Consider the following 57,671-nt stretch of genomic DNA (forward strand, 5'->3'; position numbering starts at 1 on the left):
ATTTAAAGCCCCCTTTATCAAATTAAACGAAAGTATATTTTACACCATGAAGTAATAGGGGGCAATTCTTTTGAGTGAATTTATCTATTACAAATTTGCTCTAAAATTTTCGACCGCTCTAATAGAGACGGTCTTTTTTATTTATTTGAGGATCGCCAGAGATGAATATTAATGGTCTCGATTTTCTTTACCGATGAATTATTGCTCGAAAATTAATATACAATAGTTCATATGATTAAACTATTAAACCTAAGGAGGCAGCCTATGGACAGACAAGAACGCTTAAAAAATCTGGCTGAAGAATTTGGTGAATGCAGTAAAGCTCTTGCAGCCATTGGAGATGAGACACGTCAATCCATCATCATTGCTTTGATTGAAGGTGAAAGTGATTGCGAAAAAGGAATCAGAGTTGGTGAGCTGACACAAAGGACCAATTTATCCCGTCCAGCCGTATCTCATCATTTGAAGGTATTAAAAGAGGCTAATTTGATTGGTTTTGATCAGGAAGGCACCAAAAATTATTATTATTTGGATGTACTTAAAAGTGATATTTTCAGACTCAAAAGGCTGTTTGACCATATCGATGAGTATATCAAGGATTCTGCAGAATCAGATCCTAAAACTATAAATGATGATGAAGGGTGATATGAGATGAAAAATGTGATTTTGTTAGGTGGAAGTGGTTATATTGGAACACATTTGTCGGAAGAATGGTTAAGAAAAGATCCTAAGGTGCAGATCATCAGCGTATCCCGAAACGGAAAGCCTGGAAAGTTATTACCGAGCCTCGTTAATCACAATCGGATAAAATGGATGTCTGTCGATATTTTTGATATCGATTCTTACATTAGTAAGTTACCTCAACAAGCGGATGCCGTCGTTGATTTGGTCGGCACTGCTACAGCAAACAGCAAGGAGGATTTCGAAAAGCTAAATGCTGAGCCGGTAAAAATTATGGTTGAGCTTATGAGTAGGTTGAACATACCCAATGGATGTTATATTTCAGGACGGATGGGAATGCCCTTTAAAAATAAACCATTTCTTGAATCCAAGCATAGAGGAGAGCATATCGCCCTTACAAGCAGCAAAAACATCAGAATTGTAAAACCAAGTCTGGTTTACGGGGATCGTGCTGATGCGGTTGTCATGGTTCCTTTTGTACAAGCCGTAGGTCTTTTCAATAAGGATCTAAAACCCATTAAAGTGAATCAGTTGGCTCAGCAGATTATTCAAATGCAATTAAAACTATAATATTAGTGATTTATGGACTAGTATATAAGCGATTATTTGAAAAAAAAGAGTCTCATTAGCTTCAGCTAACAAGGCTCTTAATACTGTCATGAGTTTGAATTTCATTATTTAATTGTTATCTTTATCGGTTTGTTTGATCAGTTCATAAGCGATATACCCGATCATTCCCAAGAACAACCCTGTGCCTGCAATAATGTAAACAATCGTAAATATTTTTCCTAGTGCTGTCTGAGGAACGAACGTTGGATGACCTAATGTACTAAGCGTTGCAACGCAGAAATAAATAGCATCCAGAACAGACAAACCTTCCTGTTTGACATAAAAAATGGTTCCGGACAACAGCGTCATCAAAACTAATAAGAATAATGCTTGGAAATTTTTACGTTTGAGCGCTTTCCATAAGCCCGAGAATAAACGTTTTAAAGTTAGTAAAAATGATAACATGCAGCTCCACCCTTCATTTATATTAGAGCATACATAACAAATCGTAGTCAAACTATTGAAACCAAGCAGCCTCTTATGAGGTTGCTTATTTGTTTTGAGAAATCGTTAGAGTCAGCAGCAACTTCCTGGTTCTCTCCCAAGTTAAATTCCTTCTAAGAACATAAGTTTCCTTCAATTTGATAGAAATATTCTGATTCATAGGATCTATTATGGAATGTTGATTTCAAAGTAAAGCTTTGAAATCTTCTATTTAGCAATGGAAGTGGATAGGAGTAATGAACAACCTTGAAAAAGTAAATGTGCCAAATGTCTTAAATTGAACTAAAAGAAAAGTACGATGAGGTGACCTTAGAACTGGATCTATATACACTAGTAATTTTACTATTATGAAAATAATGGTTATTTATTGGGGATCTTTGAACCATTTTAGCAAAAAATGTTATGGAAAATATAAACTATTCAGTCTTCAAACCGATAATGCAGTATGTATATCCTGAAATGGAAAAAAATTTATATTTTATTTAAAATTTACACTAATGATTCTTGTTAATCCAAAATTCCTATCCAGTGGTGATGAAAAAGATGAGTGCTCAAGAAATGCTAACCAATCAGGTACAAAGAACCCCTCGAATTAAACCAAATTACCCGGAAGGTGAATTGGTTTTGGAGGATCCTGCCCGGCCATCGGGAAAACCAACCTTCTCATGGTTGACGATTATAGTCCCCCCCATCGGGATGTTAGTCATCTCTATATTTATGTCAACATTGACCAGGTCATTTACCATGCTGATATCAACCATGGGTATGACTCTTCTGACGGTCATGGTTTCAATTTTAAATTATAAATCTAGTGTGAAAAAACATCATGAACAGAACAAAAAACTTGAAAAGAAATATCTCAACTACTTATTTCAGGTTCGTAATGATTTACAAAGTGCCGCGAGTACGCAGCGAGAAGCCTATACATATATCCATCCAAGTATTCAATCTTGTGTTGAAATCGTACGGGGGAGAAGCAAGCAGCTGTGGGAAAAAACAGGAATTGAAGATGATTTTCTGAATCTCCGGGTTGGTGCTGGAATCCAGCCGATTGCTCTGGTGCCAACATATAGCTCAAAAGCGAAAGCAATTGATGACGACAACCCACTTGAAGAAATCGCCAGTAAAATATGCGAAGAGATGTATTTTGTACGAGACATTCCAGTCTACATACCGTTAAGGAATATTAATACGCTCGGAATATACGGCAAACAGCAGGAGGTTCGTGATTTCCTCAATGCTGTCCTGGTGCATTTAACAACACACCAAGGGTACGATGATGTAAGGGTAATATGCGTGATGCAGCCTGATGATCTGGAACACTGGGAATGGTTAAAATGGCTGCCCCATACATGGAATAAAGATCGAAGCCAAAGAAGTTTGGCTACAACATCCTTTGATGCCTCTAATATTGCGGATGAATTACTTCCGGAGCTTAGAAAAAGAGAAGAAAACAGCAAGAATGGTTATGGACTACAGCCAATGCAGGCCCCACATTATGTTTTTCTGGTTTTTGCTCCTGAACTGTGGGACAGCACGGATATGATGAAGTATTTGCTCTCGGGCAATGCTTCACTTGGAGTGACCAGCATTTTTACATCAGAGAAGATTGATGTTGCGCTGCCGCTGAATTGCCAGGCTATTCTGGAAATTAAGGGCGGTAAGGGGATGGTTCGCAAAGATACTAATCAGCTGTTAAGTCATTTAGCTGATTATTTTTCTGCCGATTCTCTGGATAAAAAAAATTCGGAGTTTTTTGCCCGTTCTTTGTCTCCGCTCAGAATTAAAGAAGGTCAAAATAACAGCTATATCCCGCCAATGGTTACTTTTCTGGAGAGCTTTGAGGTTGAGCAGGTAGAGTCTCTAAACGTAATGGAGCGCTGGTCAAAAAACCAGGCTAACCGTACCATGTCCATTCCTCTGGGGCTCGGGGCAGGTGGTAAATTTCTTTTGTTCGATATGCACGAAAAAAGCTATGGCCCACATGGTCTAGTAGCCGGCACCACCGGATCGGGGAAAAGTGAGCTGCTTCAGTCCCTACTTTTGGGTCTGGCGGTAAATTATCATCCGCATGAGATTGCTTTTGTACTGATTGACTATAAGGGTGGAGGGATGGCTAACGCTTTTCTTGGGCTTCCACATCTGGTGGGAACAATCACCAATCTTGGTGGTAATCAGATCAATCGGGCTCTTGCCTCCATCAAAAGTGAGCTTTTGCGGAGACAGCGACTGTTCAGTGAAGCCGGAGTGACCAGCATTGATAATTACATCGTTCTTTACCGCAATAAGGAAGTTAACCTTCCCTTGCCGCATTTGATCATAGTGGTGGATGAGTTCGCAGAACTTAAATCAGATCAACCGGAATTTATGAAAGAGCTGGTCAGTGCGGCACGGGTCGGAAGAAGCTTGGGGATTCACTTAATATTGGCAACACAAAAACCTTCTGGCGTAGTTGATGACCAGATCTGGAGTAACTCCAGATTCAAATTATGCCTGAAGGTCCAGACACCTTCGGATAGTCAGGAGATGCTAAAACGCACGGAGGCAGCAGAGATCAAAGAAAAAGGCCGTGGGTATTTGCAAGTTGGTAATAATGAAGTATTCACTTTGTTCCAATCCTCCTGGAGCGGAGCGCCTTATCAAGCTGGGGAGACAGATCAGGATGGAAGTCCCAAGATGGATATCGTTTCACTAAGTGGTGAACGCAGAGCCCTGATTCCGAAGGGGAAAAACAGTGATGATGTCTCAAAACTGAGTGAGCTGCAGGCTGTGGTTAATCATATAGCTGCCATTTCTGCTGAGCAATCGATCGGAGAGGCCTTTCAGCTGTGGCTGCCTCCACTTCCGGAGACCATGACTTTAGCAGATGTTATGGATCAGAATCAGATCTGGGATGGGCAATCATGGAAGCAGCCAGATCAGAATCTTATTGCCACCGTTGGACGAATTGATAATCCGTCAGATCAGGAGCAATACAATCTGGATATTAATTTTAATCAGGACGGACATTTACTGGTTTATGGAGCACCGAGCAGTGGTAAGACAACACTGTTAAAGACAATTATCATGTCCCTCGCCTTGAAATATGAACCTGATTACGTTCATTTCTATATATTGGATTTTGGTACACGTACCTTGGGAGTATTCCACGAGCTTCCACATGTAGGGGATATTATTTTTCCAGAGGATGAACAGAAGCTTGGAAAACTGATCAGTTGGTTGTTGTCCCAACTGGATGAACGCAAACGTAAGTTTTCTCAGCTTGGAATCAGCAATTTGGTCTCTTACAGTGCGGCCACTGGAGAGAAGGTTCCTTACATTGTTATTCTGCTCGATAATTACACAGGATTCTCAGAAGCATATGATGACTTTATCTTAGAGCTTTCCAAGTTGGTGCGTGAAGGCGGTAATTACGGGATATACTTCGTGTTCGCTGCCAATGCTGTAAACTCTTATCCTTACCGAATCAGCCAGAATATTAAGCAGGCTCTAGTATATCAAATGTCTGATAGATTGGATTATTCCAGTATTCTGGGCAGAACAGAAGGGATGGAGCCAACGAATACCGTAGGCCGCGGACTGCTCAAAGATAACCGGATTCTGGAATTTCATACCGCACTTCCTGTGGATGGAAGCTCGGATGATCAGATTGCTGCCTCTCTCCGCCGGATTAGTTCGGAGATGAAAGCAGTGGCAGGAGTGAATAACCCTATGGGGATTTCAGTGATCCCGGACAAGCTTTCACTGGCAGAGCTTTTGGAACGTGTGCCTAAGGAACAACCGCAGGGCAATTATCTGGTACCGCTCGGGCTGGATTGGGATACTACACTTCCGGTAGAGATTAATGTAAAGCAGGTTAGCAATTTTGTAGTGTCTTATACTACTCAAAAGCATGTGGACTTTAGATTTAACGCCTTAATACAAGCTCTTGATAAATCGGCAGGCGAAATAAACATGGAATTCCATCTGTTTGACAGTGGTGCTGTCAGTATACCGAGCCTGAAAGCTAGTTCAACGATTACGCGCTATATGAGTACAGCTGAAGAGTTTTTACAGCTCACACAATCCTTGGTGGATCAGCTGCAACTAAGGAAAAATGATGCCCGGCAAGCTTTTGCAGATGCCCAAAATCGTGAAGAATTTGACGAGGCTGAGTATATTCTGTCTAAGTACCCGCTTCTTGTCATTGTAATTCCTCATCTTAAGTCTGCTTTTGATCTGATGGAGAATGATTCACTGGATCATTTGGAGCGGATAGCAAGGTTTGGAGGTGGACTTGGTGTAATGCTGCTGGTCGGCAGCGATTCGTTTGAACTGAATCAAATGCATTTGGTCACTGATTTTGCGGGTGAACTGATTAACAGTGGACATGCATTGTTGTCCGATGGAAGACCCAACGATCATTTGTCTTATGCACCACTACTCGAGGGTTTGGAATACCATGAGCTGAACGAGGTGTTGGACAATACTGAAGCGATGCTGCTAACAGAGGGATCCATTTCACGCCTCAAAATGATTACAGAACTATAGATAAGCAGGTGAAGAAAGCGATGAAGCCGGCTCGTGAAATATTTGAATTGCATCCTTTAGAAATTATCTATTTAACTGCTTTAATAGGAGGAACCAGTTTTCCAGGTCTGGAAATCGATCTTAAAGGTGAATCGGAGCGCAATTTACGCTCCCTAATGGATACACAGATGAGGTCGCTGGAAGTGAAGGGATATTTAGAGGTTGATTTTGTGGGGCTCGCCAAAGTGAATGAAGTGCTTCATAGAGGTATCGCTGTTGCATCCAGTTGCAAATCTTATTATTGCCAGCTTATGCATACAAATCAGCAGACTTGCAAGGTCTTCTATTTTGTTCAGGATGAAGTTTGGTTTGAACTTGAGCATCAGCCGGAAAGTAACACCTATAAGCTTCAGGAGATTTATGCACTACATGAGCTGATGTATCAGGTCATTGAAAGAATCCCTTTAGTGTGGGAATTGAGCGATAAAGAAAAATTACAAAAAGCGATAAATAAAGAAGTAGATCTTGAAACGTGGATGGGGAAATCTCTTCAAGCAGGTGCATTCATAACTTCCTTGGCAGAAATCCAATGCATTACTGAGGAGGCACAGGTGATTCGCGAACTGAACCTGTTGATTCATGAAGAACAAATGTGGCTGCTGCGTGGGGTGGAAGAAGACGTCAGTCAAACCACGCAATCCTTGCCTGCAGTAGTTAATGAGTTATGTAATTGGCTGCAAGAAGCTTAACAAATCTGGGGGATCAGACTATGTCAACTGCACTGACTACTTTTGTATTTAAAGGTGAAAGAGAGAAGTATTTGGATTTGGAAGTCTCTCTTTCTATTTCTACAGGGCAATGTATCGAGCTACTTAAGCAAGCCAACTGGCTTCCGGATAACTGGGAATTTAAATGTGAAGCCAGCCGTACGGGCGAAGAATGGATGGAGTTGGGGCCGCATGCTGTTCTCGCAGAGATTATACAAGGGGACGGAGCCATAGTTCGTATTTTACCCTATTGAGCTGGGAGATCGTAAAGGAGGATTCCTATGAAAAGCGTACACTTAGTCTGCTCGCCTGAACTTATAATGCTGCTATCCAGGTCGCTGGAACATGAGGGTTATGTAATTTCCGGTAAACATTCTACATTACATAGTTTTATAAGTGGTTTCAGTAGCAAGGAAGTTGATCCTTCATCCATTGTAATTATGGAGGGCGGCGCGGGTCTGGGCACACCGGTCAAGGCTGCGGATATTATCAGTTTCATGACACTGATCCGCAAATATCTTAAACATACGCGGCTGATTGTTCAGTTAGACCCGGTGCTGCAAACGGATATTGAATTTATACGGACCCTTGTAAATATGAATATACATGATCTTCAGTTCACTACGGAATTCCAGGGCGATGATCTTCTAAACTGGATCAAAGAGAAAAAAACTACAAGGGATTATTATCATATCCTGGGGAAAAAGAAAGGCCTTTTTGCATCGTTTAAAGGCTCATCATCAAGAGCAGCTTCTGACGCGGCAGTGGAAGAGGCACCGTCTGCTCCTCCGAGACCGGTGGAGTCGCTTACCCGTCCACAGCCAGTGGCGGCCGGTTCCAGAACTGTAGCAGATGCCGCCAACAGGAGACCTTCCGTTGCTCCTCGCTCTTCAGCAGGATCAACCCCGCCTAGACTGGGGCCTCCGGCCAGAAAGGAGACCCCGTCATTAGCCGAAGCGGAAACGCTGGAGAGTCTGGAACAATCTATTCCGGTAGAAGAAGAGTCGATGCCAGCAGCAAGTACGAGAATTCTGGGCAGCAATGTACCACTTGTCATCGGAGTTTGTGGTGTCGGAGGGGAAGAAGATGTAGGTGCGGCGGCATTTCTGCTGGCTGCGGGTCTGGCAGAACTGGGCTGGAAGCCTCTGGTATGCGGAGATGACAGGCCCGAAATCAGTTCGCTTGAACAGATTGTTTTTAAGGGGGAGAAAGAAGATTCGGTTTCTACCATGTTCGAATATGAAGGAGTCACTTTCTACCGCAGAGGGTATTCGTGGGATATTTCGGAGCTTTTGGCCAGTGAGTTCACGCATATCATTCTATGGGTAGATATCCATCGGGAGCGGAAGGGCACCAGCGGACTCGAGCTGTGGTGGAACTCGCAAATTCCTATTTTGATAGGCAACGGGGCTATGTGGAAGTATGAACTGCTGAAAGAGAAGCTGAACACCCTTAATCCTTATGAGCGCAAGCGGTGCAGGTTACTGCTGGAAAATGGACATCAGGAAGTATTACAAATGTTGAAAAAGGATTTTGCAGAAATTCAAACGACTCTGATGCCTGCACATCAAGATCCTTTGTATCCAGATAAAGCGGCTGTTGAATGGGTAATGAAGCTGCTGACCGTTCAGAAAAAGCTCTTTCGCAAGCAAACGTTGCTCTGGGGAATTGTTGGGATGGTCTTATTTGTGACCTTGTTATTAATAGGCATAGGATTTTCATTCGTTCCGGAGAGCCGATAATTATAAATCAGGAGGCTGGGTATGAATTCAGGTATGGTTAGGGGCATTGCTTTTGATTGCCATCGACTTCTCTCCCCTGCCCAGGAGTGCAGCGATAAGATGAGAGCGGCAATCACAGGAGTGTCTGGTTATTGGGTAGATTTGGGTGGGGAAGAGTTTAAGCAGCATTGTGAGGAATGGATTAAGAAAATGAACGAATTTAAAGCTGCCATAGCCCAAATTGAAGCAAATATGATGAACTATGCAGATAAATTGCAGGTGGAGGAAGAGAGAGCAGAGGCAGCCAGAATTAAGGAAGCTGAAAGACAAGCCTCCGAACGGGCAGCAGCGGCAGCGGCGGCCGCAGCCGCAGCCGCAAAATCTACAGGGAAAATTAAATAGGGATGGAAATGAGGTCTTGAAGTGGCAATACGTAAGCGGAAAAAAATACTGAGATATACGATCCTATCAGGTTGTCTTGTTGCCGTTGCCACATCCGGGGTATGGTTTGCAACTTATCGCCATTATAACGCTAAGCTGATCGATGAGCGGGCAGCTTACGAAGAACAGCTGAATGATAAAGATGAAGTCTTGCAGCGCTATATGGACCAATCCCAGACAGCCTATGTATTGATATCTCCAAAGCTAGCTGGAGAGGTGATTACTGCTGAGGATGTAATGGAAGAGAAGCTACCCAAATTCTCCTCACCGGATAATCTGATCAGCGAGTCTAAAGCAATTGTTGGTAAGTACTTGAAGATTGATGCATTATCAGGCACAGCGGTAACTACTGAAATGATACGTGATGAAGCGAGATTGGAGCCTTCAGAACGAAAAGAAGAGACTGAATATATTAAACTGCCGCTTCGGTTAACGAAAAAAGATGTCGTAGATATTCGGATAGTTTTTCCAAATGGCGAGGATTACATAGTAGTAGGAAAGAAGTCGCTGAAGGACGTAGATTTAGCGAATCAATATACATTTTTTAATGACAATGAAGAAGAAGCACAGCTCCTGCAAGCTGCCCTGGTGGATGCATACATAAATAACGCAGAGCTGTATATGAAACAGTACGTAGAACCGGAGCTTCAGCCTGAACCTGTAGTCAATTATGTCCCTAATCTGGATGTACTTGGAGTAATTAAGGATAATCCTTTCATTATAGATCAGGCCAAGTGGAGTCTTGCTGCCAATCTTCGTAAGGAACTGGAGAAACGTCTCGAAGTTATGGAGGATGAAGATAGAATTCGTGTGGGAGCACAGGCACCAAGCGGCAGTGGTGTGATCCAGAGAAAGGCTGTGCAGGGAGCGGCGGCAGCAGAGGAGGCTGCAAAAGTTGATGACAGCCAATCCGTGAACGGAGTGATAGATCGGACCAATCAAGCGCCGATCGATTCAAGTGCAGACCAGAGTTCAACGGGTGTGACGAATAAAGAAGCAGCCACAGATGACAGTCTGCTGGAAGGAGAGTGACCGATTTGCACATTGTTGTTGCAGGGGATTGCGAGAAGCATGATTTCATACTGGCAGCGGCTATTCTGTTGAGAAATTATTTCAACAACGATGTCATGATTATTTCGGATAACAGCAGGAATTATCAGTATTTTGAAGGCGAAGTGTCTGGTATAAAGATTGCAGATTCAACCGTAGCTGACAAACCGGATATCGTTCTGTATGACTGGCATAATGGGTATCCTGAGGGTCTTAAGGAGGAGATTATTGTCTTCGCGACTACCTATGACCGTCAGTCTATGGAGAACGTAGATAAGTTGCTGGATCAGAAACGGATGCCTACTGTACTGCTTGTCATAGAAGAAGAATGCGGACTTGGGCTGAAGTATGTGGATAAATATTATCCAGTGATTACTTCGAAAATCAGTTACATCAGTAGTCCGGAGCGAAGAATTAATTGGGTCCATGATGGAAGGGTGGATCTTAAGGTAGATAAGGATTTTGCCGAAGCTGTAAATGACTTTTTGATTGAAATTTGCGATGTTCCAAAGCAAGACATCAAGAAGCTGTGGCAGTATGCAAGGAAACGGGGGTAGGTAATTGTGCTAGTGGCTTTCTGGGGACCTGCTCAAGGGCAGGGGAGAACAACTTCGAATATGGCAGCTGTTGCGGCTACCATAGCGCTAGATCATCATATCCGCGTGTTAATGACACATACGCATTTGGAGCAAGGTGTGCTTGAGCATTTGTTCTCACAGACAAGAACAACGCTTCAATCTGCGAAGACCACAGGTGGAATGGATGCGATTGAGAGATTAGTGCAGTGTGGAATGCTTACACCTGAAGGAATTAGAGATCATGCGGAGTCCATTCTTAAAGATCGGTTGGAACTGCTTAGTGGATCTATGAGTGCTGAGAAACATGAGACAAAGCTCTTGCTTCCGCATATCTTCAAGGATTATCGCAGGTTTTATGATTTGTTATTTGTGGACCTCTCCTCCGAAGATGATCCGGAGGTCGTATCTCTGGTTATGGAACAGGCAGATTTGATTGTGGTTAACCTAAATCAGAATCAGGTAAGTCTGGATTCCTATTTTTTGAACAAAAACAAAGCTCCTGTGCCGAGTCATAAGTCAGTCCTCTATTGTATTGGGGCTTATGAGCGCAGCTCCAGGTTCAATAAAGAGAGAATTATTAAGCTGTATGAATTGAAGAAAAAAGCAGTAGGTGTTATCCCACATCATATTGGTTATATGGATGCTCAAAATGAACGGCGTTTTGTTCAGTTTCTATTGAAGGCAAGAGAAGCTAAATCCCGTTTTCTGGAGTTTAGTGAGGACGGAAACTTCACTGAGGCGGTACGACATATGGGACAGCTTATTCTCCGGATGCTGGAGATTTCTCCAGTATCGGAAGTGGATGCTGCGAATGATTAATCTGATTCTGATCTTTGTAGTCCTGATAGCTATTGGAGTGTTCCTGTACTTATGGCTGGGCAGACGTAAGGATGCTGCTCCACCTTCCGTCCAACTGAAATATGATATGAATGAAATCGTGCAGTTTCTGAGAAGGGCTTTTGAGGAGATTATAGCGGCGTCTCTTTATGAAGGTAGCCCAAGTGAGGAGGAATACAACCGTCGGAAGGCGCGGAGAAGGGAATTGCAGAAAGCGCTCCGAAGTTGCATGCACGGTGATCTTTCCGCTAAGAAATATGTGAAGCTTTATATGAAGGATCTATTAGTTCAGACCTACGGTCTGGATGAAGGAAATGTAGATAAGATTATCAGCTTCGGCCATACGAATCGATTGACTTCACAGGATTGCTTCGATATCTTGCTTTATGTTTTCAAAAAAGATCATGGTCAGAATGCATTTAATGTAATAGTAAGCAAATATAGCCTGGACACATTGCAAAAGCTGCCTGATGGATCTAAGGGGTATAAGATCACCGAAGAACAGATTCGCCATATCTATCAGTCAGAGCAGCCGAGATTGTCCATCCAGGACAAGATTGAAATTATTGTTCAGAGAGCTTATCAAATTTATAAGGGGCTCGGCGTTATTGATGAGCTTCGAGATCAGAACATTGACGGAGTTAATGGAGGAACAAGTGGCATGCCTCCTGATGTCGTGCAGACTACAGATTTTCTGGAATATACGAAGCAGCAGCATTTTATTCCACAATCCTATGATGCGGTATGGACGTTCTACCGCGGAAAGTCGCTTCACCTGGAATTCTTAAGTTTTGGTTCTGAGAAGGAGCTTAAGCGGGTTTGCCAAAATATCTATGGGTTTGGTAATCCTGGGCAATTAAATGAATCCAAGGGTTATATCATCAACGATATGGCTGATGGCAGCCGGGTCGTGGTTGTGCGGCCCAAAATGGCTGAAAGCTGGGCTTTTTTTGTCCGCAAATTTAACGATTCGCTCGTGGAATTGGATCAGCAGATCCAAGATCAAGGGGCACAGCTTGCGATTCATATGCTTATTTTTCTCATCTTGGGCCATCAGGTCACCGCCATCACTGGCAGACAGGGCTCGGGGAAAACAACGCTGCTTAAGGCACTGATCAAATATATTGATGCGAAGAATATCCGGATTCAGGAGACTTCCTTCGAGATCTGGGCGAGAAAAATGTATCCGGGTAAAAATATTTTATCCTTTAGAGAAACCCCCTCCGTTAGTGGGCAGGATGGGCTGGATGTGCAGAAAAAAACGGATGGCGCTGTGAATATCGTCGGTGAGGCGGCTACTCATAGTGTGGTCAGTTATGTGATTCAGGCAGCCCAGGTAGCTTCTGAATATACTTTGTTTACACACCACGGCAAAACACTGCCCAATTTGGTCAGCGCTTTGCGCAACAGTCTTATCGCATCGGGAGCTTTCAGTAATGAGAAAATTGCTGAGGTTCAGGTTGTTGAGGCGCTTGGTTTCAACGTTCATCTGGTACTACGTGCTGGGAAAAGATATATCGAACGGATTACAGAGATTATCCCGGCAGATCCCCAGTTCGAATATCCTCAGAACTACAAGGATCCTGAGAATATTACGGACAAGCTGGATGCTTTTATGGATACCGTGACCGAATATTTTGGCCGGATGACAGATCGACGTTCCTATGATTATAAGGATGTCATTGTGTGGGAAGCCGGAGAATACGTGACCAAACATCCGATCAGCAGCCGTAAAATCGATGAGATGCGCAAAAATATGGATGAAGAGGATGCACTAGAATTCACTGCATTTCTTGAGAAGTATTGGGGGCAATCCGCATGAATCTGCAAAACCTATTGTTGATTATTTTGGGAACCTCAGGAGTGCTATTGGTTGTCCTGCTTGTACTGCTTAATATAGTGCAGCGTAAATTGAAGGGAACACAATATCAAGAGCAAAGGCGGCTAAAGGCTCTGCTGCCAACGAGAACTAAGGAAAAAAGATGGTTGGAGCAGGCCCATAAAACTTATCCGGTACTTGATGAACTGCCATTAGTGAAGAAACTTCTTCACCGGATGCGCTCGCGTCTGACCTTGGTTCATGCAGGCAATGAAATTATGATCAGAAGTCGTGCGGCTGCGCTGACGCTAATGATTGTTGCTTGTATTCTGATCATTTCGTTGAGTTCATTCCTCTGGACTTCATCGTGGGTAAGCCGTGCGACTATTATGCTAGTCTCAGTTTATCTTGGAGGTGTCCTTAGCGATCTCTTCATTGGGCGTTTAGTGAAGCAGATGTTATATGACCAATCGTCCATGATTCTGGATATTCGCCATGAATATCATCAGTCACATATGGTGCAAGTCAGCTTAGAGAATTCTGCGGAACGGTCGAAACCAATGGTAGCCGTGCATGCCCGGCAGATTGCCGGAATTCTGGCAGCGGTGGACCCGGAAGATGAACTGCAGAAATATTATGAGATTGCACCTAACCGTTATATGAAGCAACTAGCTGGAGTGAGTTACAAAATAGGTGAATATGGCGATGCGGATATCCATAAAGGGGACCGTTCGATTTATCTATCGATGCTTGGCAATATCAGAGAAGAGATTCATATGGATATTAATCGGCGTGAGCGAATCGATCGTTTGTTATACGGTATTGTTTTTGTAGCCATTTCGCCGGTATTCATGCTGGATCCAATCCGCAATTGGGCGGAGGGAATGTTTCCTATTGTATCTAATTACTACAATTCGGCCTGGGGGTTATATTCTTTAATCTTACTTTATATCACTTTCATAATATCGTTTATTGCCTTGCGGATTCTCAAGGGTGTGGATGAAGACACTCAATCTATCAAAGATGAGGGTAAGTGGTTAAATCGGATCCTGAAGAAAAAATGGATTTTCAAACTGGTGGATCGGATCACACCGGCAGAACATGAGCCTCTTCATTTCAAGGTAGCCGGCAAATTGAAGGATGCTAACTCCGGATTGTCGCAACATGCCTTCTTTCTGCAGAAAACACTAGCGGCAGTCGTGATCTTTGTGCTGATCGTATCGCTTCAATTCTCGATCCATGCCAGTATCAAGCATAACATCCTGTATCCCAATAAGCAGATCATCACAGGCGGCAATCAGACAGAATCTCAGAAGCTGCTGAGCGAGGAACGGTACGCTTTTGAGCAGACTTTAATTGGAGAACTGGTAGCGAAGGATATTACACCGGATCAGATGTTGCCCTACATTCAGGAGAAAGCGGAGAATAAGTCTTTCCTTCAGAACAATTTGAACCAGAATGCCTATGCTGCACAGTTAATGAACAGGGTAGAGCAATATCATGAGGAGTACTACAAATGGTATGAACTTTTGCTGGCTTTTGGGCTGGCAGTGGCAGGGTTTTATCTTCCGGATGCTTACTTAATCATTCGTACTCAGCTGCGAAAGTGGGAAATGCAGAATGAGGTGGATGGCTTCAATACACTTTCCATGATGCTGTCTCAATTTCCGAATATCAGCGTGTACGAAATGATAGAGTGGCTGCATCGTTACAGCTATATTTTTGAGCGGCAGCTGCTGCGCTGCATGCTGGATTATGAGGCTGGAGGCTGGAGTGCCATTGAGAATCTGAAGGAGGACGCACGTTTCGTTCCCCTCGAACGGCTCGCAGACCGCTTGCAGGTTGCAGCCGATCTGATCCCGGTGAAGAAGGCGTTTGATGATATGGATGCGGAGAGGGCATTCGCGATGGATCAACGCAAGGAGCACTATGAGAAGGTCATCAGCAGGAAAAGTACACTGGGTAAAATGTTTGGGTTCTTGCCGATGCAGGCAACGTTCACCTTATATTTACTGCTTCCCTTCGTCTATATGGCCTTCCAGCAGCTGGGTGACCTGACTGTTGTAACTGGCAAAATGTGAAGGAGATACAGGCATGGAGAATATAGCAAGCTTTTTGAAAACAACAATATCGATTCTGATCACACTGGCCATTATATCATCCGGTCTGTTCTTGTGGGGGAAGACACAGCCAGTTGTCGAATTGGCGAATAGCCAGGCGGCGGCACAGGCCAGGGAGCTTTCGGAGCAGCAATATTCCGCATTTGACAATCAGATTGTCAGCGGCTCCCAGATTCTCACAGCTTATCGGAGGTACGAGTCGCAGCAAGGCTTCTGCCTATACGTTGAGAAACCATATGCTAATGGTCAGAATGAGGCAGAAAGAAGATTTAGCATGAATCCAAGTGGAGAAGGTTATTGCCGTGCGTTTGATTATTCCGGAGCGAAGTTCAAGGAGGGAAGCGAAAGTGGTGTAGATGAAGAAGAAATCTCGAATGCTTCAGGACAATATTATATCAGTCCACAAGCTAGATATAGGGCGAGGCTGATAAAAGATAATAATGAGCGCATTGCAGCTATTTTTTTCGTAGCGGAGTAGATGTGTTAAGAGCAATAAAATAAAAATTAGCTCCAAATAAGGTGAGGAGGAAACATCATGGAGAATATCTCGACCGGACTTAAATGGGTGATTGGCATTATTGTTACCATTCTGATTATTGCCGCAGGTGTAAGTATTTATCTGGTTATCAACAACTACTTCATCCGCGCACAAGAACAGACTCTGGCCCAGACCCAGATGATTAATCAAGCGGAATTCAATAGTTATGATAACAAGGATGTATCCGGCCAAGATGTGATTAATGCGGCAATGCGGTATAAGGGACGTCCGCAGTTCGCGATTAAGATTAAAACAGGGGAAAATACAGAAGGGTTCTACGCGCAGAATACTTATGGGGCTAGCTACGAAGAACCTAAAGACACTACTAATCCGGTAGTTGATTTATCTATTACTAGTAATCTTCAAGGTGATGTCAGTGTTTCGACGATGCTTGATCAGACAAATTCAGATTCATATAACAGTGATAATTATTTAGTAAATACACTCTCCGTCTTTAAAGCGGTTGTTTATAAGGACAGCAATGAGGAGGTTCGCTTAATAGTTTTTACCCAGAAATAAAAACGATATCGAAAAGGGTGGGTATAGATGGAGAATATTTCTACGGGACTTAAATGGGTGATTGGCATTATTGTCACCATTCTGATTATTGCCGCAGGTGTCAGTATATATCTTGTCATTAATAATTATTTCATCCGTGCCCAGGAGCAGACCTTGGCCCAGACTCAGATGATCAATCAAGCGGAGTTCAATTCTTATGATAACAAGGATGTATCTGGTCAGGATGTTATTAACGCGGCAATGAGATATAAGGGACGTCCGCAATTTTCTATTCTGATAAAGACTGGAGTAAATAAAACTGGTTTTTATGCGAAAAACACATATGAAACTTATTATGAGCCTGCGAAAGCGGCCAGTGGCGGAAACCCGGCATCAGAGCTTGATCTTGGAGACAAGAACAGTGGTGCTGATAACTTTAGTGTATCAGCAATGCTCGACCAGAGCTCTGACCAAGATAACAGTAAAAACTGTAATGTCAATACGCTTTCTATTTTTAGAGCTACCTTACATAAGGACAAAAATGATGAGGTTCGAATTATTGAATTTAATCAGAATCCGGATCATAAATGAAAACTAGCACTCAATTTCTACTAACCCTCTTTGCTTGGATCTTGTTTGCTGTCGGCGGATTTACGTTTTTGCGGCTGGAGATGGAGAGTTCTGTTCCAAACAGGCACTATGAGCTGCCGACAGTTGCATCGGCACCTTACAAAGGGATAGGTGATTTGAACAAAATTAGCGGTGAGCAGGTCATTGGTATGATCTCTCCAGCACTGGAGGGGGAATATATTTTATATATCGATGGCATTGCAATTAATGAGGAAACGGACCTTACAGCAGTGGATTTACGTGGAGTGCCTGATGCTGCTTATCAGTTAAGAGTCACGCGAACCGATGAGATGATTACGGAAATCTCCGCCATCCGCTAGAAAGGAGGAGCCGCATGGCAGACGCGCTGAAAGGTGTAATTATAATTATTTTGCTGGCATTTGTGTTCGGAGTCTATCCGGCATTCCGTCAATCCGAAGTTGTAGAAAGGAATACTAAGCTCGCGGCCAATGCTGCTGTTGTGGAATTCGTGGATACCGTTCGTGCTAAAGGATACGTGGATACTTCCGATTATGAGCTGTTTCTTCATTCGTTGGATGCTTCATATGGTGTTTTCAAAGTGCAAATGGAGTATTACAAAAAGAATTTACAGCCCTTATATACGAATCCTGATGATTATTCTACATTCCAGAACAGCTTTAGTGTCCGATATGACGGATATTTCAGCAAGGATATTTTGGAAATCTTATATCCGCATTCAGGAACTTTACTGGCTGCAGATGATCCAGGTAGAAGGTTTACCATGCATGTAGGCGATCTGTTCAATGTCCGGTTAGAATCTGAAGGGACGACACTTGCCTCACGGATGCGATCGCTCTTGTTTCATAGTGAAATGATTCCGGTCAATTTGAAGTATGGGGGGATGGTCCGAAGTGAAGCCCCTTAGTGTTGTGCTTGTTTTTCTAATTCTGGTCATTCCTCTTGTTCTTATGGGCGACACTCGAGAAGATCTTCAGGTCTTCAATCAGGACATGTATAAACGCTATTCGGATGATTTTCAAGCCGCAGTGGATGATGCTGGTGATTATCTGTCACGACTGGAACAGCAGCCTACTACCACAGCAGTGCACTATGGGCGGGAACGCCAACTGCAACTGGATCAGGATGTGCTAAGTGTTTTTTACAGTGATTTAGCTTTGAAATTTGGGCTGGAGAACAACCAGACTGAAATGAACAATTTAAAAATGCATATACCCGCACTGGTGATGTTTGGATATAGCGGCTATACGTTGGTTACTTTGGACGACACGGCTAGTAATAGCGGGAAGGATGAACTTAAGCCTGTGAGTTGGCCTGAGCGTCCCTATTATTACAAGCTTCAGAACGGCAATTTGCTTTATTTCACTTTGGACGATAATGCGCGGGTGTATGATACTACCTCTAATGAATTCTATGAGGGGGAGTATACAACCCTAGCGGCTGAGACCAATCTTAATCCTCTGACCTCTATAGAACTATTTCACGAAATCCGGCAGAGTACGATCACATCACTCGTTGAAAAAGACTTGGCAACAGCCATTAACAGACATTTGGAGCTAGTGAAACGAATGGGCTTGTCGATTCAGTTCACCCTTCCCCGCGGCTTGCAGGAGCAATCCATACAGGATGTAGGGATTATGGCTTTTATTCAAGGTTATCCACTTCCTGGGGGAGAACTGCTGGATGCATATTCCTTAGGTAGTGGGGCAGTAATGCGACGAAAGGTTCTGATAGGTACCCGGAATTCAGCAGGGAGACATATTGCTTATGGAGAAAGCTGTGTACCCCCGGGGGTTACTGTTATAGAAAGTCTGTTCGATCCAGAGGAGGCTGCGCGAAAAGGGTATTTTATTGAGGATTGTGCGGTTAGGTGATAGATGTGGGAGTAAAAGATTTGGTATGGAGAAATAGGGTCATCGGATTAAAAAAAAGTTTCATTGTGGAGGAGTGAGAACATGAGGAATTTTAAGTTTAATAGTCTATCAGCAATTATTAGATCAAAGAAGGCAAGAAGAGGCATGACTATAGTCATTTGTGTGTTCGCAAGCTTAGTGTTGTTAATTACTACAGCGGGAGCGGCAGGAACAGCTGCCAAAGCAGTGAACGTCATCATGGACGGCATTAAATATCCACTGACAAAGGGACATCCTTATTCAGAAAATGGGACGACAATGATCCCATTCCGCATGATTTCAGGAAAACTCGGCACACAAGCTAACTGGAATGCAGCAAACAAAACGTTAACTCTGCAGCAAAAAGAAAACAAAATTGTACTGACAGTAGGTTCTTCTTTTGCGAAAGTGAACGGGCAACCAGTAGCGCTTGGTGCTATGGTTGTACAAAAAGATGGAATGACGATGATTCCATTAACCGTTGTCTCTGATCTGTTATCCGCAGAAGTGGAGGTGGACGAATTTTCTCAAAGTGTGCACATTCACACGCCGGGTAAAGATTTAGGGGAACTTGATTATTTTGGAAGGAAAATACGTACGACAAACCTACCTAAGAACTATAAAGATTATCCATATATTCTGGAAGACATCCCGAATGAAATGTACGAAATGAGGCATACCATAAACTACTCTGCTGGGAATGCTGAGACTGGAGCGCAGGTGTTTAGCAAAAAAGAGTTAACGAGTGAAGATATGGCCAAAATCATTAAACGTATGAAAATTGGGTTTGATCTACGGTTGAATGTGGATTATAAAACGATTAATCCGGCAAGTTATGCGAAAGAATCCTTTAAGTACGAGAATCAATCGTCTTCTATCCGGGAAAAGGAAATTGAAGAATATGCCGAATGGGTGAAGAAAAATAAGATTCAAATTGAAGGGGCAATTGACCCTGAATCGTCCGTGTTGTATTACCCAGGAACCGGGGATTACCGCGTTCGATCCATGTTCCGATTCAGAATTAATAGTTTTACAGAGTATAAGGACTTATTTAATGACGTATACTTCAAACTTGCTGAATTCAGACTTCACGAGAAATTAAAAAAAGGGGTCTGGTATGAGGGTTATGCTGATTTAAGTATCTCTACGAATTACTATAATCCTATAGTAGGTGAGCATTTTAATATAGATGCACTCTCAAGCTTGTTTGAAAACACCACCCTTCATGAAGTGAAGTGATGAAAGATGCGGCGTAAATGCCTCGGTTGTCTATTGTTAATTCTAATAAATTCTTTATTGTTTTCTCCTTTTATAAGTCTTGTAGAGGCTGCCTTTATGGCCAAGTTTAAAGATGGGGCATTTCTTTATACAACAACTTCCAATGAAGCCTCTTCGAGTATAAGATTCCAGACGGTAGGTTGGTATATTCATACCCAACCAACGTGTGCATCCTCTGGAGCCTATGGAGGTGAAGTGCAATGCGACCCTACCTCATTGCCTTCTAATCAACGTATTAAATTACAAGATAATGGCGGAGGGCATGTGAAATCAGAAACTATTGTAGATGGGATAGTGACTACAAACTTCGAATGGACTAAAGCAGAAGTGCTCGCCGCTATTGGACAAGCTAAGGCGGAACAAGTCATCTCTGAAGGCACTCCATTATACGCTAGCGCCATAATGCGAGTAGTGACGGGGTCCAGAACGAACCCAATCCAAGTTTCCGGACCCTATCATACGTTGTATGATATTAAACACGCAGAGAGTTGGGCTCATCCAGAAGATTTGAGACAATATTTCGATGTCACAGTTCCCTTTCAGGGGGAAAATTATCCGGTTAATATGATTCTTAAACTTTCGAACGGAATCGTGGTGAGCGATCAATTAATTGGTAATTATAAGGCTGGTTATAACATTGTAAAGTCTTTTCCCCTGACCGTTCAATACGAGGGAGAGGAATATCAAATTAACCAATCTTGGCTTTCTCCGATTCTGAGGCCAAGCGATCAATTATATATTCAAAGCAAAGCTTCGAATGATCCCAGCTTAGTTCAGCGTAATTTTAAGGTTTATGTAGGTGGAGTCAAAATGGTGGCCAGTTACAAAAAAGTTGGTAGCCCTCCCACCGAGGGAGAAGGCTCAGGCGAATGTAAGTATACTATTGATCCACCAAACAAGATCGCTGCTCCGCAAACGTCATTTATGGAACCGGATGCGAACGGGGCAATTCTAGGTGATGATACAGCAAATGGACGCCATTTTGATGCACCGGTGGGAATCCCCACCTCTGAGAATTTATTTTCCAATGTGTGGGGAAAGAACTATTTGTTTGAACATACCTTCGCCAATATGGCAGGTCAGATTCGTTATTCCTGCAGTGTTAAAGTTACATATCCGACGAAGTGGGAGGAAGCGCAGCCGAATCTTCCAGGACCAAATGGAACATCGATTCCTCAAGCTCCGCTTCCTAAAACAGGGAAATTTGATAAGACCTATACCTTTGACTTGACTCCAAAAGAATATGCGTACTGGCAGGTAGATCAGTTAGCTGTTTATCAAATCGATCGTGCCCAGATGGAGAACTATGCGCTGCCTGGAGGAGAAGTCACTCTATATCCTAATAATTATGGTTCGCCGACGCTTGAGCTTACCAATAGTACAGAAGTAGAAGACCATGTTGTTCCCCAAGATACGGGAGGGATAGAATTCAAGCCAGAAGTGGTAGATGGTGGAGACCACGAACCGGGTCCTGAAGATGTTGATGATACAGACGTGCTCACAGACCTTGCGGAAATGCAGACCAAAGATCCTGAGGTGCAGAATGACCGACTAGTATTTAACGGGGAAACAATTATGGATGATACCGTTGCTAACAAGACCGGGCCTACCCCAGGGAGGATTCCTGATCCGCAAATCATCGGAGACGAGGTGCTTTACGAGGGCCAGTTGATGATCAATAGCGGTTTACTCAATCGGCAGAATACAACCAGCACGGGTACCATTTATTATACAATGCTGTCGGAGAACGTAGAGGGAAACGGAGATCAGGAATTTTTGATCTCTCCGATTAACTCCGTCACCGTGCACACACCGGTCGTCAACTACTCGCTACTTCCAGACGATAACCGCCCATTCGATCAACGTATGACACCGGATATGACTAGGGTTGTGCTGATCTTGGATCGGCCGTTCACCATACATTTTACGGAGAGTGGCCAGCATCTCAATATCCCTGGGTACGGCAACCGGGATTATGCCAAATACACGAAAAACAAGCGGATTCAATTTCCGTTTGGTGTGTTTCAAGGCAGCCAGTATTACCCAGAGAATACCTGGATCTACATCCCTGTTGGAACACCGTCCATGACCTTTACTATGCCAACCTGGGTGAATGAAGGCGACTATACCATTTATACGCAGTCTTGGGCTATAAACGCCCCGTCAGATGGATCGGATCTTTGCGAGGAGAACTTGAACGGTAATTTGACGAATTACTGCGCTTCGGAGAGTTTTAATATTGGGGTCGTCGGTCGACTGTTCGATTTTCGGATTTGGGACATCGGTGATTTTCGGTTTGAAAAGGTGTTTCGAACTGGCGTGGGGACACTTGAGCATAGCAACACGATGTACTATACGGGAGGGAATGATGAGAATGGCATACCGACCGCTTTAAGCGGACAACCACATTGGCAGCTGCCGATCCGCAAGGGTTCTCATCCTACGGAGCAACGGACGGTACCGCATAACGGCTATTCCTTCTTGTTTGACTTCCGGACCATCGGGAACCTGTGGCAGCCGGGCGAGGGTATCCGGATCGAGCCAAGCTTCTATTTTATTCCGAAAAACGGAGGTACAGCGACACCTGTCGATCTGTACTATGATATCTCCGGTTCGAATAATAAAATGATCGGAGTCGGCTCTTCCAAGGATAAGCTGAGTTATTCTCGGACCTACCGCTTGGCGGATGGCTTGCGAAATATATCGAGTGGTGAATTATCGACGGCAGCAAGCTATGAGTACAATTACATACTGTCCGAGGCGGAGCGGGAAAAGACCTCTTGGCTGAAGTTCTATCAGCAATATACAAAGCGCAAAACTAAAATCGCTACAGGCTATAACCTAGAGCTTCTACCTTATAAATCGAGAACTTTAGTAGGTCCGACTGATATCCCTAATGGAGTGAATCCGATAGCGGCGGTTCGGAGCGTTCAACACTGGTACGGAGAATACAACCTGCCGATAGCCCCTTACATCCTGCCTAAAGGAACAGACATTGTCACCCTGGCGAATCATTATGGAGGGGCACTAGATGGGCATGAGCAGGAGTTTATCACTGGCGGCTATATCCTGGTAAATTTCGAAATTTATACGGTTAAAAATGGGGATGCCGACACTCGTATTTTAGGCTACAAGGCACCTATTGCTAACATGTGGGCGATTGAAGGTCAGATGACTGGGAGCACAGATGAAATGGGGCAAACGTTCTCTTTTTCCTCTGGGGATATCATTCTGTTTGAATCAGATTACTCTGTACGAAATGATTATCAGGGGCAGGCAAAATAAACTTTAGAAAAAAATAACTTAAATGTTTTATTTATCTTTAAATGGATTTAAATATAAACTTTATATCATTGAAGACCGATAATTATATAAAGGAAACCGGAGCTATAATAATGAACTTGAAAGATCTTTTGGGGTGTTAAAAAGTATTTTTTAAGTTCATTTTTATATAAAAAAATCACTTAAAGGAGAGGTTAATAATGGCAACAACCAAAGTTACATTGAGTTATGATGGATTAGCTGGACAGGCGAAAATAATTAAAAATTACGGTACGGAAGTAGACGGTTTAATTAGAAAAGTTATGACTACGATGAAAAATCTTAACAGTGTTTGGGAAGATGATGCAGCAAAAGATTTTACAGATAAGGTGGAAAAATTGAAGCCGACATTTGATAAATTTGCAGAGTCGCTTCAGGATCTTGGAGATCATATGAATAATGTATCTATAAAGTATAAAGATCTTTCCGCTGCGGTTAAGAATTCGCAAAAATTCTAATATAGTTTTAAGTAAATCAAACTTCATGAGCCTCACTACATAAGAATTGTAATTAGCTATGCAGAGTGCTGCATAGCTAATTTTATTAGAAGCAAGCAGGGGGAATCACATGGCGTCAACGAAGCTTACATTTAACGTAGATGAAGTCGAGCGCCTGCAGACGAAAATAAGACAGGTAAGCCAGGACACCAACCGGCTGTACCTCCAGTTCAAAGGTCAAGCTAGTAACTGGAGTGGCGTCCCATTAGGATCAAACCAGGTGCAGGCGCAGATAATCATCAACGAACTGACGGTAGAAGCGGAAAAATTGGAAGACATCATTCGAGGCGCGATAAAAGGTGTTCAAGGCGCACAGGATGAGAATAAGCGGCAGGCAAATCAACTTTTTCAGCAGTTCGGTGTTCTTGGGGGTATGTTCGAAAGGTTAGGGAGCGGAAGTGCAATTGGGCAGTCTTCTATTCCGACGACGGCTCAGAAAGCGGTCACGAATCTGATCACCTCAATTGCTACTCTGATGGGTTGGGATGAGTTGAATAGTGATCCTATGGTGCAGAAGCTCCAGGCAACTGTTAAAAAGTCAGGATTGGGAACGATCGACTCTATAGCCGCGCAAAGTAAACTGAAGGATATCTACCTGGCGCGGGATCAGATCGCGAAGGCGCAGACAGCCTATGAGGTATATCAGGCGTTTGGAAATCAGACTCAAATGGACGCAATGCATAAGCTAGCGGAAGACGCACGCAAGAAGCTGAAATCCTTGGGTATAGACGAGGTCCAGTACCAGGCGGGTAAGGATCTAAGCACTTATTTTAAGAAACCAGCGGTTAAAGCATGTGATTATGATCCGTCGATTACCAGTAGAAGCATACCACTAGTGCAGAATGAAACGTATCAGTTGCTACTACGGACGGCAATGGAAAAAGGGGAGAAGGGAGCCTGGGCAAAAGGGCAACTGGAAGGCGTTCAAACCACCATGGAACAGATGATTGCTACTGGAGTAAGTTTGGGTGTACATGTGATGACAAACCAAGGTGGAAAGGCTTGGGGAGATGTTATAAAATTGACTTCATCAGTCGCCCAACTGGATTCCTATAATCTGTTTAGAAAGAATAAAACGGAGGAACAAGCAAAACCCGAGGATTCTAAAAATGCCTTTTATAAATCGATAGACAGTTTTAAAGAGATTGGAACGGGTTTTGTAGGGACATTAAGAACTCGTGCGGATAAGGCGACAGACTCCCCCTATGACTTTTTTAACTGGTTAACATTAGGGATAACAGGAGATATTCCGGTCGGGATATATGAAGCAGCCAAAGATCGATCAGAGCATATGTTTGATTCAAAGGAGAAGTTTGCGGATTGGTTAACACTGGGAACAGTGGAGATGGCGAAAGGAGCATTTAATCCAGACGAAGCATGGTCAGCGGATCATTGGCTCAATAGTCTGGGAATGGTAACGTTGTTGTATGGTCCGGCAGAAAAATCTTTGCTTCCTACAGGAGGCGGAGGTCTAAAGCCTCCAAAAGGGTTAGATTCTGTAAAAGGTATTGAGGTACAAAAACCGTTGCCGGCATTTAGCACAAATGAAGGTTTTCAATTCAAGATAAATAATCTAGATATAGATACGCCGGCACTTCCACAGACCCCGATGCAAATCAATTTTAAGAATGAAATGGACCGGATTTTAAGAGAGAAGATGGAAGGGAAGAGTGACAGTAATCATTCAATAAAGGATGTAGAAGTGAAGGCGGTTGAGGGGACGGGTGAAGGTAATAAAATAAACCCGCCGAAATTCGAGAGTACCTACGAAGAAAGACTTGTACAAACGCCTGTTAATAATGGGAAATGGACTGGAGAACGTGGAGAATCAACGTTTATTCATGAAAACGAAGAAATAAAGGAAATCCTTAGTAAAGCTGAGAAAGAAGGCATAGATTACTCAGAAGCTGTACCAGATTTTTCCTCTGTATCTAAAGGGAATGTAAAAATAGAAGGAATGTCTACCGACAGAGATGTGAACTTTAAAAAGGCAGATGAATTGTTAGCTAAAGAGTGGGGGGTGACTCCAAAAGAAGTGAAGAAATGGCGTAAACAGAATAATTATACGTGGCATGAACTAAATGATATGGAATCAATGGAACTCGTCCCTTCAATAATAAATAGTAAGTTTGGTCATTTAGGTGGAGTATCCGAAGTCGGTAAAGCCGAAAAAAACTATTAGAGGGTGAAATTGATGGAAAAGATTGAACATGTAATTTTAGGAGATTTGAGTTATAACTATGGTTGGAAAAGAGAGATAAAAGTTAATTTATTTGGATACGAAAGAGCTATAACATTAAATGTTGATGGAGATGATAGTGCGGAATTTGAAGCAGCGCAAGTCAGTGCGTATCAACAATTCTTTAGCGATGAGGATACTCTGCTGAAAAAAGCAGAGGATTCAATTATGAAATACTACCTAGAGGTTTACGATGATTATAGACAAAGATTGGGAGAGAAATTTGCAGATGAAATGGCTCCTATTTTGTCTAATAAGAATGAATTAGCTGAAATTGTTGAGCTTAAACAGTTGGTTTTTCCAATGGTATTTGATGAAGATGTAAGACAGGTTGGCTTGTTATTTGAATGCACGTGGGAGCCTGAGCATGGTCTTGCTGTGAAGTTTGAGAATGAAGAAGTAGTTGAGGTTGGTTTCCAAGATATAGTTCTATAATCTGAAGTGGGGGCTACCCAGTGCCGAATGAACTCTTTATTCAACCAGTAACGCACTTAACCTATGTAATACCCGTATAGAGAGATCGTCATTTCGTTTGTACGCACAATAATGCTTGATAATATATAACCTAAATAACGCTAAAGCGTTACATGTAACAGGTCGATTATGGTCAGATACCACCATGATTGACCTGTTTTTTGTTACCTTTGTTATCTACGGATTTTTCGAAATTACTCGCAACTATTAAATACCATATAACGATAGTGATACTGAAAAAGAAAAAACGCACCTTTTAAGATGTATAGTACGACAACTATAGTAAAGGTGTTATGCAAAGAATAGCACCTTGTCCGCAACGTAACTTACCCTTGTAACGATGATTACGGTGCAGGAAAGAAATCTGGTGACGACCAGTCAACATATACAGGTAAGGTAACGTTGTAAGGCTAGCCACCTTGCCCTCTAATATAGTCCGAAATTCGTTAAAAAATTTCGGTTGGGGGCTGAACATGGAAGGAGTACAAGTTTCAATTGACCGTATTGTAGTAGAGTTTACAGATGTGTATTGGGATTTCTTTAATCCTTTTCAATTACGTCTTCGTGAGTATTTTAATGCTAACCTTCGTTTGAAAGAAAAGGGGTTCAAGTATCATTTACATGTCAGAGATAGTGGACATTACCTACACATCTCCTATCAACTTACCTTTGTTCCTAAGTCAAGAAAGAATACGCTAAGAATTGAGTGCCATCCTGATAGTTTAGTTCATTTCTATTCATGGCTAAAGCCAATAAAGGATTACGCCAGAGAAATCCTTTTTGTACGATGTGATGTGGCGTTTGACATTCCGTTACCTATATCAGAGTTGTTCACTTTATCACTTACAGGGCGGAATATGCACACTTGGCAAGGTACTCGCTACTCCAATAAAAAGCATCAAAGACAAGTAGCCGGATACAGTCGAGTTTACGACAAGAAGCGTCAACTGATACAACGGTATGGAAAGGTTATAGAGGGAGAGTTAACGAGGTTTGAAATTGTTTATGTACCTGACGAGAAGATACCACTTGAAGCTATCGTACAATTTCCACCCCAATTCAATAGACTTTACCTGTGTGCTCATTTGACTTGTACTGAACATCTAAAACCCAAGCTACAGGAAAGAGTATATGGGATGATGAGCGGAGAATTGCAACAAAAGGATGTAACAGGGTATTATCGCAGGCAGATTGTAGAGAAAATGAGAACTCAACTTACATTGGACTTAGATAAGTTAGCGTCGGAACAGTGGGAAGAAGCTATAAAAATATCGTGTGCAATCTTGAGTGGCGTGATTAGTAAAGTCGCTTAACAGCTTAACTCTATGTTATTTCAATCAATTCATCGATGCTTATTTCAAGTTTCTTGCATATAAGTTCCAGTGTTTCGAGGTATACCCTGTCTACTCGTTCTGAGCAGAGATGGTTAATTGTACTAGGTCGCAATCCCGTTAATCGTGCTAGTTCACGTTGCGGCATATCTTTCTTGTCTAGGATTTCTTGAAGCCGGACTTTGATAGGCATTTTGTTTCCTCCATACTATAAAGTAACGCTTGAGCGTACTGCTTGAATTATAACATCGTTCATGAACAATTTCATTGAATGTTTCGGTTAAGCGTTATATAATCAATTAATGCCCAAACCGACTACAAGCTAGAATCCATGGACGGTATTAATGTAGTTATAGCGTCAGAACTGGTAGCTGAGATTGGAGACATTAACCGCTTCTCTAGTGCAGACAAGCTAGCCCGATTCGCAGGAATCGCACCGATACGCTTTAGTTCGGGCGGCAAGGGTAAAGACCAAGCAAGTGGGCAAGGAAATAGAGTATTAAACAGCATCTTCCACAATCTAGCCGTTCAACAAATACAAGGAGCCAAAGGGGAAAACAAGAAACAGCGTAATCCCTTATTCTACGAGTATTATCATCGTAAATTAGTAGAAGGAAAGACGAAGAAACAAGCCCTCATATGCGTCATGAGAAGGCTTGTGAACATCATTTACAGCATGATGAAGAACAAAACGCCTTACATAGCAAGTCCTCTGACAGAGCGTCTAGCAAGCTGATATAATGGTGGTAATTGGTAAAACAGTTACTACCTTTCCTTTAGTAGAGTTTAAGATTACTACTTAGGGGACGGGTAATGCTCAGACAGGTGGGAGAGAACTTTCAGTTGATGAATATCTAAAGCGTCTTGATATTTCTGATGCAATGTATGAATCCTTTAGGAAATCGAATGTAGATGTTCAGAGTATTGCAAAAAATACAGGTATGTCCGAGAATAGAATTCAAAGAATAAAAGACCATTTATTTTTTAAAGAACATATTAAAGAACATGGTGTTGGACGCTTTGAAGCAGATTATGAAATTGCACAAGCATGGGATAGACTTCAAAAAGGGACATTTAAACAACAAGATATTGACTTATTGAATCATGAACTTTTTGAATCTAAATTTGAAGGTATTTTTAAAACAGACTATAGGACTGCACACGATAAAACAGTTGATTCTGGTCGTCCGTGGTATCCACCTGAGGAGGAGTAAATTTGGCTTCGTACGTATTGCTTCTAAAAGAACAAGAAGATGATGAATCAGTTGTTTACAGATTTGGACCAAATGAAGATGTTATGGGTAAAATTGAATTGAATAAGATAACTAAGATGTTTTCTGAGTTAGAGTCTATACCTGACCCTAGTATTCCTAGCAAATTTTATTTTGATAGAGCTGCTCAAAGACTGGTGGTTTGCTTGGTTAGAGAGGGGGGGGAGTTCCCAGAAAGAACTGCATTTGAATCATGATTATCCTAGTCTTCAAGTGAAGGGTTTTACAAGTTGTGGGGGCTACCCAGTGCCGAGTGAATTCTTTATTAAACCAGTAACCAGAATTGGGAAGCGAGAATCGCCGATGAGATTAAAGCATACACTATTGAAATTGAAGAGGCTAAAAGGTTAGGACTGGATAATGTTGCAGAAAAACTTCAAAAGAACTTTGAAGCTGAGCAGCAATATATTATTGATAGATATGGTCCTATAGACGAATAAATTTTATGAAGGGAATATATTATGGCCTCAATAGTTGAATTAGCAGAAGAAATTAAGGCTGATACAATAAAAAATGAAGATTTAATAGTATGCTTGGAAGCTAAGAATTTAAGGGTTGTTGCTATGGCAACGTTTAAATTGATTGAGAGAAATTACTGTGATATAGGAATTGTAGAGAGGCTTGCTGAACTAGGAAAACTCCTAACAGATAGTAAGTTTATTGGACCATGGCAATTCGGACATATTGCAATAGCTACACTATCCCTTTTAAGTCATAAGGATGCAAAGATTAAGTTTAACGAGCTTTTTGAGGGACTTAGTGAGTCTGATAAATTTTTAGTGGATAATTTTATTAAATCAGAATCTTATAAAGCTTAGGGAATATGTTTAGAATTGTAAGATTGGAGTTTACAATTCCAACAACCAGATCGTACAATACAAACCAAACACTAACTGATTCAAACACTTGATAAACTTTCAAAGCTCTTTCCAACTTGTTTTATGAGTAGGAATGAGCTTTTTTACATGCTCAAAATCAAAATCAAAGGAGAAATGAGAAAATGGCAAAACAAGTACAGGCAGTAGGAAACAAAACTGCGTTTTATTACTCAGGCACAAGCAGTGTATCAGGCAATCGTAAAGGAAATGAGAGGTTAATGCCAGAAAGCACGAGAGTTACGGCATCAGGTGAGTTGAGATCTCTAGCAGTTCCGATCCGCAAGTAGCAACAGAAATAAGTAAGCTACTGGAACAGGCTAATTATTATAACCATCTAGCAGATCAGAAGGACGAACAGCCCAGATTGGAAATTCTTCATCGCATAGTTAGCTTGGAAAGTTAAGAATCTAGATTATGGGTGAATGTCCAGAAAAATGAAAAATGTGTTAGCTCGTCAATAAATGGAACTGGAAGAAACAGAACGAGAAGCTGTATTAATGGTAACCCGAGCAAAGGGGAAAATACGGGAAACAGAACAGTATTGGAATGATTAACGAACAAAGTTGACAGAATTGGAGGAGAATAGAGTTGAGTAGGAAGTTTATAAAAGAAATTGAACCATTAGAGGAAATTATTAAGCCGGTAAACGAAGATGGATTTATTGAGATGAGGATGTTATTGAACTAAAGATGGAGGGCTAGACGAATGGCGCAACTAAACCCGAAAGCATTAGAAGCAAGCCATAAGTAAGAAAGAGAGTTCGGAACAGGCGGCAAATGAGTTCATACAACCAAAGAGATTTTACCGCAGTAGGACGGAACCACGAGAGCAAACAAATACGAAAGCCACAGGAGGAAATAGCATAATGACGAAACATGAAGAGTTCTTATGGGAACTGGTGATTTACGAGATCGAAACTATAGCAGAGCTAATACTGATAACCTGTGATAACTAATCGTTATCACTCAAATAGGAAGTATTTCAGTTGCAGCAGCAGCAGAGGGGCAGAGAGTAGAAATTAGAAAAGAGCAATCAGCAGTTCGGTGTTCTTGGGGGGATGTTCGAAAGGTTTGGGAGCGGAAGTGCAATTGGGCAGTCTTCTATTCCGACGACGGCTCAGAAAGCGGTCACGAATCTGATCACCTCAATTGCTACTCTGATGGGTTGGGATGAGTTGAATAGTGATCCTATGGTGCAGAAGCTCCAGGCAACTGTTAAAAAGTCAGGATTGGGAACGATCGACTCCATAGCCGCGCAAAGTAAACTGAAGGATATTTACCTGGCGCGGGATCAGATCGCGAAGGCGCAGACAGCCTATGAGGTATATCAGGCGTTTGGAAATCAGACTCAAATGGACGCAATGCATAAGTTAGCGGAAGACGCACGCAAGAAGCTGAAATCCTTGGGTATAGACGAGGTCCAGTACCAGGCGGGTAAGGATCTAAGCACTTATTTTAAGAAACCAGCGATTAAGGCATGTGATTATGATCCGTCGATTACCAGTAGAAGCATACCACTAGTGCAGAATGAAACGTATCAGTTGCTACTACGGACGGCAATGGAAAAAGGGGAGAAGGGAGCCTGGGCAAAAGGCCAACTGGAAGGCATTCAAACCACCATGGAACAGATGATTGCTACTGGAGTAAGTTTGGGTGTACACGTGATGACAAACCAAGGTGGAAAGGCTTGGGGAGATGTTATAAAATTGACTTCATCAGTCGCCCAACTGGATTCCTATAATCTGTTTAGAAAGAATAAAACGGAGGAACAAGCAAAACCCGAGGATTCTAAAAATGCCTTTTATAAATCAATAGACAGTTTTAAAGAGATTGGAACGGGTTTTGTAGGTACATTAAGAACTCGTGCGGATAAAGCGACAGACTCCCCCTATGACTTTTTCAACTGGTTAACATTAGGCATAACAGGAGATATTCCGGTCGGGATATATGAAGCAGCCAAAGATCGATCAGAGCATATGATTGATTCAAAGGAGAAGTTTGCGGATTGGTTAACACTGGGGACAGTGGAGATGGCGAAAGGAGCATTTAATCCAGACGAAGCATGGTCAGCGGATCATTGGCTCAATAGTCTGGGAATGGTAACGTTGTTGTATGGTCCGGCAGAAAAATCTTTATTATCCACAGAAGGCGGATTGCTAAAGCCAAAGCTTCCAAAAGAAATAGATCTAGTGCAAGAGACTATTGATTTTAAATTATGGGAATAAATTCCTGTTAGTGGACAAAATAAATTAACCACTGATGGATTAAGAATTATGAGTATCAGAGACATAAAGAAGTTTAAAAGCGAAATGAATTTAAATAATATAAAAGTTATTATAGATAAGAAGGGAACTATTCTACCTGAAAAGGCTGTGGGAGGTTTCAATCCAAATACTGGACAGATCGTATTAAGACCTGAGGCTTCTTACTTAAGTGTAGTTCATGAATCTTATCACGCTAAGCACTTTGGAGAACTTGGAAAAGAAAATTAAATTATCGACTTTAGAAAAGGAAGAGTATGTTTATAGAGAAATTATGAAAAATAAAGGTGAATTGAGTATTGAAGAAATATATGAAGCACAAAGATATATATTCAAACTAAGGAACGGACAATGGCCTTTATCGAATTGGAAAGGATTTGATGAATAATGCAAGAAAGAATAAATACTAATCTAACAGCTAACCAAGCTTTGGAGATAGCTCGAGATTATAAGGATAAGTTTAAACTGTATGGAGTTATACATGATGATATAGAAAAGTCTGTTAGATTTTATAATGAGTTTTATAGAATTAAGGGTTGTGTGTGGTTTGTTTTGGCGGATATAACTCCTAAAGATTATGAAGGTGATGACGAAATTACTTTCGTGGTTTCTGATGAAGACAGTGCTGTTGATCATGTGCTAGATCATAATGGGATACCTCAACGTTATCATATACCAAGCAATAGAAATTATAGCAATGAAGAGTTTGAAGCTATCTTTGATGAAGATCATGATGAGTAAAAGAGTCTAAACTCGAGGGGAATCAATCATTTGCCGACTCAATCCATCATTCGAACAATGACACATATATCTCATATATTACCTATATAAAGATTTTTACTATTTCGTGTGTACGCACAATAATGCTTGAGATTTTATAACCTAATTAACACTAAAGCGTTACATAGAACAGGTCGATTATGGTCAGATATCACCATGACTGACCTGTTTTTTTATATTCATTTTCCGGTGTCGTAGCTTGCGGGTCCATCCAATATCCCCCACAAATAAAGATTTCAAAAGGAGTAAAGCACCCCCAAAAGGCTTTACTCCTTTTTAACATTTAGTCTAAGCTATGTTATTATTACCTTATATTTTCCTATAAATAACAAATTATAGAGTTTGGAGGTTTAAGAATGAAAAGTAAGCGTAACTTGATAATGCTGTTATTGTTTGCTTTGACGATTATACTTTCAGGATGTAATGATAAAAAAGCTGCGATATTATCCATGGATGAAATACGAGATCTAGCTCAGCAAGGCGAGGCGTTGTCGTGGAAGGATTTTGAAGGTCATCCCTTTGATGACGTTGGTTCAGGTTTGTACATCCGTAAATATGAAATTAATGAAAACTACCATGTGCTGGTGGGTGGCGGAAGTGTTAATGCAGCTCCTCTGTATATAAATCTTGTCAAAAGAAACGGAGAAAAGATCGATATCCGTTATGATGACATCGATCATTTTATCCTCCATTAAATGAGGGGTTTTTAGGCTATTCAAATCTTATTCCGTTAGATAATTCATCCAGACGCTCCCAGTCGAGTACAATAATTTCTTGCTTAACTTTATATAAAATTCCCATGTCGGTGAGCCGCTGAATGACACGGTTTAAATGGCGGGGAGTAGTCCCAATCAAAGAGGCTATATCTGGGATATAGGGTGTCTGAATTTCTTTTCCAAACTCACGTTGGAGTTGAATGGTCAATAAATAACTTGCAAACCTTTCTTCTACAGAGCCCAGCAAGTTCGTTCGGGATGCGGATGTGCAGGTTAGAAGCTTGTAGGAGAGATGTTTCAGCAACAAGTCTTTAAACCTGTGGTTATCCATTAGGTCAGACTCAACCTTTTGTTTCGGGATAAATAAGAGGCTGGTTTGTTGTACCACTTCAACTTGGGATTGGACCACAACTTCCTGCACGTATTCAATGTCCCCGAATAATGACAAGGGTGAGCAGAAACGTAATAACAAGGATTTTCCCGTCCCCACACTAGAAGAAACCTTGGTACGCCCCTCCACTTGAAAATAAATTCCGTCCAGCTCATCCCCCTCACGCAAAATGATTTCATTCTGCTCATAGACAAGTAACTGGATTAAAGCATGTGTTGACGTTGTGAATACTTGGTCTAGATTAAATTGTGTAATGTAATGTGATATCAGATTTGGATCGTGAATAGATTTCATCGTTTACTCCTTTTTGGACATCGGTCCTTTCCATTATATCTGAACTCGTTAATATAGAGAAAAAGGGGAGGTTATTAACTGTGAAATTTATTTTTGATTTAGATGGGACGATTTGTTTTAGCGGCAAACCTTTGAGTGGATTTATTGTACAAGCCTTGGATGCTCTAATTGAAAAAGGACATGAGGTTATTTTTGCGTCAGCCCGGCCTATTCGTGATTTATTGCCTGTGTTGCCTGCTCATATGCATCATTTTTCTATGGTTGGCGGGAATGGCGCGTTTATTGCAAAGGGTGGGGAGGTTATTTCGACGATACATTTTGACCCACAGACTGCGGATAACATCCTGAATTTGATTGAAGAATTTGATGCAACTTATTTGATTGATAGTCATTGGGACTATGCATATTCGGGTTCTGCGAACCATCCCATCCGGAGAAATGTAGATCCAGAACAACGCGCCAAAAATGTAACTCCATCAGAGCTGGATGAGATTGTGAAGGTAGTTATTTTGAGCAGTCTGAACGGGGAACAACTTATACATAAGCTGCAAAATCTGCCGATTGTGATCTACCAGCATGGACAAGAAGATATTATGGATATAAGTCCACAAGGTGTGAACAAATGGACAGGACTAAAGAGATTAGGCATAGAACCGCAGCAATTTATTGCTTTTGGTAACGATGCTAATGATATAGAAATGTTTAGACATTCCGCACATTCGGTTTGTGTTGGCGATCATATAACCTTGGGAGAAGTTGCAACGGAAAAGGTTAGTAGCGGTGAAGAGCAGATTGTTAGAAAAATAATGGAGCTGGTGGTAGGTCTGCGATAATTGTTGGGATGGTGATCACCAGCTCAGAGGTCATTGTTGTGGACTGTATAGTCGCTATTTCGGGATTTAGCTTCATTAGGCGGAGTGTTCGGACTCAGGAGGCGTTATCTAGTCAGAAGACAGCGGTTTTTGCACAAAAACAACTCAATAACGACTCTGGGGTCCGAATAACCTCATTTCTGTCTATTTCGAAGCCAATAAGGACATTTGAGTCCGATGGTAGGAGGTTGGTCGCTATTTGCAACAAAAAACCTGCCAAAAAATCAGCAGTTTTTTTGCATGGATGAGCAGAAATAAGTGTGATAACTATTCTAGATAAGTTCTTGGCGGCGATTTAAATAACGATATAAAACACAACCGGATATCGCGCATATAGCTGCACACAAACCGATAAAACCATACCCAGCTTGAAGACCACGTAGCAAGCCAGTTTGTGTTTCTGCTCCGTAAAGCCTCTTTATACCTTCGATTACTGCACCTATGGCATAGTTGCCAATCACGCTACCGACTCCCATTAGTGTAACTGTAAAGGTGATGGCAGTGTCACTGCCATGCGGATACCTTTTTGCGATAAATGCCATGACGGTCGGATAAATCATAGCGATACCTATGCCTGCTGCTGCGAATAGAAACGCGAGCTGTTCCCCACCCAAAATAGCAGCAAACGTACATAAGGCAGAGAAGGCTGAAAAGATGATAAGCGATAGATTGAAACCAATCTTATCTGTAACCGGCCCCAGCAAGAGCCTTGCTAGCGAGAAGCAGAGAAAAAAGGTGGACAACATACCAGAAGCTGTAACTGTATCCCACAAGTATGCTTTTTCCAAAAAATTCACTAGCCATCCACCTACTGCAAGCTCTGACACTACACCGAAAGAAAGAATAAGCACCATCAGCCATAAAGCGGGATCGCGGACCAACGTTTTTAAAGGGATCCGGTCCTCTTGCGGAAGATCGTCACCCGGAAATGTACTGCGCAAGGCAGATAGAATAGGCAGTAAAGATAAGCTTAGCATAATCAGATACATTCCGCGCCAGTCGAGTGGATGGCCAAATATACTTACCGACATGAGTCCTGTTGCCAGCAGTGGAGCTAAGGTTGAACTAAATCCGTAGAAAAAATGGGATAAGTTCATCATCGTCCCGGTATTTTTTACGAAGATGCGTGCTCCCAAAATGGCAAGACCAATCTCCAGCATTCCGTTTCCGATGTACATCAGGAAATAAGAAGCTGAGAAGAAGGGATAGCTGTGGGAGATATAGATTAACACTCCTGAGAATATCATGGATGCAAAAGCAATGATACTGACAGCCTTGATCCCCCACTTCCGAACCAATACAGCTGTAAAGGAGCAGGCGATCAAATAACCTAATGCATTTAGGGATAAAAGGGTGCCGAGCTGTTTCTCGTCCAGATTAAAGTCGAATTGGATTCGCGGAATGGCAGGTCCTTTAATATTTTCCGATATGCCAAACACTATAAATCCTAAAAAGATGGTTGCCAATTGCATGGCGTAAATCTTGTTAAATCCCCCGAAGCGCTTTTTCAAATTGAGATCCTCCCAGAACGGGTTACTTTATTGCTCAATGTCTCTGTAATACTCTTCTTTAAGTTTTTCCCAGTGTTGCTTATCGTCGTCGGTGATTGCTCTTAATACCTTGCATGGGTTACCCACCGCAATTACATTGTCAGGGATATCCTTAGTCACGACTGAACCTGCACCGATGATTACATTGTTGCCGATTTTTACCCCAGGATTAATTACTGCGTTTCCACCAACCCACACGTTGTTTCCTATGGTAATCGGTGTACCGAATTCAAGCATACTAATACGCACGTCCGCATCTATGGGGTGACCAGCAGTATATACACCTACTCTAGGTCCAAAGAGAACATTGTTACCAATCGTTACTTTAGCTACATCAAGGATAATGCAGTCAAAATTAGCGTAGAAGTTATTGCCAACGGTAATATTACTGCCGTAATCACAACGGAAAGGAGGTTCAACATATAATGACTCTCCTGTAGACTCAAATAATTGCTTGAGTAGTTCTACTCTATATTCACCTTGTTCTTCCGTCGTATTGTTAAATAAACGAGTGAGCATTCTGGATCTTTTGTTATCCTTTGCTAATTCTTCACCGCCTGCCATATATAGCTTTCCTGCAATCATGTTTTCTTTGTTTGTTGCCATTTGTAGTTCCTCCTGAAGTATATGTTAGTTTTATGTTTACCGGCGCTTCTCAACCAACTGTAACGAATAGGTTAAGCTTTCCAGTGTGATCGCAATTAATCCGTTCATGTAATGATCATCAGGTTGATCCAGCACAATTAAGTGAGGCATATGCTCCTCTGGAATCACTTCCAGACAACGTTGATAAATCGGCCGTACATTCTCTTGTTTGACTTGCTCTCCTGTGAGAGCTATGGTCTCTGGATTAATAATTGCAATCAGGGACGATATAGTGTGAGCCGCCAAAGGGATGAAGGTATCCGTGTGGTCCAAGCTACTCAATTGCTGTTCACGCGAGATTCCAAACGGTAAAAAAGAGACTTCACCAGCAAATCTGGTATTACCTTTGTGGATATGCCCGTCGATCATCATCCCGGCGCCTGGAAAAGCTCCTTTGATAAAGGTTACCACGACAATGGTTTTATCCTCTTCATAATCCTGCTGTTTATAGAACCCGTAAACGATCAGATTCATATCATTTTCAATCGTGACTTCAAGCTCGTATTTTTCTCTGAGTAGTGATTCTAAGGGAGCATTAATTAACTCTTTAATGTCACAGATATTAATGACACCTTGGTGAGCAAGGCCGGGAATCCCAATCCCTACTGCCTTGATGTTGTTATATTGTTGGATAAGCGTATCCAGCAGATGGTCGATGGCTGCAGCATCTACGTACTCTAATTCCATCCATCCATGATCCACACGATCACCAACTGAATTGGTCACCGCATAGGTTATGGATTTCTGGCCATCCTCAATTTTGGCATAGATACATGCAATATAGGAGAAATCAGCGTTATAGATAAATCGTCTGGCCGGTCGGCCTCCATTTGAAGCCTCCAGTTCAGTCTCAATGACTTCACCAGTCTCGAGAAGTTCATTCAGGATATTTCCGCAGGTAGCAATACTTAATCCGGTGGCACTTGCAATCGTGGATTTGGTTCCTTCCTTCATCGATTTCAAGGCCTGCTTGATAAGCTCCTGATTTATCTTTTTAACACGAATAGAATTGTTTGCGATTTGGTTTATTTTATTCACCTCTAGACTTTTAAAAATGGTTATTAAAAGTATTATCAATACTATAACTTGGCTCTATATAATTGTCTAGCAATCGACAGTTTTTTATTATGGATTTTTTTGAACGAACATGTGGCTTTCAATCAACCTGCGGTGTCTAATTAAATGTAAGGTCAAGAGGAGGTCCACCATTTACGAAGATTTTCACAAAAAGACCACTTGTAATGAGTGTGCACCATGGAAATTAATAGAAGCAATGTTATATAATTCACTAAGATACAAGCTAAAAATGTTCACTCACAATTTGAACCGGGGACATAATCTAGGGAAAATTTATATTCGGCCAGCCAGAACCTTCTGGTTGGTCTTTTTAATGTGATGCGTCTACTTCGTAGGCGATTTCGTTATATTTAGTAGATTGGTAGATTGGTAGATTGGAGGTGAATTAAATCGGGGAGGACAAATGGGTCACAGAAGCGCAGCAGGGCAATGAGGCAGCGGTGGAATTATTAATTCGGCATACCTATAGTGATATTTATCGATTCATCAGATGGAAAATACATAATGACGAATTGGCCTGGGATCTTGCACAGACAGTGTATGAAAAAGCATGGGCCAAGCTTGACAGCTATCAAAATAAACAGGGGAGTTTCCGAGCTTGGTTGATGGCGATCGCGCAAAATGTCTGCATTGACTATTTTCGCAGCAAAGGTGCTCGGCAAGCAGAGTTGAATCAAAGCTTATCTGATGAAATCACAGTCGAAGGAGATTTTCTTGAAGGAATATTACTTCGTGAAGAGGTTAAGCAGGTATACGCCGCGATTTACTCACTGCCAGAGGAACAGAGGGATGCGCTCTTGTTAAGGTATAAATATGAATTTACGTTTACAGAAATAGCTGCCGTAACTGATGAACCTGAATCTACTGTGAAGTCAAGGGTAAGCCGATCGCTGATTAAATTACGTGATTTACTAAGGTATTCCAAGCAAGAGGACATATCCCAACCCCTAAAGAAAGGAGCAGGAAAATGAGGGTTAAACGTAACCATCAAGATTACCTCAATCTGAATTTACAGGATGAGATGACAGCAGAGTCTGTAGAGGAGATCGTGAATTATATCAGGTGCATTCCTGAACCGCCACGCCTTGACGGTTTTGCAGAAGAAGCCATGAGCAGGTGGAGAAAATCCAAGCGGGCTTTACCTGCGCCAGTACCACCCGTTCCTTTATTTGCACGGCAACAGCTGAGGATTCTTTTTTCACAGGGATGGTGGAAAGAGGTTGTGCTTGGTGTGATCTTGTTTGTAGTAGGATATTTGGTGCTGAGTGTTATGCAGATTGTTAGCCCTATGTTCATTCTGTCCATCGTGGGTTGTATTCCTTTACTGGTGGTCGTCTCTCATACGGCTCGGAATACGCTCTGTGGAATGGGAGAACTCGCACGTAGTTTTAGAATCCCGTTGCATCGGTATGTGCAAGCTCGGTTCCTTATGGCAGGGGTGATCTCACTACTGATTAACGTTAGTGTAACTGCTATGGTAACCCCGGTAGGGGGAACGGAGTTTATGCTGCGTATGACCCTGCTATGGTGCATCCCGATCCTAAACAATGCGGCGGTAGCGTTAGTATTATCCACGCTGATACGTAATTTTAGACAATTAACGACCGTACTCTTTATGTTGCCTCTCTTTTGGATGATTTTATTTTCCGGAGAATTTGCAGTGAGATGGACGATGTCGGTCGAGTTATTTTGGTTAATGGGACTGGGCGTTCTGTCGGCAGTGGTATTTAGCCTAGCCATGAGGTTTCAATCCAGAATATTGAGCAGGGGAGGGTTTCTGATTGGAGCTTAAACTATGTAATATTGTACATGATTTCGGCAAAAAGCGAATTTTAAATACGATCAACCTTTCTATGTCACCTGGTGTGTATGGTCTTCTAGGACCTAACGGAACAGGAAAAACGACACTGATGCGTATTGTTGCAGATATTCTGTATCCGACTCGTGGAAATGTACTTTTAGATGGACAAAACAAGGATGATATGGGGGATCAGTACCGGGCTCAGATAGGTTATTTACCGCAGGAACTGGGGATGTACAATCATTTTTCAGCTCGCGATTTCTTGTATTATGTTGCTGCCCTAAAGGGGTTGACCAAGAAGGAGGCGAGTGATCGTATAGAGGTTCTTGCTCAAATGGTTAATCTATCCGGAGAAATGGATAAAAAATGTGGTAAGTATTCCGGCGGGATGAAACGTAGACTCGGTATCGCTCAAGCATTGCTTAATAATCCGGGCATCCTCATTCTGGATGAGCCCACAGCAGGACTTGACCCCTCGGAACGCGTAAGATTTCGAAATTTAATTTCTGAAATATCAAATGAGCGCATCGTTATTTTGTCTACTCATATCGTTTCTGATGTTGATCATATAGCTAAACAGGTGCTACTGATGGGGCGAGGAGAGTTACTTCGTCAAGGAACAATTAAGGAGTTGACCAATGAATTGCAAGGAGAGGTTTGGGAGGCACATGTCCCCGGGCGGTTGCTGGCTCAAATCGAAGAGAATGGAACTGTAGTGAATGTGCAGCAGACAGATACTGGACTAGTGGTTCGGGTAGTCAGCAAGACTTTGCCAGTTGAGAATGCACTGATGGTGAATCCTTCATTAGAAGATGTATATATGCATTATTTTCGGAGGGGATGACACACATGAAACGTCTGGTGATGTTTGAATTACGTAAAATTATGATTCCCAGAGTCTGGATTTCTATAGCTGGAAGTATTGCATTAGCCACTTTTTGTTTTGTTAGTTTCTACCCATCCGGTACGGATAGTCTATTGGTTGTAAACAAGGAAAAGCCTGAAGCTATCGCCGCTCATCTAGGACCGATTCAACCAGATTTAGCTTTGAAATACGCACCTAGACTCAAAGAAGAATATGCTGAAGACAGCGCTTGGCCCAAAGAGGAGAAGATGAAACGAATTCTGGAGCAACACTATGCTGGTACAGCTTATATGGTAGATCAATTCAACAGAAATTTAACAGAGCTGAGAGAGCAGAAGGTTTTAATGGAGAGGCAAGAACCAGGATCTTATGCGCTAAGAGATGTTACTAAAAAGCTCTCCATGCTGGAGGAGGGAAAACCACGAGGGTTTTATGTAACTGAGGACTGGGACTTATTACATATATTTTTTTCGAGCTCGCCTGGCGTCGGGGATCTTTTGATCGGTCTTATTCTAGTATTTGCACTGGCCTCCCTGTTCTCCGGCGAGGAAAACTATAGAATGGATGCACTTATTCTATCTAGTAAATACGGAAGGTTGAAGATTGTTGCGGCAAAACTATTAGCTGGATTTATAGTTACGTTTAGCTGGGTTACTCTTTTTTACGGGATTTGCACATTGCTGGCCTGTTTACCGTTCGGCTTCGTGGGCTGGAATGCCCCGCTGAATAGTTACTTTTATTTTGATGAGACTCCATATGCCTTAACCCAGCTGCAGGGATTTGCCCTGAAATATGCTGTAACCTTGCTGGCTGCATGTGGTCTATTGTTATTGACGGCGCTGATATCCGCTTTGTGTCGGAGTAGCTTAAGCAGTCTTGGACTGGCAGCATTCGTAGTTATTCTTCCCCTTTTCTCTTTGCCTGGAATGTTGGGCAAAATAATCTCTTTTTTGCCGTCAGGTGTAATGGTTAGCAGATCCTTAATCGAAAAATATGTATCCTATAACATTTTTGGCATCCCTATATTACATCTACCCTTGTCAATCCTTTCGGTGATAATTATAGGTATAATTGCTATAATGCTTATCCCCAAAGCTTTCGAACGTCGATTAAAGGTCTAAGTAGTAGATACGTCCAGATCGTTCCCGCTATGAAGTGGGGCGATCTTTTTTTGTTCTTCTTGTGAAAAAGGAGAGCAGTATATTTACGAATTAGACATTTCACCCGATAGTTAAGACAAAGGGGAATCACGATAAACCTGGCAAAGAGAGCAGGAACCCCTTACCGATAAGAACGAAAGGGATTATTAAAATGAAGATAATGAAGCTATTGGTACTAGGTCTTATCTCAGGGACAATTGTGACATGCGGCAACGTGAGTTATAGAGTTCATGCTGACACGACAACGTACGAGAATACAGGGACATATGAAGAAGTGGACGAGGACGGTGAGGAGGATCCGGCATCTTCACTGTTCACTGACATTCAAGGTCACTGGTCAGAGCCTTGGGTGCGCTGGGCGTTGGGCAACCAATTGATGGTTGGTTATGATGATGGGAGCTTTCGACCGGATCAGCCGATTACGGAAGCGGAATTTTTGAAATTATTTTATCTTTCTTTCGGCTATCCAAAGGCTACTAGCATAGGCGAAGAATGGACAGCAGCACCGTATAGAATGGCTAAGTGGTGGAATCATCCAGTTACTGGACTACAATATCCAGTGGCAAAATCGGCTCCAATCACCAGAATGGCCGCTGCAAGGTTAGTTGCATCTGGTCTAGGGATGAATTACAACGACACGGATTCCGTGGTTTATTTGCTGGGTAACTCTCTACTTCCACTTCCCGGAGAGCTAACTTTAGTAGGTTTCAGAGGAAATCTCCCGCTTACAAGAGCAGAGGCTATACAATGGATGAGAATGCTCAAGCTTAAGGGAATATATACTGTGAATTCTCGTCCAGAAGGACGATCGGATCGGAGTCACTTACCGTCATTACCGGAACAGGGTACAGGTTTGAAGGATTTTATAGCGGTTCCGGTAACTGATCGTGATTTCGGAATAGCGGATAGTGGACGTAATCTTTTTATAGATTTTGGGAGTTCAAGAATGTTAGTAGAGGAACATTACGGGGATTCAACAGGTCAAGATGTATTCAATAATGAAATGTATAAAGAAGTATCTGTACATTATGATACCGAAGGTCGGCTGAACGCTTGGAAAATAGACAAAGATAATGAACGCATTGATCCAATCCACATAGGTACATTGAACAATATTCGACCTGGGATAAGTACATTGGAAGATGTGCTAAAGGCATACGGTACATACGTTGCAGTGGATAACGAATACGGGATTATAGTGAGTTACTGGTTTGAGAACAAGGGTGGAGTGTATGAGCACAGATTGTCACCTTTTGAAATGGATAATATGGAGGGTGGGTTCTATATAGGCTTCATTATTGACAAACAATCTCTGAAAGTTCAAACCATACTCATTTCTACAGCTCAGCAGGCAATGAATCCTACGGATATATAGGAATTGTACTGGAACCTTATTCATTCTTTAAAATGTGACGGCATGTCTTTCTGAGGCAGCCGTCTTTTGTTTTATAATTTTTTTCACCTCATAAGCTAACATTCCGAGAACTTTATCGTTATACATACGAAGGGAGGTGCAGGATGAAGCCCGGGCAGCTACATCAGATACTTCAACCTAAAATGTTAGAAATTCAAAAATACTTGATTCGTCTCGGGGCACCTGCAGCCGACGCTGAAGATATCGTACAGGATACGGTGTATAAGGCTCTTTTGTATATTGATTCCATTGATGAGAACAAATTCAGTGCATGGTTATATAAAGTAGCGATCAATCGCTACTATGATCTGTGCCGCCGCCGCAAGCGGATAGTCATTCCTATTGACTATGTAGATGTGCCGGATATGGAATTGCCAGAGGATCATGTGCTGTTAAAAGAGAAACGGGAAGACATCGAAAGAGTGATGGATGAGCTTCTACCGCTCCATAAACAACTCATTATTATGAAGTATGAGCTGGAGCTGTCCTATCAGGAGATAGCTGAGCTTCTGGGAATTACGACAGATACAGTGAAATCGGCATTGTTTCGTGCCCGCAAGCAATTTCAAAAAAAGTATAGAGGTGAAGCGGAATGACAGCTCCATGGGAACAAAAGGATGATCAGAACCTTTCAAAAGTAATTAAGAAGGCAAAACGAAAAACAATGATTCGAAACACAATCATTTCTCTAGTGGTGACGGTTCTAGTATTATTCGGCGGGATGCTGGGTAACGCCCATCTGACAAGCTGGTTGGCGATGCGTGGTTTGGATGAAGAGAGGATCATGATGAAGATTAGCAGTCCTAACCTTCAGGAGTTGAGAACTGAGCTTGATTTAGGGTTTCTATCGGGTAAAGTTGAACTGAGCACTTACAAAGTTGTTGAGGGTGTGCCCATCGTATGGGATACTAAAAAACTGTATTTCGATATGGGCAGCCGGTTTTCTCTGCTTAATAGGGGATACTCTAGTATAAATGTTCCTGACCCGGTAATGACACAGCAAAATTATGAATACTACCGAGGATATAACAGTCAAAATGGTCAGCGGGAAATGATGTTTTATGTGCCTGGAGTGAATTATAACGAAAAAGTGTTGAATGACCTGCCTTCACTCGAACAAATGGAACCTGGCAAGCTCGTAGAAATGGCTGTTTCTTTTGATAAAAGCTACACTCAGGTAGAGGTAGAGAAGATGCTGCCGGCGGGTTTGTCACAGACTTGGTATTGGGTAGATACGTATGACAATAAAAAGAACCTTGAGTTTATTAGGAATGACAGCAGCCCGAATAAATATGCCTTACCGGAATCTGCTAGACAAGTATATGGCTACGGTGGGGAATGGGAAGGGTTATTTAAGCCGAAACCAGAGGATTTTTTACAATCCTTAACCTATGGGCTTCAGATGAAGGGCAAGCATTACGGAGAGTTTGAGCGAATCTCGAATTACTTGAAAAAGGATAAAGCGGCGCCGGACGCCAGTGATGTACAGCTATTGGGAGTTGTCGTTACTGGAACTGCGAAAGAGCTGCAAAGCCTCAAAGGAAAACCCTATGTAAATACGGCAGTTCTCGGCGCGATTGTGGATAAATATTAGATCAATATAGTAAAAATGCTGGAGGGGTTATTCTATATGTGGATTTTCTACGAAAAGAGACGATCTCTCCTTCATTTTCAAAAATGCAAGGGAAAGAGCAGCGATTCATCCTCCTATTGGATCTTCGCTGCTCTGCGTTTTTGATTATCCGCGATCTGCTTCAGTAGTAGATTGAAGGCAAGGCAAAGCCTGCTGACCTCAAACGGCAATTTGTGTATGACGTGATCGCAGAAATCGCTGGTATCTTCGATTGTTTTCAGATGTCCAAATACGCTTCCGACTCTATAATTAGGGAAAACCTCCCTGTAATTTACCTGATTTGGTGAAAAATAAAGGAATCACCTCGATTTTTAGGGAGAAATCCCCTCATTATGCTCTTTTTTAGCGAATTTCGGCTATTTTTAGGGAGTATTTCCCCAATTCATACACCGCAAACCGCACACCGCACACCGCACACCGCACACCGCACATATCCCATGGGTTAAGTAAGAATCCATCCATTGTATAGCCTATTTATAAAAAAGAAGCTGCCCTATAAGTAGAATTCTCTACTTTTTGGACAGCTTCTTTTTTCATCGGTCACAATCTGCTCAAGCTAAGTCCATTTCGCGGACCACAGCTTCATTTCCTTCAAAATTTGATGTAAATCCTCACCTTTGGGAGTAAGCGAATATTCTACCGTAACAGGAACAGTCGGAAATACGTGACGTTCAAGCACACCATGCTCCTCCAGATGGCGCAACGTAGTGGTTAGTGCGCGGGGAGAAACATTAGTGATTTTTCGTTGCAGTGCCCCAAAACGCTGCGTGCCGTCGAATAGCTCTCTGAGGACAAGAAAGGCCCATTTTCCACCTAATACTTCAAGTGTTTTTTCAACATTACATTCAATAGTAACAGGGGTTTTGGGGATATAATTATTAGTAGATTTAGCTGTCTTCAAGGTATCTCCTCCTGTTTGTGAAGCTACTATACTCTAGTATAGTAACTACACTAGAGATCATATAATAAACTAATTTTCACTTCTTTCTATTATATACAAACTATTCTAGAATGAATATGAGTGCTAAGCAACCTGCCAAAATCAAACACGGAACTATGGAGAGGAGCAGTTATTATGAAATATCGCAGATTAGGTGGAACCGGTTTAAAAGTCAGTGAGATTAGTTTGGGAAGCTGGCTGACATACGGAGGCTATGTGGAAAGAGATAATGCTGTTAATGCCATTGAAACCGCTTACGACTTAGGCGTGAATTTTTTTGATACTGCAAATGTTTATGAAAAAGGTGCTGCCGAGAAAGTACTAGGTGAGACTTTACGTAACTACTCTCGTGAGTCCTATGTATTAGCTACTAAAGTATACGGGGAAATGGGCTCGGGGCCTAACGACCGTGGACTATCCCGCAAACATATCACGGAACAGTGTCATGCTAGCTTGAAACGTCTCGGAGTAGAATACGTGGATATTATGTATTGCCACCGTTTTGATCCGGAAACTCCAATTGAAGAGACCTTACGTGCGCTAGATGATCTGGTTCGGCAAGGCAAGGTATATTATGTCGGTGTTAGTGAGTGGACGGCGGCGCAAATGACCGATGCGTTAGCTGTAGCAGACCGCTATTTGCTAGATCATATTGTTGTTAATCAGCCGATTTATAATATGTTTAACCGTTATATTGAGAAAGAGATTATTCCGCTCGGCGAGCGCCGTGGGATTGGACAGGTAGTATTTTCTCCACTGGCTCAAGGGCTGTTAACTGGAAAGTATAACACGGACATCCCTGAGGATAGCCGTGCTGCTAAGCTGGATCGATTAAAAGATTCGATTACAGAAGAAAAGATTGAAAAAGTCCGCCAATTGAGTGGGATCGCCACGGAGCTGAATATTTCTGTTGGGAATTTGGCTTTGGCTTGGATTTTGCGTCAACCTAATGTAGCTAGTGCGCTGGTGGGTGCCAGCCGTCCGCAGCAGGTCGAAGAGAATGTTAAGGCTTCAGGTATTGAGCTTTCGGAAGAGATTTTGAAGCAGATTGAGGAGATTCTGGAGTAGTTGTTAGCTTCATAAAAAAGGAGACACACTCATGGCGAAAGTAGTTGTTACAGGCGGCAGTGGGATGTTGGGCAGATGGGTGGTCCGGCATTTTGTAGAGCAAGGGTATGAGGTTGTGAATGTAGATACGCAAAAATCCGCAGATTCTTTGTGCCAAACGATGATTGCTGATTTGAATAATTTGGGTGAAGTATATGGTGTGCTCGCAGGCGCTGATGCAGTTGTACATTTGGCTGCAATCCCAGCTGCAAATATAAAGACAAGTGAGGTTACCTTTCAAAATAATGTAGTATCTACCTATAACATTTTGGAGGCTGCAGCGGGTCTCGGGATTCGGAAAGCAGTGATTGCTTCCAGTGAATCCTCTTACGGAATCTGTTTTGCGGTTAATCCTTTGGGGCCGAAGTATGTGCCTATGGATGAGGAGCATCCACAGTTACCTGAAGACAGCTACGGTCTGTCTAAGGTTGTGAATGAGCAAACCGCTGAGATGTTCTATCGCAGAAAGGGTATACAGGTCGTTTCCCTAAGAATCGGAAATGTTATTGATCCATCGGCGTATGAACGTTTCCCTTCCTTCATTCATGATCCAGCGCAGCGCGATCGTATTCTATGGAGTTATATTGATACACGGGATGTAGCAACAGCTTGCCAATTGGCAATCGAAACGGATGGATTGGGAGCGGTTGCTCTTAATATATGTGCAGATGAGACCAGCATGGCTGTTCCTAGCAGAGAGCTAATGGCCGCACGTTATCCAGAGGTGACGGATTTCCGCCAGCCGCTGGAGGGTCACGAGTCGCTACTCAGTAATGAGAAGGCCAAAAAGCTGCTAAATTGGAAGCCGAAGCACGTATGGCGAGATTTTGTTAACCAGTAAATAACGAGCCGGATTCACTATAAGGAGCGTGCAAAATGAAGGTCTTATTTATCGGAGGTACGGGATTAATTAGTCAGGCTGTATCCCCGTTGGCTGTAGATCAAGGAATCGAGCTGTATTTGTTCAACAGAGGACAGCGGGATGAATTCGTTCCAGAAGGTGCAAAAGTTATTAAAGGAGACATTCGTAATCCGGCAGAAGCCACATTAGTATTACGAGATTACGAATTTGATGTAGTGGTAGACTGGATTGCTTTTACACCGGAACATGTGCAGGCAGACATTGACCTGTTCACAGGTAAAACGAAGCAGTACATTTTTATCAGCTCAGCCTCTGCTTATCAGAAACCGCAGCGTAATTATGTAATCACAGAAGAGACACCGCTGGAGAATCCTTATTGGGAGTATTCGAGGAATAAAATTGCGTGTGAGCAGCTGTTGATGGAAGCTTACAAGGCGAACGGATTCCCGGTTACGATTGTTCGTCCTTCCCATACCTATGGAAATACAGCCATCCCTGCGGCACTCACGAGTGGCCAGCATCCTTGGTCACTGATCGATCGTATCCGCCGTGGCTTACCTTTAGTCATACATGGAGATGGAACCTCTTTGTGGACACTGACACATAATTCGGATTTTGCCAAAGGTTTCGTTGGGTTGCTTGGACATCCGGAAGCGATAGGCGAGGCCATTCATATAACTTCCGACGAGGTATTAAATTGGAATCAGATTTACGCGGCCATCGGACAAGCGGCAGGTGTGGAACCTAAAGTGGTGCATATCTCCACAGACTTTATCACAGCCTTTTCCCCTCCAGGGACAGCGGATGGTTTGGTCGGTGATCAAGCGGTAAGCAGTGTTTTTGATAATAGCAAAATCAAACGTTTCGTGCCTGACTTCCAGGCTACTGTGCTTTTCTGTGAAGGGATCAAGCAGTCGGTTGCTTGGTTCGAGGCTCATCCTGAGCAATGTACGGTCGATGCGGAATGGTCTGCGTTACTTGATAAGTTGATCGAGAGACATGGAATTGAGGCCAAACCTCTCTCATTCTACGCATAAGGTTTATACAGTTATATTTAAAGACGGTCTGTTCCTAAGGGAGCAGCCGTTTTTTTTGGGTTTGTCTCGTTCAATGTAAGGTTATGGAATGAATCAGCAAATCATGAATATACTCTCACTACCTAAAATTCCGTTGAAAAAGGAGTCCTGGCCATGCCAACCCATCCCTTTGTCTCGCGTTTTTTCGTAAATTCAGATGCACGTCGTGAGAAGTTAATTTATGATCTGCCGGAATCATGGTGGAGCCGTCCCTTTGAATATGAGTGGTGTATTAACTTTATTTCTCCGCATGGTGTTGTGCTGGATGCAGCCTGTGGGATTCCTCATCCCTTGAAGTTTTATTTAGCAGGGGTTTGTGCAGAGGTCTATGCCTGCGATATGGACAGTAGGGTTATTTACCCAAAAGCTATCCAAGAATGTATTGAGAATGAGATTGGGGAAAAAGCGGCGAAGCAGGTTATCGCTAGAAGAACAAACAACCTGCATTTCGCTCAAGCTAATCTGACGGATCTGCCTTATGAGGATGAGAGCTTTGACACTGTTTTTTGCATATCGGTATTGGAGCATTTGAGCTTTGAGGATACGGTGGGTACTTTACGGGAATTTCACCGGACGTTGAACGAAGAAGGATTATTGGTATTGACATTTGATTATCCAACGGTAAATCTGAGTCTTATGAATGACCTGCTGCTACAAACTGGATTTCAGTATTGGGGGGAGACAGATTTTGAATTGCCTGCGGATGCTGTGCATACGGATGCATGGGGTGGATTAAATTGTTTTAGAGCCGTTCTGAAAAAAGCAAAGGAATAACAGGTCTTTTTACTCTTAATTTAGTAACCTCTTTCCAGTATGCTAGGATCATGCTAACAAAAGATGAGAGGAGGCTGTATTTTTTGAGATTAGGATCGAAGGTTTTACGTAGAATAGCACTCATTACACTTTTGTTATCACTAATAGTTCCTGTGACATCTGCTTCCAGTGCAGCTTCACTATCTTCAGATCCTATAAAGCTTGCTTTTGCGGGTGATATCCTTTTGGACGGTTTTGTTGGCGATCAGATTGCTAAATATGGGGTGAACTTTCCGTTTGTAAAGGTCGCACCTACGCTGCAAAAGGCTGACATCGCCTTCGCCAATCTGGAGACGCCTGTGTCTATCCGAGGGAAAGCGGCAGAGAAAACCTTTGCCTTCAGATCCAAACCAGCAACGTTAGGCGGCCTAACCTATGCCGGGATTGATGGAGTGTCCTTGGCGAATAATCATATTTTGGATTATGGAAAAGACGCTATGCTCGACACGCTGATCCATTTGGATCGAAACAAGATTGGCCATACAGGCGCTGGCAAAGATGAAGACGAAGCGTTCAAGCCTTATACTAAGACGGTAAAAGGGAAAAAGATCGCCATCCTTGGTGTTAGCCGTGTGCTTTCAAATCCTTCATGGTATGCCGGCAAAAACAAACCGGGAGCCGCTTCAGCTTACACCTCGCAGCCTATGCTTAGCGCCATTCAGAAGATGTCCAAGGAGAATGATTACACGATCGTATATATTCACTGGAATGAAGAGTTTAAGGATTTCCCTGAAAAGTACGCTCGCACACTAGCTAAACAGATGATTGATAGCGGGGCGGATTTAATCCTTGGCGCACACAGTCACTGCCTTATGGGCATCGAATACTATAAGCACAAGCCCATTTATTATTCACTTGGGAATTTTGTGTTTAATCGCTCCACACGTGGTGGGGAAAAAACACTTAATTCTATGCTTTTGAACGTTGAGATTAAGGACTCCAAGATGACCAGCAAGATTACCCCTGTCAAAATCATTGGCGGACAGCCCAATTTTATGGATGATTCCTACAATAGGAAAACGATTAAGCTCCTGAACACCCTATCTTTTAATGCCAACATAGATGCTAACGGCAGGGTCACAGAGAAAGAGCTTTAATAAATACAAACTCTGATTAGCTATTCACGGATCGCGCTCGATCTCGTTAGAATGCGAAATGTGTGGAGTAACTGTGGAGTCCGTATGGGGTGGCATAAGTATGTATGGAGCACGTATGGAGTATGTATGGAGTATGTATGGAGTACGTATGGAGTATGTATGGAGTGGCGTATGAAGTACCAATGGAGTGCCTATAAAGTATCACTGTTGTGTTTGTGAAATAACTGTATTCTATACACCTATTTTATATGTAAAACGGACCATTCTGCTTTTAAGTGTATTCTATGCAACTAAAAACTAGAGAATCGACCTAGAGGGCAATATATCAACAGAATAGTTGTACGAAATACAGCTATATCCATCAGCCGAGCGAGTTGCAGAATTATAGTTGTACAAAATACAGTTAAACTACTAGTTAGTATTGGAATGTCTGCATCAAAAGCAGACTGCAGCAGTGTGCAGTGAGTATTTATGGAGTCCGTATGGAGTGCCTATAAAGTATCACCGTTGTGTTTGTGAAATAACTGTATTCTATACACCTATTTTATATGTAAAACGGACCATTCTGCTTTTAAGTGTATTCTATGCAACTAAATACTAGAGAATCGACCTAGAGGGCAATAAATCAGCAGAATAGTTGTACGAAATACAGCTATATCCATCAGCCGAGCGAGTTGCAGAATTATAGTTGTACAAAATACAGTTAAACTACTAGTTAGTATTGGAACGTCTGCATCAAAAGCAGACTGCAGCAGTATGTAGAGTATTGGAACGTTTGCAAAAAGGGGGAGATCCATATGGATCTCCCCCTTTTTATGCAGAAGCTAAGGTTGGGAATCAGATAATCAGCCCTTCACCGCCCCCGCAACAACACCCTTAACGATGTACTTTTGCAAGAAGATGAATACAACGATCGATGGCAGCACCGCCATGACCATAGCTGTCATCGCATATTGCCAATCTGAGGTATATTGGCCCACGAAGGTGTAGGCAGCCAGTGTCAGCGTTTTGGTATCTGGGGAGCCGTTGACCATGAGCAGCGGGAGCAGGAAGTCATTCCAGATCCACATTACGTCGATAATGACAATGGTTGTTGTGACCGATTTCAACAGTGGGAAGATGACACTGAAGAACAGGCGGAAGCCGGATGCTCCATCAATCGTGGCACTCTCATCAATTTCAACCGGAATACCCTTGACGAATCCATGGTAGATAAACACGGCGAGTGGAGCACCGAAACCCCAATATAACAACCCAAGTCCCCAAGTACTCTCAGAGAGATTTAAGGTTTTAGCGGTTTGCAGAACGGTCAGCATGATCGATTGGAACGGAATCAGCATCGGCATAATGCAGAGGAAATAAATCACCCCGCTCAGTCTGGATTTCGTCCGTGCCAGCTTGTAGGCTGCTATGGATGAAATGAACACAATACCCAGAAGACCTACACCGGTAATGACAAAGTTGTTCAGGAACAGCTTCGGATAGTTGATAAACTTCCACACGTAGGAATAGTTGCCGAAGACCAGATGTTTCGGCAGGGCGATGACATCCGTCATGACTTCGCTAAAGCTTTTTAACGAGTTGATAATCGTCAGAAATAGCGGATATAGAAACAGAAGAGAGAGGATGACCATAACAACCTCTAGAATAATTCGGCCTGCTTTGCGGTTTGTATTCATTATGCCTCAACCTCTCTTCGTTTGAAGAATGCTAACTGGAGAATGGTTACCACCAAGACGGCTAGGAACAGGATAAGCGCTTTCGCTGTACCGTATCCATACAGATTGTTCTGGAAGGTATCCCGGTAGATATCGTAAGCGATACTGTAGGTAGTTCCGCCAGGTCCGCCCCCGGTTAATGACAGGATGACATCGAACACCTTGATCGAATTGGTCAGTGCCATGAACACAGAAATCGTAATGGATGGAGCGAGCAGTGGCAGTGTAATACTGAAGAATTTTCTCATGGGACCAGCGCCGTCAACTGTGGCTGCTTCTTTGAGGTCCTCAGGTACAGATTGCAGACCAGCAATATAAATGACCAGATAAAAACCAATCGACTGCCAGATGGAGACGGCCAGTATGGAGACGAAAGCAAGTCCCGGCGTCCCTAGCCAACTTAGACCAAATATGGACCAGCCTGTACTTTCTCCGAGTGAGTTGAAACCTTGCATAAAGATAAATTTCCAGATAAAACCGACAATGACAAGACTGAGGATATAAGGAATAAAGAAAGCGGCTCTCAGCCAAGGAGTGCTCTTCAGCTTCATGTCCAGAACCAGTGCGAGCAGAATGGCTAGCACGTTAACGAGAACAATGTACAGAATCGCATACTTTATGGTGAACCAGGCTGAATTGGCGAAGTTGGTGTCGCCCATAAAGATTTGTTTGAAATTATCAAGTCCGACAAACTTAGGGTGTTTCGAAATACCGTTCCATTTGGTCATCGAATAGCGGATAGTCATGGCAAACGGAATGTAGAATGCTACAGCGATACAGATTAGGACTGGGAGAGTGAATAATCCGAATTCTGTTTTCTCGCGCCATCTTTTGCCGAGTGATTTTAACATGGATGCACCTCTTCTTGATTTGTTGGGTGGTAATATCGACTAGGCTTGCCACACATAACCATTCCGGTTAGTCTATATTGTGTATTATAGAGCAGTACCCTATACTCAAAAATGGATTTAAGAGTACAGTTAGGGGTAAAAAGGTGAACTGAAATATTTATAATTAAGCCTGTAAATCGTGGAGGAGGTTGCCGGTCATTATTAAAAAGTGGATCATAAAGCGGTTTGAACCCGTGCTGGAGCTTGTCTCACGCAGGTTGGCGAACAAGCTTATTTTGCTGTTTACAATCATCATTATTTTGGTGGTGACCTCACTGACGTTCATTTCATACGGCATGCTGCGAAAAGAATCGGTGGATAACAGCATCGCCAGTACGAGCAACAATCTGTTGCTTGTCGGCCGGAATCTGGAGAGTTATTTGGACGGCATCGAGCAATTATCCCTGCCGCAAATATCGTATGACGAGATCACCTATGCGATTTTGCATGAATCGGAGGATTATGCCTCGAAGATGTATGTGGAGGACTACTTGAAGAACCTGTACTTCTCCCGCAATGATCTGGAAGCTATCTACCTGTATGTGATCAAGGAGCACAAGTATTATTATGTCACCAAAGAGAACTACAATATTACCGTGCGGGTCGCCGAGCATCCGTCGATTGAGAATCTTTCCTGGTATAAAAAAGCGCTGGCCAGCCCGTTTAACCGTTCTTACCAGTCTTTTGTAAAAAACCAAACCTCGATGATCAATAGCTCCGACTACCCTATAAATAAGGATAAAAGCTTCATGGGCTACCATCGATTGCTGCGCTCCATAGTCTCCAGGGAGCCGCAGGCGGTACTCTCCCTTTATTTCAACTCCTCGGTTACGGACGAGATTATGAAGGATATTCCCTTCAGTAAAGGGCAGCACCTAATGTACGTCAGTCCCGATAATGAACCTTTTGTGGTGGATGACCCCGGGTTTTATCAACAGAGCGAACAAGCGGGACTGCTTAAGGAGCTGACACCAGCCTCAGGAGGACGCGTGACGTGGTCGGATAAAGAAGAGAAGTATCTAGTGATTTATGACATCAGTAAAAAAGAAGGCTGGAAGCTGATTAAGCCGATTCCCTACAAAGAAATTTATGAAGCGGCCACGACAACACGCAAATTGAACTATTTCATAGGACTGTTATTTTTAATCGTTTCGGTCATCTTGGTCAGCTTTATTTCGAACAAAATAACGAGCCCGCTAAAGAATCTGTCGCTGCAGATGAAGCGGTTCAGTACAGGCAGCTTTGACGCTGAAGCACAGGTTGAAGGAAAGGATGAAATTGCCTATCTGTCTCGCCACTTCAATAAGATGGTGGAAAAGACGAATGAGCTGATCAATGAACGGTACAAAATGAAAATTGTCGAGAAAAATGCTGTACTCAAAGCACTGGAAGCTGAGATCAATCCGCATTTCTTATATAATGCCCTGCAAGCCATTTCCACCAAGGCGCTGAAAAACAACAATGATGATATTGTCGATATGGTCGATAATCTTGCTATGACGCTGAGATACTGCATTAGCGGTAAAGATGTGGTCCATGCCAGAGAGGAATTAAAGCATATTGAACGTTATTTAGCGCTGCAGAAGGCCCGTTTCGGAAACAGAATGCAGGTGGCCTACCAGTGGGAAGACCCTTTGCTGGAGCTGGAGATTCCGAAGCTGTCCATTCAAACCTTGGTAGAAAACTGCATCAAGCATGCGCTGGAAAAAGTATCCACAACGATCACAATTACCATTGAAGCGCATGTGACGCCTAGCCATACTGTTATTTCAGTGACGGATGATGGACCGGGGTTTAGCGGGGAGCGGCTGGAGCAAGTGAGAAATTCTCTTCAAATCCAGTGGGAGGATCAGGGCGGAGAAAACGCTGCAGAAAGTGACACGGAAAGCATCGGACTGAAAAATTTGAACACGCGGCTGAAGCTTTTGTATGGTGAGGCTGCGGGTTTGGCCATTACCAGTGATGCTGGCGGAACAAAGATGGACATGCGGTTACCGCGGGGAGGGATTAACCATGTATAAAGTACTGATTATAGATGATGAGGAACCGTTGCGTGAGGCGATCAACATCCTGGGAGACTGGAAAGGACTAGGTGTCGATCAGGTACTGGAGGCTACGGATGGAAGTATGGGCCTAGCCATGCTGCGTGAGCAAAAGATCGATCTCGTATTGGTCGACATGAAGATGCCGGAGCTGAACGGAAGTGAGCTGCTGCAGATCGTGGAGAAGGAGTTCCCGGAACTGCTGACGATTGTAATCAGCGGCTACAATGATTTTGAATATACCCGCCAGGCTATCCGCTCTAAGGTAGTTGATTATTTGCTGAAGCCGGTCAACCGGGCGGATTTGAATGCGGCCTTGCGTAAAGCTATAGATGTGCTGGAGGCCAAACGCAAGAAAGAAAGTGAGTTCATCAACAGGAACATTACGCTCAACATGTCTCTGCCGAAGCTAAAGGAGAAAATCTATCTGTCGATCATTGAGCGCAGCTTCAAAAATCAGTCCAACGAGGCTTTTCTGCCGTTGATCGGCGCCGATACGACCGGAAACTATTTTGCTGCGGGTGTACTGCGGGTGCTCAATTTGGAACAAGTGCGTCGTAATCGCTTCCATGAGGACCGGGATTTGCTGCATTTTGCCGTCACAAATGTGATTAATGAGAATAGCGATGAGCATTTTCAGGCTTTCAGCTTCGCCAGCCATAAGGGAGAACGCGAGTTTATCGCCATCTTCACGATGAAAGGCGGCTATGAGGAGGACGCAACTTTCCGCTCTTTACATCATATGAAGAAGTTAGTCTCGACGCTGAAAGAGCTATTCGGAATTGTTGTTGCCGGAGGAATCGGACAGCCCTATGGTGACATCATGGCGCTTGCTCAATCCTATGAGACTGCCAAAGCCTCTCTCGACGGGATTGACCTCCTGACGCTGAAGGGAGCGATTGTCACAAATAGCAGCAACGATACTTCCCAGGGGAAAGATAATCCTTCCTTGACAGGGCGCATGCCCTTGATTCGCAACGCACTGGAGAGCGGAAATATCAATCATGCCAAAAGTATTTTAAGCGAATTCACGAAGAAATGGGAGGCTTCCGGACGTTTTAATCTGGGCGAGGCTGACCGGCAGATAGAGGAATTTATTATTCTGCTGAACGATATTGCGACGGAGCTGGATGCGATCCCCGAACGTATCCGCGGCGGTAAAGATAAAGGATTGCGCGGGCTAGGCATCGGGAGCGATTTTGCTTCCTTTGGCGAATTTGAGCGGGTGCTGAGCGGAATTCTAGATTGCTATGGCAATGAAATCAG

At 42.7% G+C, this 57,671-nt stretch carries 55 protein-coding genes and 2 pseudogenes (1 of these 57 only partly in view); 48 read left to right on the forward strand and 9 right to left on the reverse strand.

Features of this window, described 5'->3' with window-relative positions; all coding sequences use genetic code 11:
- The first annotated feature begins 264 nt into the window (after nucleotides 1–264).
- Nucleotides 265–645: a metalloregulator ArsR/SmtB family transcription factor gene (locus MHH50_RS08985; RefSeq protein ID WP_076219043.1), complete on the forward strand. Its 381-nt coding sequence runs from the start codon at nucleotides 265–267 to the stop codon at nucleotides 643–645.
- A 6-nt stretch (nucleotides 646–651) separates the two neighbouring features.
- On the forward strand, nucleotides 652–1,251 hold the full coding sequence (locus MHH50_RS08990) for an NAD-dependent epimerase/dehydratase family protein (RefSeq protein ID WP_076310633.1): 600 nt from the start codon (nucleotides 652–654) through the stop codon (nucleotides 1,249–1,251).
- A gap of 108 nt (nucleotides 1,252–1,359) precedes the next feature.
- Here MHH50_RS08990 and MHH50_RS08995 read toward each other — a convergent pair whose 3' ends face one another.
- Entirely contained in the window at nucleotides 1,360–1,695 is a 336-nt protein-coding gene (locus tag MHH50_RS08995; RefSeq protein ID WP_076124810.1) for a potassium channel family protein, read from the reverse strand.
- A 582-nt stretch (nucleotides 1,696–2,277) separates the two neighbouring features.
- On the opposite strand from MHH50_RS08995, the gene essC reads away from it, so the two are divergent.
- The 22 genes from essC to MHH50_RS09105 all read left to right on the forward strand — a co-directional run bounded on the left by essC (nucleotide 2,278) and on the right by MHH50_RS09105 (nucleotide 28,235).
- Nucleotides 2,278–6,264: a type VII secretion protein EssC gene (gene essC, locus MHH50_RS09000; RefSeq protein ID WP_076309112.1), complete on the forward strand. Its 3,987-nt coding sequence runs from the start codon at nucleotides 2,278–2,280 to the stop codon at nucleotides 6,262–6,264.
- 20 nt (nucleotides 6,265–6,284) lie between these two features.
- A complete protein-coding gene (locus tag MHH50_RS09005) occupies nucleotides 6,285–6,992 on the forward strand; it encodes a hypothetical protein (RefSeq protein WP_076219072.1) in 708 nt (235 codons plus the stop codon).
- A 20-nt stretch (nucleotides 6,993–7,012) separates the two neighbouring features.
- Complete coding sequence (locus tag MHH50_RS09010; protein ID WP_076104573.1) at nucleotides 7,013–7,264, forward strand: hypothetical protein; 252 nt, start codon at nucleotides 7,013–7,015, stop codon at nucleotides 7,262–7,264.
- Nucleotides 7,265–7,291: 27 nt separating this feature from the next.
- A complete protein-coding gene (locus MHH50_RS09015; protein WP_076219073.1) occupies nucleotides 7,292–8,752 on the forward strand; it encodes a hypothetical protein in 1,461 nt (486 codons plus the stop codon).
- A gap of 21 nt (nucleotides 8,753–8,773) precedes the next feature.
- Nucleotides 8,774–9,133, forward strand: a complete 360-nt coding sequence (locus MHH50_RS09020; protein WP_076219074.1) for a hypothetical protein — start codon at nucleotides 8,774–8,776, stop codon at nucleotides 9,131–9,133.
- Nucleotides 9,134–9,154: 21 nt separating this feature from the next.
- The gene (locus MHH50_RS09025) at nucleotides 9,155–10,204 is read left to right on the forward strand and encodes an SAF domain-containing protein (protein ID WP_076219075.1); all 1,050 of its coding nucleotides are present in this window, start codon (nucleotides 9,155–9,157) and stop codon (nucleotides 10,202–10,204) included.
- A gap of 5 nt (nucleotides 10,205–10,209) precedes the next feature.
- A complete protein-coding gene (locus MHH50_RS09030; RefSeq protein WP_076219076.1) occupies nucleotides 10,210–10,779 on the forward strand; it encodes a hypothetical protein in 570 nt (189 codons plus the stop codon).
- Nucleotides 10,780–10,785: 6 nt separating this feature from the next.
- Nucleotides 10,786–11,619, forward strand: coding sequence for a hypothetical protein (locus MHH50_RS09035; protein WP_076219077.1), 834 nt, complete (start codon nucleotides 10,786–10,788; stop codon nucleotides 11,617–11,619).
- Nucleotides 11,612–13,459 (forward strand): ATPase, T2SS/T4P/T4SS family, encoded by a 1,848-nt coding sequence (locus MHH50_RS09040; protein WP_081390655.1) that lies wholly within the window; start codon nucleotides 11,612–11,614, stop codon nucleotides 13,457–13,459. The genes MHH50_RS09035 and MHH50_RS09040 overlap by 8 nt, the downstream gene beginning before the upstream one ends.
- Nucleotides 13,456–15,537, forward strand: coding sequence for a hypothetical protein (locus MHH50_RS09045; protein ID WP_076219078.1), 2,082 nt, complete (start codon nucleotides 13,456–13,458; stop codon nucleotides 15,535–15,537). The genes MHH50_RS09040 and MHH50_RS09045 overlap by 4 nt, the downstream gene beginning before the upstream one ends.
- A 13-nt stretch (nucleotides 15,538–15,550) precedes the next feature.
- Nucleotides 15,551–16,054, forward strand: coding sequence for a hypothetical protein (locus MHH50_RS09050; RefSeq protein ID WP_076219079.1), 504 nt, complete (start codon nucleotides 15,551–15,553; stop codon nucleotides 16,052–16,054).
- Nucleotides 16,055–16,111: 57 nt separating this feature from the next.
- Entirely contained in the window at nucleotides 16,112–16,633 is a 522-nt protein-coding gene (locus MHH50_RS09055) for a hypothetical protein (protein WP_340034211.1), read from the forward strand.
- Between the two features lie 27 nt (nucleotides 16,634–16,660).
- Entirely contained in the window at nucleotides 16,661–17,203 is a 543-nt protein-coding gene (locus MHH50_RS09060) for a hypothetical protein (protein ID WP_076219081.1), read from the forward strand.
- A complete protein-coding gene (locus MHH50_RS09065) occupies nucleotides 17,200–17,562 on the forward strand; it encodes a hypothetical protein (protein WP_076219082.1) in 363 nt (120 codons plus the stop codon). Before MHH50_RS09060 ends, MHH50_RS09065 begins: the two co-directional genes overlap by 4 nt.
- A 14-nt stretch (nucleotides 17,563–17,576) precedes the next feature.
- Nucleotides 17,577–18,128, forward strand: coding sequence for a hypothetical protein (locus MHH50_RS09070; RefSeq protein ID WP_076219083.1), 552 nt, complete (start codon nucleotides 17,577–17,579; stop codon nucleotides 18,126–18,128).
- Nucleotides 18,115–19,095, forward strand: a complete 981-nt coding sequence (locus MHH50_RS09075; protein WP_076279373.1) for a hypothetical protein — start codon at nucleotides 18,115–18,117, stop codon at nucleotides 19,093–19,095. The genes MHH50_RS09070 and MHH50_RS09075 overlap by 14 nt, the downstream gene beginning before the upstream one ends.
- 81 nt (nucleotides 19,096–19,176) lie before the next feature.
- Nucleotides 19,177–20,352, forward strand: a complete 1,176-nt coding sequence (locus tag MHH50_RS09080) for a copper amine oxidase N-terminal domain-containing protein (RefSeq protein WP_081387194.1) — start codon at nucleotides 19,177–19,179, stop codon at nucleotides 20,350–20,352.
- Nucleotides 20,353–20,448: 96 nt separating this feature from the next.
- Entirely contained in the window at nucleotides 20,449–23,676 is a 3,228-nt protein-coding gene (locus MHH50_RS09085; protein ID WP_340034212.1) for a DUF5704 domain-containing protein, read from the forward strand.
- 197 nt (nucleotides 23,677–23,873) lie between these two features.
- Nucleotides 23,874–24,170, forward strand: a complete 297-nt coding sequence (locus MHH50_RS09090; protein ID WP_076135786.1) for a WXG100 family type VII secretion target — start codon at nucleotides 23,874–23,876, stop codon at nucleotides 24,168–24,170.
- A 109-nt stretch (nucleotides 24,171–24,279) separates the two neighbouring features.
- Nucleotides 24,280–26,391 carry an HNH endonuclease gene (locus MHH50_RS09095; protein ID WP_340034213.1) on the forward strand — a complete coding sequence of 704 codons (2,112 nt, stop codon included), beginning with the start codon at nucleotides 24,280–24,282 and terminating at the stop codon, nucleotides 26,389–26,391.
- Nucleotides 26,392–26,403: 12 nt separating this feature from the next.
- Nucleotides 26,404–26,883: a hypothetical protein gene (locus MHH50_RS09100; RefSeq protein WP_340034214.1), complete on the forward strand. Its 480-nt coding sequence runs from the start codon at nucleotides 26,404–26,406 to the stop codon at nucleotides 26,881–26,883.
- A gap of 512 nt (nucleotides 26,884–27,395) precedes the next feature.
- Nucleotides 27,396–28,235, forward strand: a complete 840-nt coding sequence (locus tag MHH50_RS09105; RefSeq protein ID WP_340034215.1) for a replication initiation factor family protein — start codon at nucleotides 27,396–27,398, stop codon at nucleotides 28,233–28,235.
- Between the two features lie 10 nt (nucleotides 28,236–28,245).
- On the opposite strand, the gene MHH50_RS09110 is transcribed toward MHH50_RS09105, so the two are convergent.
- Complete coding sequence (locus MHH50_RS09110; RefSeq protein WP_312131045.1) at nucleotides 28,246–28,446, reverse strand: helix-turn-helix transcriptional regulator; 201 nt, start codon at nucleotides 28,444–28,446, stop codon at nucleotides 28,246–28,248.
- A 120-nt stretch (nucleotides 28,447–28,566) separates the two neighbouring features.
- Between MHH50_RS09110 and MHH50_RS09115 the strand changes: the two are divergent.
- The 9 genes and pseudogenes from MHH50_RS09115 to MHH50_RS09155 all read left to right on the forward strand — a co-directional run.
- Nucleotides 28,567–28,989 (forward strand): annotated as a pseudogene (locus MHH50_RS09115) (transposase); the annotation flags it as partial.
- A gap of 145 nt (nucleotides 28,990–29,134) precedes the next feature.
- Entirely contained in the window at nucleotides 29,135–29,467 is a 333-nt protein-coding gene (locus MHH50_RS09120; RefSeq protein WP_076309322.1) for a hypothetical protein, read from the forward strand.
- A gap of 2 nt (nucleotides 29,468–29,469) precedes the next feature.
- Nucleotides 29,470–29,721, forward strand: a complete 252-nt coding sequence (locus tag MHH50_RS09125) for a hypothetical protein (protein ID WP_076305734.1) — start codon at nucleotides 29,470–29,472, stop codon at nucleotides 29,719–29,721.
- A 264-nt stretch (nucleotides 29,722–29,985) separates the two neighbouring features.
- A complete protein-coding gene (locus MHH50_RS09130; RefSeq protein WP_076305735.1) occupies nucleotides 29,986–30,342 on the forward strand; it encodes a hypothetical protein in 357 nt (118 codons plus the stop codon).
- Between the two features lie 182 nt (nucleotides 30,343–30,524).
- The gene (locus tag MHH50_RS09135) at nucleotides 30,525–30,689 is read left to right on the forward strand and encodes a hypothetical protein (RefSeq protein WP_340034216.1); all 165 of its coding nucleotides are present in this window, start codon (nucleotides 30,525–30,527) and stop codon (nucleotides 30,687–30,689) included.
- A gap of 770 nt (nucleotides 30,690–31,459) precedes the next feature.
- The gene (locus MHH50_RS09140; RefSeq protein ID WP_340034217.1) at nucleotides 31,460–32,626 is read left to right on the forward strand and encodes a hypothetical protein; all 1,167 of its coding nucleotides are present in this window, start codon (nucleotides 31,460–31,462) and stop codon (nucleotides 32,624–32,626) included.
- Between the two features lie 48 nt (nucleotides 32,627–32,674).
- A pseudogene (locus MHH50_RS09145) lies at nucleotides 32,675–33,050 on the forward strand (zincin-like metallopeptidase toxin domain-containing protein).
- On the forward strand, nucleotides 33,050–33,403 hold the full coding sequence (locus MHH50_RS09150) for a hypothetical protein (protein ID WP_340034218.1): 354 nt from the start codon (nucleotides 33,050–33,052) through the stop codon (nucleotides 33,401–33,403). Before MHH50_RS09145 ends, MHH50_RS09150 begins: the two are co-directional and overlap by 1 nt.
- Nucleotides 33,404–33,798: 395 nt before the next feature.
- Nucleotides 33,799–34,137, forward strand: coding sequence for a hypothetical protein (locus MHH50_RS09155; protein ID WP_340034219.1), 339 nt, complete (start codon nucleotides 33,799–33,801; stop codon nucleotides 34,135–34,137).
- A 16-nt stretch (nucleotides 34,138–34,153) separates the two neighbouring features.
- Here the strand turns inward: MHH50_RS09155 and MHH50_RS09160 are convergent, their stop codons facing one another.
- On the reverse strand, nucleotides 34,154–34,843 hold the full coding sequence (locus MHH50_RS09160) for a Crp/Fnr family transcriptional regulator (RefSeq protein WP_340034220.1): 690 nt from the start codon (nucleotides 34,841–34,843) through the stop codon (nucleotides 34,154–34,156).
- An 80-nt stretch (nucleotides 34,844–34,923) separates the two neighbouring features.
- Here MHH50_RS09160 and MHH50_RS09165 point away from each other — a divergent pair, with 80 nt between their 5' ends.
- A complete protein-coding gene (locus tag MHH50_RS09165; RefSeq protein ID WP_340034221.1) occupies nucleotides 34,924–35,676 on the forward strand; it encodes an HAD-IIB family hydrolase in 753 nt (250 codons plus the stop codon).
- Nucleotides 35,677–35,987: 311 nt separating this feature from the next.
- Here the strand turns inward: MHH50_RS09165 and MHH50_RS09170 are convergent, their stop codons facing one another.
- From MHH50_RS09170 to MHH50_RS09180, 3 genes are all read right to left on the reverse strand, one after another.
- The gene (locus MHH50_RS09170) at nucleotides 35,988–37,187 is read right to left on the reverse strand and encodes an MFS transporter (RefSeq protein ID WP_340034597.1); all 1,200 of its coding nucleotides are present in this window, start codon (nucleotides 37,185–37,187) and stop codon (nucleotides 35,988–35,990) included.
- Nucleotides 37,188–37,253: 66 nt separating this feature from the next.
- Complete coding sequence (locus tag MHH50_RS09175) at nucleotides 37,254–37,871, reverse strand: sugar O-acetyltransferase (protein WP_076187110.1); 618 nt, start codon at nucleotides 37,869–37,871, stop codon at nucleotides 37,254–37,256.
- A 36-nt stretch (nucleotides 37,872–37,907) separates the two neighbouring features.
- The gene (locus MHH50_RS09180; RefSeq protein ID WP_340034222.1) at nucleotides 37,908–38,948 is read right to left on the reverse strand and encodes an ROK family protein; all 1,041 of its coding nucleotides are present in this window, start codon (nucleotides 38,946–38,948) and stop codon (nucleotides 37,908–37,910) included.
- A 479-nt stretch (nucleotides 38,949–39,427) separates the two neighbouring features.
- Here MHH50_RS09180 and MHH50_RS09185 point away from each other — a divergent pair, with 479 nt between their 5' ends.
- The 7 genes from MHH50_RS09185 to MHH50_RS09215 all read left to right on the forward strand — a co-directional run bounded on the left by MHH50_RS09185 (nucleotide 39,428) and on the right by MHH50_RS09215 (nucleotide 45,821).
- Nucleotides 39,428–39,958, forward strand: coding sequence for an RNA polymerase sigma factor (locus MHH50_RS09185; protein ID WP_076278559.1), 531 nt, complete (start codon nucleotides 39,428–39,430; stop codon nucleotides 39,956–39,958).
- The gene (locus MHH50_RS09190; protein ID WP_076278560.1) at nucleotides 39,955–40,779 is read left to right on the forward strand and encodes a hypothetical protein; all 825 of its coding nucleotides are present in this window, start codon (nucleotides 39,955–39,957) and stop codon (nucleotides 40,777–40,779) included. Before MHH50_RS09185 ends, MHH50_RS09190 begins: the two co-directional genes overlap by 4 nt.
- Complete coding sequence (locus MHH50_RS09195; RefSeq protein ID WP_076187118.1) at nucleotides 40,769–41,632, forward strand: ABC transporter ATP-binding protein; 864 nt, start codon at nucleotides 40,769–40,771, stop codon at nucleotides 41,630–41,632. The genes MHH50_RS09190 and MHH50_RS09195 overlap by 11 nt, the downstream gene beginning before the upstream one ends.
- A 5-nt stretch (nucleotides 41,633–41,637) precedes the next feature.
- The gene (locus MHH50_RS09200; protein WP_076191098.1) at nucleotides 41,638–42,774 is read left to right on the forward strand and encodes an ABC transporter permease subunit; all 1,137 of its coding nucleotides are present in this window, start codon (nucleotides 41,638–41,640) and stop codon (nucleotides 42,772–42,774) included.
- A 199-nt stretch (nucleotides 42,775–42,973) separates the two neighbouring features.
- Nucleotides 42,974–44,188 (forward strand): S-layer homology domain-containing protein, encoded by a 1,215-nt coding sequence (locus MHH50_RS09205; protein ID WP_340034223.1) that lies wholly within the window; start codon nucleotides 42,974–42,976, stop codon nucleotides 44,186–44,188.
- A gap of 143 nt (nucleotides 44,189–44,331) precedes the next feature.
- Nucleotides 44,332–44,823, forward strand: coding sequence for an RNA polymerase sigma factor (locus tag MHH50_RS09210; RefSeq protein WP_340034224.1), 492 nt, complete (start codon nucleotides 44,332–44,334; stop codon nucleotides 44,821–44,823).
- Nucleotides 44,820–45,821: an anti sigma factor C-terminal domain-containing protein gene (locus tag MHH50_RS09215; RefSeq protein WP_076179723.1), complete on the forward strand. Its 1,002-nt coding sequence runs from the start codon at nucleotides 44,820–44,822 to the stop codon at nucleotides 45,819–45,821. Before MHH50_RS09210 ends, MHH50_RS09215 begins: the two co-directional genes overlap by 4 nt.
- A gap of 595 nt (nucleotides 45,822–46,416) precedes the next feature.
- Here the strand turns inward: MHH50_RS09215 and MHH50_RS09220 are convergent.
- Nucleotides 46,417–46,761 (reverse strand): helix-turn-helix domain-containing protein, encoded by a 345-nt coding sequence (locus MHH50_RS09220; protein ID WP_036684053.1) that lies wholly within the window; start codon nucleotides 46,759–46,761, stop codon nucleotides 46,417–46,419.
- Between the two features lie 174 nt (nucleotides 46,762–46,935).
- On the opposite strand from MHH50_RS09220, the gene MHH50_RS09225 reads away from it, so the two are divergent.
- The 5 genes from MHH50_RS09225 to MHH50_RS09245 all read left to right on the forward strand — a co-directional run bounded on the left by MHH50_RS09225 (nucleotide 46,936) and on the right by MHH50_RS09245 (nucleotide 51,755).
- Nucleotides 46,936–47,868, forward strand: coding sequence for an aldo/keto reductase family protein (locus tag MHH50_RS09225; protein WP_038569620.1), 933 nt, complete (start codon nucleotides 46,936–46,938; stop codon nucleotides 47,866–47,868).
- A 31-nt stretch (nucleotides 47,869–47,899) separates the two neighbouring features.
- Nucleotides 47,900–48,748: an NAD(P)-dependent oxidoreductase gene (locus tag MHH50_RS09230; RefSeq protein WP_076309817.1), complete on the forward strand. Its 849-nt coding sequence runs from the start codon at nucleotides 47,900–47,902 to the stop codon at nucleotides 48,746–48,748.
- 35 nt (nucleotides 48,749–48,783) lie between these two features.
- On the forward strand, nucleotides 48,784–49,806 hold the full coding sequence (locus tag MHH50_RS09235) for an SDR family oxidoreductase (RefSeq protein ID WP_076309818.1): 1,023 nt from the start codon (nucleotides 48,784–48,786) through the stop codon (nucleotides 49,804–49,806).
- A gap of 153 nt (nucleotides 49,807–49,959) precedes the next feature.
- A complete protein-coding gene (locus MHH50_RS09240) occupies nucleotides 49,960–50,619 on the forward strand; it encodes a class I SAM-dependent methyltransferase (protein ID WP_076124835.1) in 660 nt (219 codons plus the stop codon).
- Nucleotides 50,620–50,702: 83 nt separating this feature from the next.
- Nucleotides 50,703–51,755 (forward strand): CapA family protein, encoded by a 1,053-nt coding sequence (locus MHH50_RS09245; RefSeq protein WP_254848712.1) that lies wholly within the window; start codon nucleotides 50,703–50,705, stop codon nucleotides 51,753–51,755.
- Nucleotides 51,756–52,600: 845 nt separating this feature from the next.
- Here the strand turns inward: MHH50_RS09245 and MHH50_RS09250 are convergent.
- Both MHH50_RS09250 and MHH50_RS09255 read right to left on the reverse strand, forming a co-directional pair.
- Nucleotides 52,601–53,434, reverse strand: coding sequence for a carbohydrate ABC transporter permease (locus MHH50_RS09250; RefSeq protein ID WP_036684045.1), 834 nt, complete (start codon nucleotides 53,432–53,434; stop codon nucleotides 52,601–52,603).
- Nucleotides 53,434–54,324: a sugar ABC transporter permease gene (locus tag MHH50_RS09255; RefSeq protein ID WP_036684044.1), complete on the reverse strand. Its 891-nt coding sequence runs from the start codon at nucleotides 54,322–54,324 to the stop codon at nucleotides 53,434–53,436. The genes MHH50_RS09250 and MHH50_RS09255 overlap by 1 nt, the downstream gene beginning before the upstream one ends.
- Before the next feature lie 197 nt (nucleotides 54,325–54,521).
- On the opposite strand from MHH50_RS09255, the gene MHH50_RS09260 reads away from it, so the two are divergent.
- Together MHH50_RS09260 and MHH50_RS09265 are read left to right on the forward strand one after the other, a co-directional pair.
- Complete coding sequence (locus MHH50_RS09260) at nucleotides 54,522–56,384, forward strand: sensor histidine kinase (protein WP_340034598.1); 1,863 nt, start codon at nucleotides 54,522–54,524, stop codon at nucleotides 56,382–56,384.
- A protein-coding gene (locus MHH50_RS09265) for a response regulator (protein WP_340034225.1) crosses the window boundary here: on the forward strand, nucleotides 56,377–57,671 show its 5' portion. Its footprint extends 352 nt past the window's final position; only the first 1,295 of its 1,647 coding nucleotides appear in the window; the start codon lies at nucleotides 56,377–56,379; its stop codon lies beyond the right edge, outside the window. Before MHH50_RS09260 ends, MHH50_RS09265 begins: the two co-directional genes overlap by 8 nt.

It is taken from the genome of Paenibacillus sp. FSL H3-0302, assembly GCF_037982245.1.
GTDB classification, from domain to species: domain Bacteria; phylum Bacillota; class Bacilli; order Paenibacillales; family Paenibacillaceae; genus Paenibacillus_AQ; species Paenibacillus_AQ odorifer.

Excerpts from the sequence above, each read along its gene's own strand:
- MHH50_RS09215 (WP_076179723.1), top strand. The coding sequence starts at position 44,820 with ATGACAGCTCCATGGGAACAAAAGGATGATCAGAACCTTTCAAAAGTA.
- MHH50_RS09210 (WP_340034224.1), top strand. The coding sequence starts at position 44,332 with ATGAAGCCCGGGCAGCTACATCAGATACTTCAACCTAAAATGTTAGAA.
- MHH50_RS08985 (WP_076219043.1), top strand. The coding sequence starts at position 265 with ATGGACAGACAAGAACGCTTAAAAAATCTGGCTGAAGAATTTGGTGAA.
- MHH50_RS09065 (WP_076219082.1), top strand. The coding sequence starts at position 17,200 with ATGAAAACTAGCACTCAATTTCTACTAACCCTCTTTGCTTGGATCTTG.
- MHH50_RS09255 (WP_036684044.1), bottom strand. The coding sequence starts at position 54,324 with ATGTTAAAATCACTCGGCAAAAGATGGCGCGAGAAAACAGAATTCGGA.
- MHH50_RS09135 (WP_340034216.1), top strand. The coding sequence starts at position 30,525 with ATGGCAAAACAAGTACAGGCAGTAGGAAACAAAACTGCGTTTTATTAC.
- MHH50_RS09130 (WP_076305735.1), top strand. The coding sequence starts at position 29,986 with ATGGCCTCAATAGTTGAATTAGCAGAAGAAATTAAGGCTGATACAATA.
- MHH50_RS09150 (WP_340034218.1), top strand. The coding sequence starts at position 33,050 with ATGCAAGAAAGAATAAATACTAATCTAACAGCTAACCAAGCTTTGGAG.
- MHH50_RS09225 (WP_038569620.1), top strand. The coding sequence starts at position 46,936 with ATGAAATATCGCAGATTAGGTGGAACCGGTTTAAAAGTCAGTGAGATT.
- MHH50_RS09235 (WP_076309818.1), top strand. The coding sequence starts at position 48,784 with ATGAAGGTCTTATTTATCGGAGGTACGGGATTAATTAGTCAGGCTGTA.
- MHH50_RS09050 (WP_076219079.1), top strand. The coding sequence starts at position 15,551 with ATGGAGAATATAGCAAGCTTTTTGAAAACAACAATATCGATTCTGATC.
- MHH50_RS09105 (WP_340034215.1), top strand. The coding sequence starts at position 27,396 with ATGGAAGGAGTACAAGTTTCAATTGACCGTATTGTAGTAGAGTTTACA.
- MHH50_RS09170 (WP_340034597.1), bottom strand. The coding sequence starts at position 37,187 with ATGCAATTGGCAACCATCTTTTTAGGATTTATAGTGTTTGGCATATCG.
- MHH50_RS09240 (WP_076124835.1), top strand. The coding sequence starts at position 49,960 with ATGCCAACCCATCCCTTTGTCTCGCGTTTTTTCGTAAATTCAGATGCA.
- MHH50_RS09205 (WP_340034223.1), top strand. The coding sequence starts at position 42,974 with ATGAAGCTATTGGTACTAGGTCTTATCTCAGGGACAATTGTGACATGC.
- MHH50_RS09085 (WP_340034212.1), top strand. The coding sequence starts at position 20,449 with ATGGCCAAGTTTAAAGATGGGGCATTTCTTTATACAACAACTTCCAAT.
- MHH50_RS09090 (WP_076135786.1), top strand. The coding sequence starts at position 23,874 with ATGGCAACAACCAAAGTTACATTGAGTTATGATGGATTAGCTGGACAG.
- MHH50_RS09015 (WP_076219073.1), top strand. The coding sequence starts at position 7,292 with ATGAAAAGCGTACACTTAGTCTGCTCGCCTGAACTTATAATGCTGCTA.
- MHH50_RS09160 (WP_340034220.1), bottom strand. The coding sequence starts at position 34,843 with ATGAAATCTATTCACGATCCAAATCTGATATCACATTACATTACACAA.
- MHH50_RS09155 (WP_340034219.1), top strand. The coding sequence starts at position 33,799 with ATGAAAAGTAAGCGTAACTTGATAATGCTGTTATTGTTTGCTTTGACG.
- MHH50_RS09175 (WP_076187110.1), bottom strand. The coding sequence starts at position 37,871 with ATGGCAACAAACAAAGAAAACATGATTGCAGGAAAGCTATATATGGCA.
- MHH50_RS09120 (WP_076309322.1), top strand. The coding sequence starts at position 29,135 with ATGTATGAATCCTTTAGGAAATCGAATGTAGATGTTCAGAGTATTGCA.
- MHH50_RS09200 (WP_076191098.1), top strand. The coding sequence starts at position 41,638 with ATGAAACGTCTGGTGATGTTTGAATTACGTAAAATTATGATTCCCAGA.
- MHH50_RS09060 (WP_076219081.1), top strand. The coding sequence starts at position 16,661 with ATGGAGAATATTTCTACGGGACTTAAATGGGTGATTGGCATTATTGTC.
- MHH50_RS09045 (WP_076219078.1), top strand. The coding sequence starts at position 13,456 with ATGAATCTGCAAAACCTATTGTTGATTATTTTGGGAACCTCAGGAGTG.
- MHH50_RS09040 (WP_081390655.1), top strand. The coding sequence starts at position 11,612 with ATGATTAATCTGATTCTGATCTTTGTAGTCCTGATAGCTATTGGAGTG.
- essC (WP_076309112.1), top strand. The coding sequence starts at position 2,278 with ATGAGTGCTCAAGAAATGCTAACCAATCAGGTACAAAGAACCCCTCGA.
- MHH50_RS09250 (WP_036684045.1), bottom strand. The coding sequence starts at position 53,434 with ATGAATACAAACCGCAAAGCAGGCCGAATTATTCTAGAGGTTGTTATG.
- MHH50_RS09190 (WP_076278560.1), top strand. The coding sequence starts at position 39,955 with ATGAGGGTTAAACGTAACCATCAAGATTACCTCAATCTGAATTTACAG.
- MHH50_RS09055 (WP_340034211.1), top strand. The coding sequence starts at position 16,112 with ATGGAGAATATCTCGACCGGACTTAAATGGGTGATTGGCATTATTGTT.
- MHH50_RS09005 (WP_076219072.1), top strand. The coding sequence starts at position 6,285 with ATGAAGCCGGCTCGTGAAATATTTGAATTGCATCCTTTAGAAATTATC.
- MHH50_RS08995 (WP_076124810.1), bottom strand. The coding sequence starts at position 1,695 with ATGTTATCATTTTTACTAACTTTAAAACGTTTATTCTCGGGCTTATGG.
- MHH50_RS09010 (WP_076104573.1), top strand. The coding sequence starts at position 7,013 with ATGTCAACTGCACTGACTACTTTTGTATTTAAAGGTGAAAGAGAGAAG.
- MHH50_RS09095 (WP_340034213.1), top strand. The coding sequence starts at position 24,280 with ATGGCGTCAACGAAGCTTACATTTAACGTAGATGAAGTCGAGCGCCTG.
- MHH50_RS09100 (WP_340034214.1), top strand. The coding sequence starts at position 26,404 with ATGGAAAAGATTGAACATGTAATTTTAGGAGATTTGAGTTATAACTAT.
- MHH50_RS09140 (WP_340034217.1), top strand. The coding sequence starts at position 31,460 with ATGTTCGAAAGGTTTGGGAGCGGAAGTGCAATTGGGCAGTCTTCTATT.
- MHH50_RS09020 (WP_076219074.1), top strand. The coding sequence starts at position 8,774 with ATGAATTCAGGTATGGTTAGGGGCATTGCTTTTGATTGCCATCGACTT.
- MHH50_RS09080 (WP_081387194.1), top strand. The coding sequence starts at position 19,177 with ATGAGGAATTTTAAGTTTAATAGTCTATCAGCAATTATTAGATCAAAG.
- MHH50_RS09070 (WP_076219083.1), top strand. The coding sequence starts at position 17,577 with ATGGCAGACGCGCTGAAAGGTGTAATTATAATTATTTTGCTGGCATTT.
- MHH50_RS08990 (WP_076310633.1), top strand. The coding sequence starts at position 652 with ATGAAAAATGTGATTTTGTTAGGTGGAAGTGGTTATATTGGAACACAT.
- MHH50_RS09110 (WP_312131045.1), bottom strand. The coding sequence starts at position 28,446 with ATGCCTATCAAAGTCCGGCTTCAAGAAATCCTAGACAAGAAAGATATG.
- MHH50_RS09230 (WP_076309817.1), top strand. The coding sequence starts at position 47,900 with ATGGCGAAAGTAGTTGTTACAGGCGGCAGTGGGATGTTGGGCAGATGG.